Annotated in this window: 51 protein-coding genes and 2 tRNA genes (1 of these 53 running past the window's edge); 14 read left to right on the top strand and 39 right to left on the bottom strand. The window is 37.8% G+C overall.

Annotation, left to right across the window (positions count from 1 at the left end; all coding sequences use genetic code 11):
- The 20 genes from OSO01_RS19630 to OSO01_RS19535 form a co-directional block, all read right to left on the bottom strand.
- Positions 1-894: the 5' portion of a sugar kinase gene (locus OSO01_RS19630; protein ID WP_147212176.1), read on the bottom strand. The gene continues 60 nt to the left of window position 1, outside the view; the window shows 894 of its 954 coding nt (coding positions 1-894); the start codon lies at positions 892-894; its stop codon lies off the left edge, out of view.
- Positions 895-1,656, bottom strand: coding sequence for an IclR family transcriptional regulator (locus tag OSO01_RS19625; protein WP_147212175.1), 762 nt, complete (start codon positions 1,654-1,656; stop codon positions 895-897).
- A gap of 321 nt (positions 1,657-1,977) precedes the next feature.
- A complete protein-coding gene (locus OSO01_RS19620; protein ID WP_147212174.1) occupies positions 1,978-2,931 on the bottom strand; it encodes a GNAT family N-acetyltransferase in 954 nt (317 codons plus the stop codon).
- Positions 2,932-3,037: 106 nt separating this feature from the next.
- The gene (locus OSO01_RS19615; RefSeq protein WP_246145243.1) at positions 3,038-3,883 is read right to left on the bottom strand and encodes a MurR/RpiR family transcriptional regulator; all 846 of its coding nucleotides are present in this window, start codon (positions 3,881-3,883) and stop codon (positions 3,038-3,040) included.
- Between the two features lie 75 nt (positions 3,884-3,958).
- Positions 3,959-5,110 (bottom strand): exo-beta-N-acetylmuramidase NamZ family protein, encoded by a 1,152-nt coding sequence (locus OSO01_RS19610; RefSeq protein WP_246145242.1) that lies wholly within the window; start codon positions 5,108-5,110, stop codon positions 3,959-3,961.
- Between the two features lie 24 nt (positions 5,111-5,134).
- Positions 5,135-5,752: a YesL family protein gene (locus OSO01_RS19605; RefSeq protein WP_147212173.1), complete on the bottom strand. Its 618-nt coding sequence runs from the start codon at positions 5,750-5,752 to the stop codon at positions 5,135-5,137.
- A 51-nt stretch (positions 5,753-5,803) separates the two neighbouring features.
- Complete coding sequence (locus OSO01_RS19600; RefSeq protein WP_147212172.1) at positions 5,804-6,691, bottom strand: carbohydrate ABC transporter permease; 888 nt, start codon at positions 6,689-6,691, stop codon at positions 5,804-5,806.
- 13 nt (positions 6,692-6,704) lie between these two features.
- Positions 6,705-7,652 (bottom strand): ABC transporter permease, encoded by a 948-nt coding sequence (locus OSO01_RS19595; protein WP_147212171.1) that lies wholly within the window; start codon positions 7,650-7,652, stop codon positions 6,705-6,707.
- 80 nt (positions 7,653-7,732) lie between these two features.
- Positions 7,733-9,352: an extracellular solute-binding protein gene (locus OSO01_RS19590; RefSeq protein ID WP_246145240.1), complete on the bottom strand. Its 1,620-nt coding sequence runs from the start codon at positions 9,350-9,352 to the stop codon at positions 7,733-7,735.
- 44 nt (positions 9,353-9,396) lie between these two features.
- Positions 9,397-11,010, bottom strand: a complete 1,614-nt coding sequence (locus OSO01_RS19585) for an extracellular solute-binding protein (protein ID WP_147212169.1) — start codon at positions 11,008-11,010, stop codon at positions 9,397-9,399.
- Positions 11,011-11,096: 86 nt separating this feature from the next.
- Positions 11,097-12,686, bottom strand: a complete 1,590-nt coding sequence (gene nagZ, locus OSO01_RS19580; protein WP_147212168.1) for a beta-N-acetylhexosaminidase — start codon at positions 12,684-12,686, stop codon at positions 11,097-11,099.
- A gap of 47 nt (positions 12,687-12,733) precedes the next feature.
- Positions 12,734-14,614, bottom strand: a complete 1,881-nt coding sequence (locus OSO01_RS19575) for a beta-N-acetylhexosaminidase (RefSeq protein ID WP_147212167.1) — start codon at positions 14,612-14,614, stop codon at positions 12,734-12,736.
- 372 nt (positions 14,615-14,986) lie between these two features.
- A complete protein-coding gene (locus OSO01_RS19570; protein ID WP_147212166.1) occupies positions 14,987-15,916 on the bottom strand; it encodes an aminopeptidase in 930 nt (309 codons plus the stop codon).
- A 31-nt stretch (positions 15,917-15,947) separates the two neighbouring features.
- A complete protein-coding gene (locus OSO01_RS19565; RefSeq protein WP_147212165.1) occupies positions 15,948-16,718 on the bottom strand; it encodes an IclR family transcriptional regulator in 771 nt (256 codons plus the stop codon).
- 99 nt (positions 16,719-16,817) lie between these two features.
- On the bottom strand, positions 16,818-18,086 hold the full coding sequence (locus tag OSO01_RS19560; RefSeq protein WP_147212164.1) for a M20 family metallopeptidase: 1,269 nt from the start codon (positions 18,084-18,086) through the stop codon (positions 16,818-16,820).
- 1 nt (position 18,087) lies between these two features.
- Entirely contained in the window at positions 18,088-19,038 is a 951-nt protein-coding gene (locus tag OSO01_RS19555) for a DUF1177 domain-containing protein (RefSeq protein ID WP_147212163.1), read from the bottom strand.
- Complete coding sequence (locus OSO01_RS19550; protein WP_147212162.1) at positions 19,029-20,063, bottom strand: ABC transporter ATP-binding protein; 1,035 nt, start codon at positions 20,061-20,063, stop codon at positions 19,029-19,031. The genes OSO01_RS19555 and OSO01_RS19550 overlap by 10 nt, the downstream gene beginning before the upstream one ends.
- On the bottom strand, positions 20,038-21,069 hold the full coding sequence (locus OSO01_RS19545) for an ABC transporter ATP-binding protein (RefSeq protein WP_147212161.1): 1,032 nt from the start codon (positions 21,067-21,069) through the stop codon (positions 20,038-20,040). Before OSO01_RS19545 ends, OSO01_RS19550 begins: the two co-directional genes overlap by 26 nt.
- An 18-nt stretch (positions 21,070-21,087) precedes the next feature.
- A complete protein-coding gene (locus OSO01_RS19540; RefSeq protein ID WP_371863312.1) occupies positions 21,088-21,942 on the bottom strand; it encodes an ABC transporter permease in 855 nt (284 codons plus the stop codon).
- Between the two features lie 38 nt (positions 21,943-21,980).
- The gene (locus OSO01_RS19535) at positions 21,981-22,946 is read right to left on the bottom strand and encodes an ABC transporter permease (protein WP_147212159.1); all 966 of its coding nucleotides are present in this window, start codon (positions 22,944-22,946) and stop codon (positions 21,981-21,983) included.
- 237 nt (positions 22,947-23,183) lie between these two features.
- Here OSO01_RS19535 and OSO01_RS19530 point away from each other — a divergent pair, with 237 nt between their 5' ends.
- The 4 genes from OSO01_RS19530 to OSO01_RS19515 all read left to right on the top strand — a co-directional run bounded on the left by OSO01_RS19530 (position 23,184) and on the right by OSO01_RS19515 (position 27,989).
- Entirely contained in the window at positions 23,184-24,797 is a 1,614-nt protein-coding gene (locus tag OSO01_RS19530; protein WP_147212158.1) for an ABC transporter substrate-binding protein, read from the top strand.
- A gap of 252 nt (positions 24,798-25,049) precedes the next feature.
- A complete protein-coding gene (locus OSO01_RS19525; protein WP_147212157.1) occupies positions 25,050-26,159 on the top strand; it encodes an amidohydrolase family protein in 1,110 nt (369 codons plus the stop codon).
- Positions 26,143-27,318 carry an amidohydrolase family protein gene (locus tag OSO01_RS19520; protein ID WP_147212156.1) on the top strand — a complete coding sequence of 392 codons (1,176 nt, stop codon included), beginning with the start codon at positions 26,143-26,145 and terminating at the stop codon, positions 27,316-27,318. Before OSO01_RS19525 ends, OSO01_RS19520 begins: the two co-directional genes overlap by 17 nt.
- Entirely contained in the window at positions 27,303-27,989 is a 687-nt protein-coding gene (locus OSO01_RS19515) for an AroM family protein (RefSeq protein WP_147212155.1), read from the top strand. Before OSO01_RS19520 ends, OSO01_RS19515 begins: the two co-directional genes overlap by 16 nt.
- 198 nt (positions 27,990-28,187) lie before the next feature.
- Here OSO01_RS19515 and OSO01_RS19510 read toward each other — a convergent pair whose 3' ends face one another.
- Positions 28,188-29,009: an HAD family hydrolase gene (locus tag OSO01_RS19510; RefSeq protein WP_147212154.1), complete on the bottom strand. Its 822-nt coding sequence runs from the start codon at positions 29,007-29,009 to the stop codon at positions 28,188-28,190.
- A 148-nt stretch (positions 29,010-29,157) separates the two neighbouring features.
- Here OSO01_RS19510 and OSO01_RS19505 point away from each other — a divergent pair, with 148 nt between their 5' ends.
- The 4 genes from OSO01_RS19505 (at position 29,158) to phnE (OSO01_RS19490) (ending at position 32,607) form a co-directional block, all read left to right on the top strand.
- Positions 29,158-30,087 carry a phosphate/phosphite/phosphonate ABC transporter substrate-binding protein gene (locus OSO01_RS19505; RefSeq protein WP_147212153.1) on the top strand — a complete coding sequence of 310 codons (930 nt, stop codon included), beginning with the start codon at positions 29,158-29,160 and terminating at the stop codon, positions 30,085-30,087.
- 150 nt (positions 30,088-30,237) lie between these two features.
- Entirely contained in the window at positions 30,238-31,014 is a 777-nt protein-coding gene (gene phnC, locus OSO01_RS19500; protein WP_147212152.1) for a phosphonate ABC transporter ATP-binding protein, read from the top strand.
- A complete protein-coding gene (gene phnE, locus OSO01_RS19495; RefSeq protein WP_147212151.1) occupies positions 31,007-31,807 on the top strand; it encodes a phosphonate ABC transporter, permease protein PhnE in 801 nt (266 codons plus the stop codon). The genes phnC and phnE (OSO01_RS19495) overlap by 8 nt, the downstream gene beginning before the upstream one ends.
- Positions 31,804-32,607 carry a phosphonate ABC transporter, permease protein PhnE gene (gene phnE / locus OSO01_RS19490; RefSeq protein ID WP_147212150.1) on the top strand — a complete coding sequence of 268 codons (804 nt, stop codon included), beginning with the start codon at positions 31,804-31,806 and terminating at the stop codon, positions 32,605-32,607. The genes phnE (OSO01_RS19495) and phnE (OSO01_RS19490) overlap by 4 nt, the downstream gene beginning before the upstream one ends.
- Before the next feature lie 59 nt (positions 32,608-32,666).
- On the opposite strand, the gene OSO01_RS19485 is transcribed toward phnE (OSO01_RS19490), so the two are convergent.
- The 5 genes from OSO01_RS19485 to OSO01_RS19465 all read right to left on the bottom strand — a co-directional run bounded on the left by OSO01_RS19485 (position 32,667) and on the right by OSO01_RS19465 (position 39,438).
- A complete protein-coding gene (locus tag OSO01_RS19485) occupies positions 32,667-33,389 on the bottom strand; it encodes a YqjF family protein (RefSeq protein ID WP_147212149.1) in 723 nt (240 codons plus the stop codon).
- Positions 33,390-33,614: 225 nt separating this feature from the next.
- Complete coding sequence (tkt, locus tag OSO01_RS19480) at positions 33,615-35,609, bottom strand: transketolase (RefSeq protein WP_147212148.1); 1,995 nt, start codon at positions 35,607-35,609, stop codon at positions 33,615-33,617.
- Between the two features lie 107 nt (positions 35,610-35,716).
- On the bottom strand, positions 35,717-37,066 hold the full coding sequence (ulaA, locus tag OSO01_RS19475) for a PTS ascorbate transporter subunit IIC (RefSeq protein WP_147212206.1): 1,350 nt from the start codon (positions 37,064-37,066) through the stop codon (positions 35,717-35,719).
- A gap of 42 nt (positions 37,067-37,108) precedes the next feature.
- Positions 37,109-37,390, bottom strand: coding sequence for a PTS sugar transporter subunit IIB (locus tag OSO01_RS19470; protein ID WP_147212147.1), 282 nt, complete (start codon positions 37,388-37,390; stop codon positions 37,109-37,111).
- Complete coding sequence (locus OSO01_RS19465) at positions 37,387-39,438, bottom strand: BglG family transcription antiterminator (RefSeq protein ID WP_147212146.1); 2,052 nt, start codon at positions 39,436-39,438, stop codon at positions 37,387-37,389. The genes OSO01_RS19470 and OSO01_RS19465 overlap by 4 nt, the downstream gene beginning before the upstream one ends.
- Before the next feature lie 872 nt (positions 39,439-40,310).
- On the opposite strand from OSO01_RS19465, the gene OSO01_RS19460 reads away from it, so the two are divergent.
- Positions 40,311-40,976, top strand: a complete 666-nt coding sequence (locus OSO01_RS19460) for a DUF4352 domain-containing protein (RefSeq protein WP_147212145.1) — start codon at positions 40,311-40,313, stop codon at positions 40,974-40,976.
- Positions 40,977-41,301: 325 nt separating this feature from the next.
- Here OSO01_RS19460 and groL read toward each other — a convergent pair whose 3' ends face one another.
- The gene (gene groL, locus OSO01_RS19455; protein WP_147212144.1) at positions 41,302-42,933 is read right to left on the bottom strand and encodes a chaperonin GroEL; all 1,632 of its coding nucleotides are present in this window, start codon (positions 42,931-42,933) and stop codon (positions 41,302-41,304) included.
- Between the two features lie 218 nt (positions 42,934-43,151).
- Entirely contained in the window at positions 43,152-43,433 is a 282-nt protein-coding gene (gene groES, locus OSO01_RS19450; RefSeq protein ID WP_040983890.1) for a co-chaperone GroES, read from the bottom strand.
- A 512-nt stretch (positions 43,434-43,945) separates the two neighbouring features.
- Between groES and OSO01_RS19445 the strand changes: the two genes are divergently transcribed.
- Entirely contained in the window at positions 43,946-44,647 is a 702-nt protein-coding gene (locus tag OSO01_RS19445; RefSeq protein ID WP_147212143.1) for a CPBP family intramembrane glutamic endopeptidase, read from the top strand.
- 1 nt (position 44,648) lies between these two features.
- The gene (locus OSO01_RS19440; RefSeq protein ID WP_147212142.1) at positions 44,649-44,843 is read left to right on the top strand and encodes a YdiK family protein; all 195 of its coding nucleotides are present in this window, start codon (positions 44,649-44,651) and stop codon (positions 44,841-44,843) included.
- Positions 44,844-44,928: 85 nt separating this feature from the next.
- On the opposite strand, the gene OSO01_RS19435 is transcribed toward OSO01_RS19440, so the two are convergent.
- Positions 44,929-45,564: a redox-sensing transcriptional repressor Rex gene (locus OSO01_RS19435; protein WP_147212141.1), complete on the bottom strand. Its 636-nt coding sequence runs from the start codon at positions 45,562-45,564 to the stop codon at positions 44,929-44,931.
- Between the two features lie 607 nt (positions 45,565-46,171).
- On the opposite strand from OSO01_RS19435, the gene OSO01_RS19430 reads away from it, so the two are divergent.
- Together OSO01_RS19430 and OSO01_RS19425 are read left to right on the top strand one after the other, a co-directional pair.
- Positions 46,172-48,106, top strand: coding sequence for an ABC-F family ATP-binding cassette domain-containing protein (locus OSO01_RS19430; protein WP_147212205.1), 1,935 nt, complete (start codon positions 46,172-46,174; stop codon positions 48,104-48,106).
- Positions 48,107-48,250: 144 nt separating this feature from the next.
- Positions 48,251-49,414, top strand: a complete 1,164-nt coding sequence (locus OSO01_RS19425) for a CBS domain-containing protein (RefSeq protein ID WP_147212140.1) — start codon at positions 48,251-48,253, stop codon at positions 49,412-49,414.
- Positions 49,415-49,480: 66 nt separating this feature from the next.
- Here the strand turns inward: OSO01_RS19425 and OSO01_RS19420 are convergent, their stop codons facing one another.
- The 10 genes from OSO01_RS19420 to OSO01_RS19375 form a co-directional block, all read right to left on the bottom strand.
- Positions 49,481-50,653, bottom strand: coding sequence for an FtsW/RodA/SpoVE family cell cycle protein (locus tag OSO01_RS19420; RefSeq protein ID WP_147212139.1), 1,173 nt, complete (start codon positions 50,651-50,653; stop codon positions 49,481-49,483).
- 159 nt (positions 50,654-50,812) lie between these two features.
- On the bottom strand, positions 50,813-51,823 hold the full coding sequence (gene tsaD, locus OSO01_RS19415) for a tRNA (adenosine(37)-N6)-threonylcarbamoyltransferase complex transferase subunit TsaD (RefSeq protein WP_147212138.1): 1,011 nt from the start codon (positions 51,821-51,823) through the stop codon (positions 50,813-50,815).
- A complete protein-coding gene (rimI, locus tag OSO01_RS19410) occupies positions 51,820-52,269 on the bottom strand; it encodes a ribosomal protein S18-alanine N-acetyltransferase (protein WP_147212137.1) in 450 nt (149 codons plus the stop codon). Before rimI ends, tsaD begins: the two co-directional genes overlap by 4 nt.
- Entirely contained in the window at positions 52,266-52,970 is a 705-nt protein-coding gene (tsaB, locus tag OSO01_RS19405; RefSeq protein WP_147212136.1) for a tRNA (adenosine(37)-N6)-threonylcarbamoyltransferase complex dimerization subunit type 1 TsaB, read from the bottom strand. Before tsaB ends, rimI begins: the two co-directional genes overlap by 4 nt.
- 11 nt (positions 52,971-52,981) lie before the next feature.
- Entirely contained in the window at positions 52,982-53,422 is a 441-nt protein-coding gene (gene tsaE / locus OSO01_RS19400) for a tRNA (adenosine(37)-N6)-threonylcarbamoyltransferase complex ATPase subunit type 1 TsaE (RefSeq protein ID WP_186813714.1), read from the bottom strand.
- Between the two features lie 15 nt (positions 53,423-53,437).
- The gene (gene thiL, locus OSO01_RS19395; RefSeq protein ID WP_147212134.1) at positions 53,438-54,397 is read right to left on the bottom strand and encodes a thiamine-phosphate kinase; all 960 of its coding nucleotides are present in this window, start codon (positions 54,395-54,397) and stop codon (positions 53,438-53,440) included.
- Between the two features lie 367 nt (positions 54,398-54,764).
- Positions 54,765-54,841: transfer RNA gene (locus OSO01_RS19390), tRNA-Asp, on the bottom strand.
- Positions 54,842-54,900: 59 nt separating this feature from the next.
- Positions 54,901-54,977 (bottom strand) — tRNA-Met (locus OSO01_RS19385).
- A 687-nt stretch (positions 54,978-55,664) separates the two neighbouring features.
- On the bottom strand, positions 55,665-56,447 hold the full coding sequence (yidC, locus tag OSO01_RS19380) for a membrane protein insertase YidC (RefSeq protein ID WP_147212133.1): 783 nt from the start codon (positions 56,445-56,447) through the stop codon (positions 55,665-55,667).
- Complete coding sequence (locus OSO01_RS19375; protein ID WP_147212132.1) at positions 56,399-56,767, bottom strand: hypothetical protein; 369 nt, start codon at positions 56,765-56,767, stop codon at positions 56,399-56,401. The genes yidC and OSO01_RS19375 overlap by 49 nt, the downstream gene beginning before the upstream one ends.
- Before the next feature lie 196 nt (positions 56,768-56,963).
- On the opposite strand from OSO01_RS19375, the gene OSO01_RS19370 reads away from it, so the two are divergent.
- Complete coding sequence (locus tag OSO01_RS19370; RefSeq protein ID WP_147212131.1) at positions 56,964-57,521, top strand: DUF1697 domain-containing protein; 558 nt, start codon at positions 56,964-56,966, stop codon at positions 57,519-57,521.
- Positions 57,522-57,671 lie beyond the last annotated feature (150 nt).

Genomic DNA, 57,671 nt, shown 5'->3' with positions numbered 1-57,671 from the left:
TGGCAGACCTTCGATATCGCCATCAACCTGAGTTACCAAAGCTCCCATAGCACAGGCCCGTTTCACAGCATCCTTCCAAGCTAACTCATCCAATAATCCTGATAACAATCCTGCTGCAAAACCATCTCCTGCACCAACAGGGTCCATAACATAAGGAACGGAATAGGCACCCACAAATCCATTTTGATCTTTATTTTCATAGTAAGCTCCCTTTTCCCCAAGTTTGACTACCACTGCCCCAGCTCCAAGATTTCTACAGTACTTGCTAATTTCTGCTGCATCGGTTGTATCAAATAAAAAATCACCTTCTGACTTTCCTGGAAGCACAATATCAGATAAGCCGATTATCTTCTTTATCAGTTCTACACCATTGTTTTTATCGAGTAATTTTTTCCTTATATTTGGATCAAAAACAACTGTTACTTTTTCTTTCTTTGCCTTATGCAGAAGTGCAAAAATCATCTCTTCACAGGATTTGCTCAACGCAGGAGTAATCCCTGTTATATAGAGGTACTTTGTATCAGAAACATCTATGTTTTCAATATCCTCTGAAGTCATTTTACTGGCAGCGGAGTCTTTTCTATAATAAAAAATTGAGCTTGTTTGTGCATTTGTTTTTTCTTTCAGGAAAAGCCCGGTAGCTGCTTCCTTATCGTGTTTTACATGCGTTGTGTCAACTCCTTCCCCTCTTACAGCGCTTACAATTTTTGCACCAAGTTCATCGTTTCCTACTCTGCTGATCCAGCTGGTCTTGTGCCCAAGCTTTGCTAAGCCTATTAATGTATTCGTTTCTGCACCAGCAATTCTTGCTGAAAAGTCATTTGCATATCGCAATTGTCCATTTGTCTTAGGAGAAAATAGAACCATTGTTTCTCCAACACTTAAAACGTCCATTTACACACCTTCCTTACGCACATATCCCAGTTTTGCGGAAATATCATTTGCTTTTTGCTTTAAATGCTTAATAATGCTATCTTCCTGTCTAAGCATCCTCTCTTTAGGTCCAGCTACACTAATTGCTGCTTGGATAGCTCCCTTCATATCAAATATTGGTGCTGCTAAACAGTAAAGACCGTCTTCATTTTCCTCATTATCAATGGAATATCCCTGCTGTTTGTATTCTTGGAGCTTCTCCTCTAATTTTTCTTTATCAGTGATTGTCTGCTTCGTAATTGGCTTTAATTCAATAGTATTTAAATAGTCAGCCCGGTCAGCTTCATTCATAAATGCCAGGTAAGCCTTTCCAAGTCCTGTGCAATATAGCGGCTTCTGTCCCCCTGGGTAAGCTGAAGTTCTGATTGAACGGTTACTGTCAATTTTAGCAACATAAACCAGCTCTTGATCTGCCAGCACTGCCATAAATACAGTTTCTTCAATTAATTCCATTAATTCTTTTAAAGAAGAATGCCCTAAAGAAGATATATCTAGGGACTCCATTGCTGCATTTCCCACCGGAATAAGTTTCGGTCCTAAAATAAAGTGATTCTGCTGATTAACTGATAAGTAATTTTCATTAAGCAGTGTTTTTATTAACCCTGATGTACTGCTTTGTGGTAGCTGCAAAGTTTCACTAATTTCTTTAATTGTCATCCCATCAATATTTGCACTTAATAATTCAAAAATTCTTAAAACACGTTCTGCGGATTTAACTGACATAAAATCTCCTCCATCACATATGTGATTTAACATCTTGTATATGATTTTTATATTTAGAACTTTAACATGTATTTTTTAAAATGACAACTGTAAAAGGAAAAATAATAAAACAGGTTGTATTTATTTATCGTTCACAGCCACCTGTAATAAAATGAATAAATACTTCCAAAAGCTGCATGATATCTGTGCTATACAAAGGAACTAGGTGACTGCGATGCTGCCATGACTAGTTAAACGAAAAAAGAAATATAAAAAGCGCCATCCTGTTATTTTCAGGAAAGCACTTTGTAAAATAGTAATTATTTATAAAAAATAAGTATGTTAGATATCTTTTTTATACGCAGCATATGTTTTCCAAACATCATACCCTAATAAATTATAAAATCCCACCAGCCCTGTCCAGTCAATTACAATGCGAGAAATACCACGCTGCCTTAAAAATGAAATAGCCGCTTCAACTATTGCCAAGCCGTATCCTTGTCCGCGTTCCCTCTCATCTACTCCTAAAGGTCCAATACCGCCTAAGCTCTCCTTGAACAAAGGCGCCCAGTATACATTTTGAGCAATTAACAAGGATTTTTCATCATTCATGCGACAGAACCCAATGATTCTTTCCTCTTTCTTTAAAATAGCAAATTCTCTTCCTGTACCGCCTTTTTGAAAATAATGAATCGCTTCATATTCCCATCTTCCCGGGAAACAGCGATGTAAAAATTCAAGGAATAATTCCTTCTCTCCCAGCTTTAAAACGCTAAATTCTACCCCCTCTATTTTCGGGGTTTTTATTTCATTATTAACGTTATACTTTCTAATCATGTCATGCTCAGTACCATTATTTTCATATCCTTTATGAGCAAACCAGGCTTTTGTTTCCACCATTTCATCCGGAATACCAGGGAAATAATGCCATGGGTCGCGCCCCAAGAGAATTTGATTTGCACCAGCGGCCTTTAAATATGTTTCAGCGTTTGCTAATAATTTTGAGCCTATGCCCTGGTTTCTGTGCTTCCGGCTGACAAGAAGCACCTGAATCCATCCGGTCGTCCTGCTCATACCAATCTTCTCTTTTTCTTGATATATTTTTGCGGCAACAAATCCGATAACATTATCTTCATTATCGACGGCAATCATTGAGGCTATACTGCATATATTTTCGTCAGTGAAACTATTTTGTTTAAATAACTCTTTACGCATTGGAAATCCGGCTCCAATTTCCTGATTCCATAATTGAACAATATCTTCTATCCGCTCTTCATTCCATGGTTCTAACCTCATTATTGATTATCCCTTCTTTTTTTGGATGGGTGTTGATACTAAAATTTATTTATTTCTTTTATCATACCGTAATAAAACCCAAATAAAAACGCATTCATTAGCATCCTTATTTTTTTATCTTTTCATTTCCTTGTTTAAAGAAATCAACAGCAGCCCTTGTTTCATCCAGGTGCTTCACTGTAACAGGATACTGCAATGCTGCCACACTCATAAATAAAATATCCATAACCTGCAACTGTGCTATCCTGGAGGATGTAGCTCCGCTTCGGAAAATAGGCTCTCTTGTCGTAGACGTATACAATTTGATATCTGCATGCTCCGTGACAGGCCATTTCCCGTATTTTGTCAGACTGATTGTTTTCACCCCTCTTTTTTTAGCAAGGTGAAGCATATTTGCAATTTCAATGGTTTCTCCAGAAAAAGAAATACCGACAACGACATCATTTTCACTCATATTGGCCAGCACTAATGCTGCCGTATGCATATCTTCAAATGCATAGGCATTTTTATTAATCCGAATAAATTTTTGTACCGCATCCTGAGCAATCATTCCTGATGCACCAATACCGATAAATAGTATTTTTGATGCATCATTCATCGATTGTATACCTTCCTGCAGCTGATCAATATCAATTAATTGTGCTGTTTCCCGTATTGTTTGAATACTGTTATTCGTCATTTTTTCAATAATGGATAAAGATGTCTCATCGGGATCAATGTCGCGGAAGCCGTATTCTTCTTTGCTTTGCAAATCACCTGCGATGCGGATTTTTAAATCATGGAAGCCTTTCAGATTCAAAGACTTGCATAATCGAATTACTGCTGCCCCGCTTGTTTCACTGCGTTTCCCAAGCTCCTTTGCAGTTAATGATATAGCCGATTCCGGATTCTTTAAAATGTATTCAGCAATCTTTTTTTCAGATGGGGGGAGACTGGGCAGCATCTCGTTCATTCTTGTTATTCCACCGTTCATAAAAGGCAATATGATCAACTCATTTCTTTTTCTCTCATCGAAGCTGTATTTCTTCTAACGGTATAAAAGATATTTTTTCCTCATTTTTTTAAATAGTTCCAGCTCTTGTTGACTTTCCTCCAAATAGCTTTCCGCTTCCCCATCTAAAATATATTTTCTTAATCGTTTTGTTCCCGCCAGTAAATCAAAGAAATACTTCCCATTTTCATTTTGGATAAACTGAAATTGGTTGGGATATAAATTTGCGATTGTTTCAACTAAGGCTAGACCTGCCTTTAAGGAATGCAGCTTATTGCGGTTTTCAATATGAAGCTGCACGCCGCTGCAGGGTTCACCTTCATGTTTTTGATAGGTGGGAACAAAAGAAACAGGGCGGGCCAGGACCCCGGGTATTTTTTTATCGTTATACACTTTTGCCAGCTTCTGCCCGTCGATAAATGGAGCCCCAATCCATTCAAATGGCTTTGCGGTCCCTCTCCCCTCGGATACATTCGTCCCTTCGATAAGGCAAGTGCCAGGATATAAAACAGCTGTATCGATAGCAGGTGTATTCGGAGACGGTGGAACCCAAAATAAACTCGTATCATCAAAATACATACTGCGTTTCCAGCCTTCCATCGGTATGATAGAAAGATCACATGAATAAGCAAACTCATTTTTGAATAATAATGCCAATTCCCCTATCGTCATACCGTGACGATTCGGGATTGGAAGTAAACCCACAAAGGAACGTAATTCTTTTTCTACCAGATTTCCCTCCATTTCCAGCCCGGAAACAGGGTTGGGCCGGTCAAGGACAATCAGTTTTTTTCCGTATTCCATACAGGCTTCCATAACATAAGCCATTGTATAAATATACGTATAGTATCTGGAGCCGATATCCTGTAAATCGAATATGAGGGCATCCACATCTGCCAGCATTTCTTTACTCGGTTTTCTCATTTCACCATACAAGCTGTAAACAGGTAATCCTGTGGCGTTATCAATTGAAGATGTTACTTTCTGCCCTTCTTTCGCATCTCCGCGAATACCATGTTCAGGACCGTATAAGGCAACAAGGGTAATTCCCGGATGTTCAGCAAATAAATCGACAGCGGGCTGAAGCCTTCCATTCACACCTGTCATATTGGTAACGAGACCAATCCGCAGACCCTCCACCCGCTTATATCCTTTTTCTAAAAAAATATCCAGACCTGATCGTACCAATTCTTAAGCACCTCCATATCTATTTTACGCAAGGGTTTCTTCCATTTTTGAGAAGGTTAAATGAACACCCCACATGATGATATATGCGAATATACTTCCCCCGAAGAAAAATAATAACGCAGGGATTGTCATAAACGAAAGATACGTTAAAGCGATAATAATTCCAAGAAGAAACACCGTTAATAAAGGATGTCCAATTCCGATGAGTAATGCCCATTTAATATAGTCCAATGTGCGTAGTTGAAAATGTACAAAGATTGGGAAAAGATAGAGAGCAATCACAAATAATAACAAAAATAAGCCAACAACTGCAAAACTTGCCATCGTATATGCGATATGCTCCTGTGTCCGTAAAATTTGAAATTCCATTGTCATCAAATAGCCTGTTCCAGCCAAAATATATCCTAAAATATTTATTTTTAGAAATTCTTTTTTATAGGACCTCCAAAAAACATGAAATACAGGTATATCCTTCTCTCCATTAATCCACTTTCTTACCACTGCAAACATCGCTGCCGTAGCAGGAAATAAACCAAATAAACCAAGTCCGAGCAGCGAGAAAGCAATCCATAGTAAATTTAGATAAGCAAATTTGGTAACCCATACGGCAAATCGATAATATCCATCAATAAAACCACTCATCGTAACCTCTCCAATCCTTCTAAACTCCTTTCCCAACTGCCGGATTCTTTCCTATTCTTTAATCGAGCCTATTAAAACACCCTGAACAAAAAATCGTTGGACAAATGGATATATTAATAATAATGGCAGCGATGATACAATAATCACTGCATATTTGATAAGACCGGCTGTTTTCACCTGATCTACCAGTGATTCCGCTGATCCACCCGGGTCATTCAGCTGCATTTGATTCACCACCAGAATCTCTCTTAAAATTAACTGCAGCGGATACTTATCACGATCTGATAAATAAATCAATGCGTTAAAATACTGGTTCCATAAATTCACTGCATGAAACAACGCCATGACTGCAATAATTGGCAGAGACAGAGGTAATACCATCCGGATAAAAATATAGAAATCAGAGGCACCGTCAATTTTGGATGCTTCCACTAATTGATCTGGAATACTTTGCTGAAAAAAGGCTCTTGCTACAAGAATAGACCAAGCCCCTACAACGTTCGGAATAATAATCGCCCACATCGTATCAAGCATTCCCATTGACTTCACAACGAGGTAAGTTGGAATTAAACCTCCATTAAACAACATTGTAAATAACACAAACCAAAGGATAAGCTTCTTCGCCATTAATTCTTTACGTGATAAAGCATAGGCGCACGGTAACAACACAAATAAATGAATGGCCGTTCCTACAACGGTATAAATAATGGTATTTCTGTATCCAAGCCAGATGGCATCGTTGGCAAATACACGCTCATACCCTTTAAATGTAATATCGACCGGCCATAGCCACATTTTACCAGAGCTGACTGCCTGCGGATCACTGATAGAGGCACTTAGAACAAAAATTAATGGGTAGACAATTAATACTAAAATTATGAGAAGAAATATCGTATTTATCAGATCAAACCCTCTATCCGACAACGTAAACCTCTTCATCTTCCAAACCTCCTTACCATAGACTGTTATCGCTTACCTTTCTGGCTACAGAGTTAAATAAGACAAGCAGTGCAATGTTGATTGCTGAATCGAACAGTCCGATAGCTGCCGCAAAACTGTATTGCCCTTCCAAGAGACCCGTCTGATACACAAATGTCTGGATCACATCAGATGTTTTGGCATTTAAATTATTTTGCATAAGTAATACTTTTTCAAAGCCGACTGTCATAAAGCTGCCGATGTTTAAAATAAATAACACAACAATCGTCGGAAGAATACTTGGGATATTAATATGAAAAATGCGCTGCAGCCTTGATGCACCATCCACTTTTGCTGCTTCATGTAATTCGGGATTAACACCGGATAATGCTGCCAGGTAAATAATAGACCCCCATCCGAGAGTCTGCCAGACACCGGACCATGTAAAAACATGTCTGAACCAGCCTGGGCTTGTCAGAAAATTTACAGGATCTCCGCCAAAGAATAAAATAAGACGGTTCACTAAGCCGGTTGTAGGGTCTAAAAAGATAACAATCATTCCTACTACAACAACGACGGAAATAAAGTGCGGAGCATAGGTTAATGTTTGAGCCCATCTCTTAAATATACTATTTTTCACTTCATGCAGGGAGAGTGCCAAAATAATAGGCAATGGAAATAAGATTAATTGATACGCACTTAATATCAACGTATTTTTAAGCAGTCTCCAAAAATAGTATGAATTAAAAAAACGCTCGAAGTGATCAAACCCGACCCAGGGACTTCCCCAGATTCCAAGGTTGGCAAAAAAGTTTTTGAAGGCAATCTGCACGCCATACATTGGGATATAATGTAATAAGATAAAATACGCAACCGCCGGAAGTAAGAAAACATATATTTGCCAATTTCGGGCGAAGTTCTTTTTTACTTGATAAAATTTACTCTGGGCTGGCACAGAAACGTCATTTTTTACTCCCTTCATTCTTTAACCCCCTATTTATCGATGGCTGAACATAGATCCAGCCATCGATAAATTCAACTTCAGTTCAAATTGACAAGCTTTTAATTTTCTTTATAGCGTTCATAAGCGGCTTGCTGGATTTCCATGTATTCGTCATAGCCCATGTTCTTCACAGTCTCCACATATGCATCCCATTCAGAGAAATCATTCTCCCCTGTAATAAAACCAGCCTGCATTTCTTCTACATATTTCTGTAAATCTGTTTCCAGTACAGCAATACGGTCATTTTCTTCTGCTGTATACGTAAACGCCGGCCAAATTTCTTCAATTAAATACGGTTCTAATTGCTCTGCAGCTTCTACATCAGTTGGCGCATTCTCAGAGCCGGTAAAAAAGTCATCTGTGATAATAACCGGATGATTTCCGCCCGGATTAATAATATATTCCGCCAGTGCCTGCGTCAGCGTTAACCCCTCCGAGTTATCTGTAATTTCCTCTGTCAGCTTCGGACCTTCCTCTGTTTCCTCATAGGTCACACCTTCAATACCCATGAAAAACATTTTTTGCCCTTCCTCGCTCCAGAAATAATCAATCCATCTCAACGTAGCTTCCGGGTTTTCATTTTCACTTGTAATCAGGAAATTACCCAATGAAAGGACAGGAGAGGTAATTCCTGTGTACATTTTCGTACCATCCGGACCTTCCAGCGCATTCCCCGGAATAAACTGGCCGCCTACTTCTTTCCCGTACAATTCCATCGGATTATAGAACTGTACAGCTCCATAAAGATCATCTGCTGCATTTGCCAAGTGCTGATCAACCTCTAAGGAATAAATATTCTGCTCAATCAGCTCTTCCTCATAAAGCTTATTCAGATACGTCAACATTTCTTTATACTGATCATCAATAGGGTAGAAACGGATATCCCCTGAATCTGGATCACTGTCAATCAAAGTATGAAGCTGCCCGCGATTTTGAACGCCGAATGCTCCAGATATCCAGTGAATAATACGGGACATTTCCGCTACACTGCTTAATGGAATCTCATCATTTTTTCCATTGCCATTTAGGTCTGTTTCTTTTACCGCTTTTAAATATTCATAGAATTCATCTGTTGTCTCCGGGTTATCCATGTCCAGCTGCTCTAACCAGTCTCCATTCACCCATCCTTTAGCCCCAATTAGTAAGGATGAAAAATCTGGTGAGTAAACGGTCGGAATAGAATAAATATTTCCATCCGGAAATGTAATTCCTTTTCGGATATCCGGGTTTTCATCCAGAACCTTTTTAATATTTGGCGCGTATTCTTCAATCAAATCATTCAAAGGGATAAATGTGCCTTGACCACCGTACTTTTGAACATCGGAAACTGGCAGGTTGGCAGAGTAGAAAACATCCGGTAAATCCCCGCTTGCAAGAGCCAGATTTCGTTTTTCCTCTAGCCCATCTGCCGGTACCATATTCCATGTAATATCCATATTTGTCATTTCTTCATATTCATTTAAAAGTAAAACGTCATTCCAATCGTCCGCTGTTGTTGCTGCTTTACCGGCAAAGATTTCTAATTCAACTGTGTCATCCACAATTGGCATGCCTTCTGTATTTAAATTATTTAAAGCCTCTTCACTGCCGCCGACATCACTGTTATTTCCTTTATTACATGCGGCTAATGCGATGAATGGCACCGCCGCTAAGATAATAAATTTCTTCTTGATATTCACAGGAAATACCTCCAGGCTTTTTATTCTTTTTATGAATGTGTTAATTACTGACCTTCTTCATAACGTTCCAATGCTTTCTCCTGAATTTCCATATACTCATCAAGCCCCATTTCTTCCAATGTCTTCACATAGTTATCCCACTCATCAAATGATGTTTCTCCTGTAACAAATTGCGCTTCCATCTCTGCAACATACTTCTGAATATCCGCTCCTAAAGACTCTAATGTTGCCTGCTCCTCTTCTTCATAGAAGAAAAACGGCCAAGGTTCTTCGATCAAGTATGGAGCCATATTCTCGGCATTTTCGAGATCTTCAGGCTGAAACTCCGGTGCAGTCGAATATTCAGGGTTTTCAATAACCGGATGTCCTCCGCCCGGGTTAATGATATACTGTGCCAATGCTTCCTGAACGGTTAATCCATCAGGATTATTTGTAATTTCCTCTGTCAGCTCCGGCCCATCAGGTGTTTCTTCATAGGTTTCTCCTTCTAATCCCATAAAGAACATCTTCGCCCCTTCATCACTCCAGAAATAGTCAATCCAGCGAATCGTTGCTTCCGGATTTTCATTGACATTCGTAATGGAGAAGTGTCCCAGGCTGTTTACAGGTGAAATGACGGAAGTAAACAGTTTATCTCCATCCGGGCCTTCCAGCGCGTTCCCCGGAATATATCGGCCACCCACTTCTTCTCCAAAATAATCTTTCGGGTTGAAAAAGTTCATTGCAGCATACTTTCCTTCTGCACCATTGGCCAGAAAATGATCCACTTCAATAGAATAGATATTTTGTTCAATCAAACCTTCTGTGTAAAGCTTGTTCATGTATTCCAGCAATTGTTTGTATTCATCGGCTGTACGATAAAAGCGTAATTCTCCAGTTTCCGGATCTTCATCAATCGAACCATGTAAAATTCCTTTATTCGAAACGCCAAATGAACCAGTCAGCCAATGAAATAAACGATCCATAGAGACACTGCTGAACGGAATGACATCATTGCCATCAACGGATAATTCCTTTGCCGCTTTTAAATATTCATAAAATTCATCTGTTGTTTCCGGGTTATCCATCCCTAATTCATCTAAAATTTCTTTGTTAATCCAGGGTTTATCATCCATCAATGAGGTTGGAGAATCAGGGTCTCTCAACCTGGGAATCGCATAGATGTTTCCATCTGGAAAGGTAATACCTTTTTTAATTTCCGGATATTTCTCCAGGTACGCCTTAATATTCGGAGCAAACTCATCGATTAAATCATTCAGAGGAATAAAAATCCCCTGCTCACCGTACTTATATAAATCTGAATTTGGCATATAAGATCCATAGAAAAGGTCTGGTAAATCACCGCTTGCGAGAGCCAGATTTCTTTTTTCCTGTAACCCGTCAACAGGGACTTGATTCCAGTTCATGTTTATATTCGTCATGTTTTCATATTCATTTAAAACAGGAACATCATTCCAATCTTCCGCTGTGGAAGCTGCATGACCAGCAAATACATCCAATGTAATTTCATTCTCTACAATTGGCATACCCTCTTGATTCAAATTATCAAGTGCTTCCTCACTTCCACCCACATCCTCTTTTTCATTGTTACTGCAGGCAGCCAGCATAAATATAAAGGAAATGCATAATAGAAACAGGACTTTTTTCTGGAATTTCATTCTAAAATCCCCCTCAGATTTTCTTTATCTGTTTATTAGCCTCTGTTGTACATTTTTTCCTCCCTCCCTTTGCAGATGAAAGTAAATCAAACGTTGACCGGCAATGTTCCTTTTGCCTCTTCTTCACCAAAAATTGCACCTGCAGCAATTTGCAAGGCAGGGAAGCTGGGTTCATAGGTGTTGATAAATGCTTGCACATTACGAAGAAAATGAAAATCATATGGGTTCCGCATGCCAACCCCAATAACCTTCTTATTTTCCTTCAGTAACTGATTAACAAGCGTTATCACCGGACTATTCTCAGTCACAGTCAATGTTCCTAAAATGATATAATCATAGTTCTGCGCACAAGTGATAATTCCTTTTACAGCCTTTTTGATTTCATCCAAGTCATATATTTCTACTGCTGCACCAGGGACATGCTCTCTTACCGCAGCGCCAAGTGATTTTTGGTTTCCCTTGTTATCCTCCACCTGCATCATGGCTCCTTGTGCAGGTTCAAGTACAAGGATTTTTGGCTGTTTCTCTGTGTTTAACGGCAGCAGCTGATGATTATGCACCATCGTTACACTTTCCCGATAAACAGTTTGTGCCAGCTGTCGATGTTTTTGTGATCCGACAATTTGCAAGGCGTCTTTTGCTTCCGGAAAATGAAAATCTCTCCAGCTCGTATATTTTTCTTTCAACATCTGGATGCGTTGAATGGATTTTTCAATACAGGAAAGAGACAGCTTTCCATTTTCAACCGCACTTACGATTTCCTGTATAGCTCCTTCCTGAACAGCATACGTATGAGAAATCATGACAAAATCCGTACCTGCCTGCAGCGCCTGTACAGCTCCTTTTTCAGTTCCAATCGAATTCGATATCGCTTTCATTTCCATACAGTCTGTTGTAATTACTCCTGTAAATCCAAGCTTTTTACGTAAAAGATCAACATAAACCCGTTTGGATAAAGTCGCCGGTATATCTTCCTCCGGCTCAATCGCCGGGAAATACACATGAGCAGCCATCACAGAATCTGCACCTGCTTCGATACAAGCTTTAAATGGTACCAATTCGATATTTTCCAAACGCTCCATCTCATGCGAAATTACCGGCAAATCCAGATGGGAATCTACATTGGTATCCCCGTGACCAGGGAAATGCTTTAAAGATGTCATCACTCCGGCATCCTGCAGTCCTTTCATCATGGCTTCTCCAAATGCAGCAACTTTTTCAGCATTTTCACTAAAGGAGCGGACACCAATGACAGGATTATCGGGATTATTGTTCACATCTAAAACAGGTGCCAGATTCCAATTAATCCCGAGCGCTTTTAATTCTTTCCCTGTTGCCAGACCTATTTTATAGGCATATTGCGGATTATCTGTTGCCCCCAATGCCATCGATCCAGGAAAGGTAGTTAATCCTTTATGAATTCTGCTGACAACGCCGTTCTCCTGATCCAGACAAATTAGCAATGGTTTTTCATATCCGGCTTTTTTTGCTTCCTTTTGTAAATCGGAGGTTAATTGCAAAACTTCTTCCGGCTCCCCAATATTCCGGCTAAACAAAATAATAGAACCTACATGATAATCATGGATTAATTTTTTTATTTTTAGGTTCACTGTCGTCCCATCAAAACCTACAACGAACAGCTGACCAATTTTTCTTTCTAATTCCTTCTTGCTCATGGAGCAGCCTCCTTTTCTTTATTTCATTTTCTTTTTGAACATTCTCTTTAAGATAAATTCCCTGCTGTTACAATACGATGATATAAATTTCTGCCCAAGGAACCTTCCGACATAGGATACGGGCCTTCAAAATGCAGCCGTACCTCTTCCAGTTCTTCAATTTTGCTAATTTTTCCTTCAATATATTGATTTAGACGGTAAATCACAGTATCTATCCGCGCCAATACACCGCCATACCGTATTTCGATAACCTCCCAGCCAAAGGGCTTATTGAGTGAAAACCATAGTTTTCGATGGGCTTTTCTTAATGTATCGACACGATTTTTCACGTCCTCTAAATCAGGCAGCACATTCTTCTGGAGTTTACTTCGATCCTGATCATCGTACATCTCCTTCAAACGTCTTCCCAATTCTGCTTTCACACTTAAAACACGCGATAGTTGTTTATAGAAATCAAATAATAAATTCCAATTTGTATTTCTTTCCACTGCTTTCTCAAGCTTAGCTGTCAGCTCTGTATAATGTTTGTTCAACGGCAAATTTTTAATATTCGCATCGTATAAACCAATCAAAATATCTTGCCATAATAAAAGCTTGGAAGGATTGGAGGTCTGCGGATTATTCTTAGCTACCCCAGGTGTTTCATCCAATTGATTGAAAAGCATAAAGTCATTAAAATCGGCTCCTGTACAAAAATGAAAACGCCGGCGCAAGTGTTCTTCTGAGATAGATTTATGATAGGAATGTTCGGCAAATAACTGTAAAACAGGCAAAGCTGTCATCATTGGTGTTTCTGCACCATTATCTCCCCACATGGTGACAAAGACCTCTTTAAGCTTCTCTTTTTTACAAGCACGTAAAGCTGCTTCACTCGCTGCAAAGGCTTTTCCATAGTTAGGAGAGATTCCATTCCATGTCCACACGCCTCCTGCAAACACAGGATCAGCTTTTAATGCTTTATGCTTTTGAATAAAGCTGCGGTAAAATTCTTCATCGTCATGGTAATAATCCCAATAAACAAGCTGTGTTTCCGGAATAGACGCTATGACTGATTCCGGAATCTCAGCATCTAAGTCATAATAACCTCCATGCTTGGAGCCGAGGCGGAAATACATATCACTCCAAATCATCGGCTTTAGATTTTTCTTATTGGTAATGGCAACTACTTCTTGAAGATGTTTATTCATGATATCGAACCTTTTTTCATAACCATGTTTATCGAGATATTTTCCTAAGCCAAGCTGATGCGCTTCATCCATTCCGATATGAATCCGCTGCGATTGAAATGGACAACTTGCAGCTTCAATGAGATGCTCTAAAAAGGTGTACGTCGCTTCTGAGCCTGCCAATAAAATATCAGCGGTATCCCGTATATCAATTGCATAATTCCATTTCAAAGCTTCTGTTAAATGAGCCAATGTCTGAATGCAGGGAATCATTTCAATTCCTAATTCTGCAGCATACTGATCACATTCCTTCAGCTCTTCCTCTGTATATCTTCCACGCATATAACCGAAATAAGGATATGCTTTTACTTCATATGTATCCTCTGTATATACCATCAATGTATTGAGTCCCATTACTGCTATATTACGCAATAAACCCTTTATTCCGTCTACCTTCATTACTGCATTGCGGGAAGCATCCAGCATCACACCATTCATTGTAAACTTTGGTTTCTCTATAAGATCAAAATCTGTTTCTGAATAAAAATGCTCCAGCCATAATCCAAGCCCTCTGAAAAAATGAATTTTATCCTGAAATACAATTTCACCTTTTCCGTTATAATTTTTCACCAAAAGAGGACCTTCTCTTTGCGTCACATGGATCCGATGTCCTTCCTTCGCCAATTCAATATCCAGATCTTCCAACAGGTGATGCAGTCCTTTTTTCACCTGTGATAGCTCTCCTGTTAATTGAAGCTTCATATATTATCTGCCCTCCTTTTCTTTCATTTGGTGTTATCGTTCTTATACATTGAATTTCTCGTATGAGAATCCTAACATGCTTTTGGTTTGTATTAGGATATGCTTGTTAAAATTGAAATAGAATATCAGATTTACATCGAAAAAATTGTTATTGTGTTTTATAATCGGCTGTAAAAATGGAAAAGAAGCTGTCACAAAATGTGTAATATGCATTTTCTGACAGCTTCTTTCTTATATATTAGATTGCCTATTTTAATATTAGTTATTATATTTGTGACTTAAGTCTTTTTTAAAAGAATAACTTCCCGTATAAACGGAAACGGAAGTTATTGCAATTACTACATCGACTTTTTTCCTTTCCTGCCCGCTCATCTAATTAAATCGTACTTCCTTATTATCAATAGATACAATCGGATTTTTGATAACACAGTCAATATGTACATTTGCTTCTGTTTCTCCGCCAAAGGATTTATTACTGCCAAAAGCTATATGTACTGTGCCAAAAACCTTTTCATCTTCTAAAACATTTCCAATCAGCCGTGCCTTGTTATTTGTACCAATCCCAAATTCTGCAATTTTTCTTCCGGCTCCGCTCCCCAATAATTCAAGCAGCTCCTTCCCCTTATCTCCACTGGCAGCTGTTAATCTGCCATTTTCGATTTCTAAAGTTAGAGGCTCTTCTATAACGCCTATCCCGGCAATGGAGCCATCAATCATTATTGTACCGTTAGCCGAGTCTTCTATTGGTGCAATATAGGCTTCACCAGAAGGAAGATTTCCCGCCTCTCCTTTTTCTTTAAAAACACCCGTACTTTCAATTCCAGCTCTGTTTTTTATTGAAAAAGATAAGCAAGTATCTCCTTTTTTTATTTCAACTTGATTACCCTGATTGAGTAATTCACAATATTTTGCTGTCCGTTCAACAACCTCATGATAGTCTGCTGATATAGCGCCATTCTTTAGCATATCCAGGGTAACACCCGGCATAGTTGCAATTCTTGCCCCGGCATTAGAAGCTTTTTTTCTTGCATTTGTATGAGTGAGAGAATGTTTTGTAATACATAGTATCACTTCCGCTGCTTGCATTGCTTTACTTACAGTTTTAGGAGGCTCTTCCCCAGACTTCAATCTGGGAGCCATTTCCATAAGCATCGTTTCATTTTTCATCCTTAAGCCTGCCTGGAAGAATATATTTGCGATATCCCTTAGCTCTGTATCTGTAATAATCAATATTTGTTCATCTTGTTTCACAAATAAATTATTATTTAATACGTTCTCAGCCACATTTAAATAATCCAGCATCCATAAAACTCCCTCTCAAAGGTATAACTTTTTAATTACTGCTGTTTAACTGTAATTGATACTTATCGATTACTTCAGCAACCTCATTTCTGGTCTCTATTAATAGAGATAAATAATTCTTTATTTTTTCATCCTGCATCCGATAGATTGGCCCAGAAACAGTAATGGAGCCAATAATACCTTTACTGCCAAATAACGGAACAGCAATCGCAATAATATCTTCCGTGTATTCACTCTGGCTCTTCGCCCACCCTTGCTGACGAATGTTGTCCAGCTCTGTTCTTAATTCATCCGGATCAGTCATCGTATCGTTCGTATACTTTATTAATCTTTCAGGAGTTAAAATTCTTTCAATAGTTTCCTCATCTAAATACGCCAAAATAGATCGATAGGAAGCACCGACATATAAAGGTGCCCTGCTGCCTACAGAAACGGAAAATTTCACTTTGTTTTCCGGTTCCAATACATCAAGAGTGACTGCCTCTTCTTTATCTAATAAGGTAAGAAACACAGATTCCCCTGTTTGGCGGCTCAGCTCTTTTAAAATTGGCCGTATCAGCTGTTTTACACTAAGATCTTCATACATAATAGTTCCCAGCTCCCATACAGCAAATCCCAATGAATATTTCTTGGTCACTGGATCTTTAAAAAGAAAATTGTTGTTTTCCAAGGTCTCTAAAATACGGTAGATTTTTGTATGATTCATCTGCATCTCATTAGCAAGCTCTCTACCGCCCCATTTTGGCTTTTCCCTTGTAAACATTTTAAGCACCTCTAGTGCACTGTTTAATGTTTTTAACATAAGCATCCCCAACTTATCATCTAAACTAATAGTATTTAGACCTATCTTAACATATAAAATTGAATAAACAGAGTAATTACATATTTTCTCACTTTTTTATTACTCCGAATAAAGAAAATCGATTGCAGCTGCCGCATAGACCTTTGCGCAAGTGATTATTTGTTCGACCTGCACTCTCTCATTATAGCCGTGAATGGTTGGTAGAAACGCCGGACCATATTGAAGAACAGGAATATTATAATCCCTGAAATGCCTAGCATCACTGCTTGCCCACTGCATCACTCCATATGCCTCGTGGTCTGTTACAAAGGAAATATTATTTATAATCGCTTTACAAACAGGATCATCAGGGTCTGTAAAATTGGCGTTGCTTCTGAAACCAAAGGGACGAATTTTATAATCAATACCCAGTTCTCCCAGTTTTTCATGTAAAAAATCTGTTACTTCTTTCTCTGTAATACCAAATGGCAGCCGGCAATCTACTTCTACCTTACAATTTTCCGGAATCACGTTTGATTTTGTCCCACCTTCAATTGTACCTATATTTACTGTAATATGTTCAAGAACCGGCATAAAGGCTTCTCTGTCCTTTTCAACTTCCCTCATATATTTTTGTGATACATGAATTAATTGCTTCACTTCATCTGGTACTGTTATTTGAATATCCCATAATTTTTGGATTTCCCTTATGGCAACTACAGCATCTGTAATGGCATTTTTTCCAGCTAAAGGGGATAAGCTTCCATGACCCGGTTGGCCAAATACTTCCAGTTCAAACCAATAGGATCCTTTTTGTCCAACGGTTGGATTATACGGTGATGATGGCTCCGCAATCAAACAGCCGTCCCCATGAATGATTTTGTTTTTAAGTAACCACGGTACACCGAAATCCCCGCCAGTTTCTTCATCAGGAACAATAGTAAGGGAAAGCTTCCCGGGTAATTTAATTTGAAGGCGCTTTAATATAGTAAAAGCAAATATAATTCCGGAAAGACCTGCCTTCATATCACTTGCTCCTCTTCCTAACATCCAGCCATCTTTCACTTCTCCGGAAAACGGATCAAAATCCCATTTTTCGAGATTTCCTGCTGGAACAACATCCGTATGACCGCAATAGATTAAATGTTTTCCCTCTTCCGAACCAATGCTGGAAACGAGATTATACATTTTATCAGCGGATTCATAGAAATCTACCTCCGTATCAAATTTTTTCAGATAACTTTCTATGAACCTGCTTATTTCCGTTGAATCCCCAGGCGGATTTTCACTGGGTATTTTAATTAAAGAGCTGCACAGGTCAACTAACTCTTCTTTACATGCTTCTACTTCGTTAATAACCTTATCTTTTAGTTCCTGTTTATTAACCATACTATTTTATTACCTCCTTTTTTCCAGGGGTCTGCAGCTGTGTCATTTTTCCATATAAACTTTCTAAACGGGTAAACTCTTTCTTATCATAAAAAGAGCATTTGTTTTCACCAAATAACTTGGCCACTTCAATAACAAACCTGACAGCCTGTTCTACATCTACTAAATGCGTAGCGCCGGTTCCACATCCTGCTACAGCTGTTTCTGTTGTGATTGCTACTCCAACTACCGGACTGGATGTAGCTACTGACGGCTGAAGAATACTATTTACATGATAGACTCCATTACCATATGGTGTAATGTCCTGCATAGTAATTGGCATAGTTACTGGCAGAATTCCGGAAGACTGAGTGTAAATATGTAACAAATCATCACTTACTTTTAAAATATAACCTTCCTTTATAGTAGGTGTCAGAGCAAATCCCCGGTGATTTGTAATCATATTGCCTTTCGTTGTATCTATAGAAAGAATTCCATCCATTTCTTTTGTAACTTCATGCTTGTTCATTGTTAAAATATCCACCGGTGAATTCATAAATGGAACTGGATCGTGAGGCAATGTCGGTGCTGTTGGGCAAATGTGTGTAGTTAAAATAATATCTCCATTTAAAGTATCACCCTTATTTTGCATATCAAGCAATTTAGCAGCTGCGGAAATACAGGAAAGTGCACCATCTCCATCGGAAACAAACCCCTTTAATTCGGGACGTGCTCCAATTCCTCCAAGCCTGCCAATAATCCCTAAGGTCGGTGCGTCTCCTCCTTTTGATTTACCATTTTCTCCTGGAATCGTTATTTTAACAAAATCAGTAGAGCCTTCATCCCCTTCTACTGTTTTTACTTCAACCTGGCTATTGCTGTTTACTCCCCATAAAAAGTTTTTTACATCTTCCCCTGTAACATGTAGACTATCCATTAATTCATAAACTTCCATAACATATTTTAATGACATTCCATTTCCTCCTCTTTTTTCTTTATTGGTATATCTGACAATGGATTATTTTCCAATTCTAATAAATGGCAGGATGATTGATGCCCATTCCCAACGTCCATTAATTCCGGAGATTTCACTTTACAAACGTCCATTGCAAATGGACATCTTTCATGAAAATGACACCCAGATGGCGGATTAATCGGGCTTGGAACAGAGCCTTTCAAAATAATTCTTTCTTTTATTTCATTGGGACTCTCTTTTGGAATTGAGGATAAAAGAGCCCTTGTATAAGGATGCTTGGAATCCTCATAAATTTCTTTATAAGTCCCCATCTCAACAATTTTTCCTAAATACATGACTGCAATCCGGTCACACACATAACGAACTACATTAAGATCATGTGAAATAAAAATATAAGTTAGGTTAAAATCCTTTTGTAATTTCTTTAACAGATTAATAACCTGTGCCTGGACGGATACATCTAACGCTGAAACCGGCTCATCGCAAATAATGACATCCGGGTTAAGTGCCAGAGCCCGGGCGATATTTATTCTTTGCCTTTGTCCTCCTGAAAACTCATGCGGATACCTCCCTGAATGAGAACCTCTCAGCCCGACAACTTCTAATAATTCTTTCACACGTTCTTTACGGGAAGTTTTATTCCCAATCTTATGAATAACCAGCGGCTCAGCAATTAATTCCCCAACAGTTTTTCTTGGATCTAACGAAGCAAATGGATCTTGGAATACCATCTGAATTGTTTTTCTGAAAACTCTTAATTTCTCTTTATTCATATTCACCAGATTTTCTCCATTTAACTCTACCGTACCTTCTGTTGGAGCAATCAACTGATTCACCAATCTGGCCATTGTTGATTTTCCACATCCAGATTCACCAACAACCCCAAGCGTTTCTCCAGGGAATACGTCAAAGCTGACACCATCTACAGCTTTGACACTTTGATCTGATTTTTTAAAAGGTATTGGGCTATCAAGATAAAAGTGTTTTTTTAAATTTCTAACTTTTAATATTGCTTCTGTCATGCACCTTCCCCTCCTTTCTATCTAACCGGTGTTCCTTCGTCTGAAAATGACAGGCAGTAAAATGGCCTTCCGCTGCTTCTATCATTTCAGGGGTCTTCTTCAGGCATATTTCCTCTGCAAAAGGACACCTTGCTGCGAAAGGACATCCAGTAATATCTAAGCTTAAATCTGGAGGGCTCCCTGGAATGGCATTTAATTCTTCCTCACTGGATACACTTTCTGTAATCTGCGAATCTAATAATCCCCATGTATAGGGATGCAATGGATTATCATATATTTCTTGAACTGTTCCAGATTCAACTACATTACCTGCATACATAACAAGCATCTTGTCGCAGGTTTCCCAAATCACCCCAAGATCATGTGTAATCATGACAATAGAAGTATCAATAGAATGTTGTAAATCCTTCATTAAATTTAAAATTTGTGCCTGCACCGTTACATCTAGTGCAGTTGTAGGTTCATCGGCTATTAATAGCTTGGGATTACAGGCTAAAGCTATAGCAATCATTACCCGCTGCCGCATTCCTCCTGAGAATTCATGCGGGTACATACTGAATCTTTTTCTCGCTTCAGGTATGCCGACTAATTCAAGCATATGGATTGCTTTTTCTTTTGCTTCTTTCTTATTTAGATGCTGATGCGTTTTTATCGATTCTACAATTTGATTCCCAATTGTATAAACTGGGTTCAAGCTTGTAGAAGGGTCCTGGAAAATCATCGAAATCTCATTCCCGCGTATCTTTCTCATTTCCTTATCAGATAATCTCAGCAGATCCTTATCTTCAAAAACAATCCTCCCGCCTGTTATTTTTCCTGGAGGATTTGGAATCAGCCGCAGCAATGAAGTGGCTGTTACGCTTTTTCCAGAACCGGACTCACCCACTATTCCAATATTTTCTTTTCTATTTAATGAAAAACTGACTCCGTTCACAGCCTTTGTTGTCGATGAGCCTGAACGAAACTGAACCTCTAAGTTTTCCACTGTTAGCAGCGTATCTGACATTCAAGTACCCTCCTTTAGTTATACTTTCATTTTTGGATCCAGCGCATCACGTAAACCATCTCCAAACAAATTAATACTAAGGACTGTTATTAAAATGGAAAGCCCTGAAAAAGTTGCCATGTTAGGGTTTAATACAAGAAAATCTTTTCCATCCTTCAATATACTTCCCCATGAAGCAGTCGGCGGCTGCACACCAAGACCCAAAAAGCTTAGGGCGGCCTCAGAAATAATTGCACCAGCTACGCTCATCGTTGCGTAAACAATAATTGGAGCAAGGCTGTTTGGTAATACATGCTGGAAAATAATTCTTCTGTGTTTAGCACCTAATGACCGGGTGACTTCTATAAATTCGGATTCTTTTACTCCCAGCACCTGACCACGCACTACCCTTGCAAACCCTGGAATATTAGCAATCCCGATTGCTAATATGACATTAAAGAGACCTTGTCCCAAAACTGTCATTAACGTAATAGCAAGCAATATAAAAGGAAAAGCAAATAACCCATCCATAAATCGCATAATAATAGAGTCTAATTTTCCGCCAAAATATCCGGCAACAACTCCTAATAATGATCCAAATACTGCCCCAAATAAAACTGCAGCAATGCCAACAATCAAAGAAATCCTCGAACCATAAACTATTCTGCTGAATATATCTCTCCCAAAGTTATCCGTTCCTAATAGATAGCCCTGCTCTCCCACACCAAGCAGTGATTTCGTTACATCCATTGAATTTGGATCATGTGTGGCTATTAATGGTGCAAATATCGCAGTAATGGTTAGTAGAAAAATGATGATTAATCCAAATGCAGCAAGTCTATTTTTAATGAGTTTTCTAAATAAAGATTGTTCTTTTTTCCTTTTATCCTCCATTGTTTTAACAATCTCTTCTTCAGCTTGTATTGAAGTCATTATTTTGTCCCTCCTTTGTTCGTAGAGTAGCTAATTTTCGGATTGACAACTTTATACAAGATATCTACAACTAAATTAACCATTACAAAAATTAAAGCGATAAATAATACGGTGCTTTGTACTACTACAAAATCTCTTTTTTCAATGGCATCCATGATTAAAAGTCCCATTCCCGGCCAGCTGAATATTGTCTCAGTCAATACAGCCCCGCCAAGCAAAGAGGAAATTTGCAGGCCTAATACTGTCAATAGCGGGTTAAATGCATTCTTAAATGCATGCTTAGAAATGACAATAAATTCACTGATTCCTTTCGAACGTGCCGTTTTAATATAATCCTGTGTAATTACCTCCAGCATGCTTGACCGTGTTATCCGCGCAAATGTCGCAGTCGGTATTGTAGCCAGTGTGATACTTGGCAGAATTAAATGCTTCAGATAGCTGATAAACCCGTCGTCCATTGACCCCATCCCAGTTGCAGGAAACCAGCCTAAATTAACACTGAAGTACAGAACAAGCATGACTCCCAGCCAAAAAATCGGCATGGATACTCCGATTAAAGAAATAGTAGTAATGGAATAATCGATGAGAGAATTTTGCTTTGAAGCAGAAATTATTCCAGCCGGAACACCTATCATAAATGCAATGATTAATGCACTTACTGCTAAAACAACTGTATTCGGGAAACGATTGATAATTAAATCAGTAATTGGCTGATTATAAGATAGTGAAACTCCAAAATCTCCTTGCAATAAATTACCAATGTACTGCAGAAATTGAATATGGATTGGTTCATTTAATCCTAGAGCTTCTGTTAACGCCTCTACATCTTCTCTGCTCGCCTGCGGTCCGAGCATAACGGAAGCCGGGTCTCCAGGAATCATTCTGGTAATCAAAAATACGATAATGGCAACAATAAATAATGTTGGTATCATATTTATCAGTCTGCTGAAAATGTACTTTCCCAATTTTACCCCTCCAATTTTATTCATTATGTGAATCAATGGTTTGATATATGAATTAGAAAATAGTTTAGCACTTGAAAATATATTTGTAAATACAAACTTATTAAATTAATTATTCTAATTAGAATTTACAAAAAACTCTTTACATTACATTCATAGTTGTGCTAGATTTATTATTAATTCTTTATTCGAATTGCTGATTCACATTATGAATCAAATAAACCAAAAAGGAGAGAAAAAATGAAATTACTCAATTTAAAGTCGTGGCTTTTAGTCTTTGGGTTTATATGTATCCTTTTTACTTTAGGAGCTTGTTCCTCTAATGGAGAAGCAGACTCTTCAGGAAATGGCAGTGCAGAAGATGAGTCAGGAGAACCGACGGATGGTGGAACCTTGAACATCGGGCTTTCTTCCAATCCTAATACATTAGACCCTGTACGCTATACAGGTGTTTATGAATCTCAAATTATGAGATCAATTGGAGATACACTTATCGTTTATAATAAAGATTTTAGTGATTTTGAACCATCTATCGCTACAGAATGGGAAACCTCAGAAGATTTGAAATCGTACACCTTCAAATTAAGAGATGATGTCTATTTTCAGCCGGGAGAGTATCAGGATGGCAGGCAGATGACTGCTGAAGATGTGAAGTATAGTCTTGAACGCTCAGCAAATGAATCGGTTATGAACAGGCTGACTGGTGTAGAAAGCGTAGAAGTAACTGATGAATTTGAAGTAACTATACATCTGACAGAACCAAATGCAGCATTACTGGCTATGTTAACAGATAAAGGAAATATTATTGTGCCAGAAGAAGAAGTGGAAGGCTGGGGAGAACAGTTTGGGTCTCATTTAGTGGGCACTGGACCATTCCAGCTGAAAGATTGGCAAACAGATCAGAAGGTTGAACTGGAAAGGCATGACAATTATTGGGGAGAAAAACCACACCTTGATAGTGTTGCTTATACCATTATTTCAGATCCTAACATGATGACAAATGCACTGCGGTCAGGCGATATTGATCTTGCTACGGATATTAAAGGGCAGAGCAGAGAAGTTATTGAACAGGATCCTGAACTCGAATTGCTTTCAGAGCCAGGCTTGTCGATTACTTATCTCGACCTTAATAACCAGAAAGGGCCAACTGCCGATCCAAAAGTCCGCGAAGCCATCTACAAGGCTACCAATGTAGAAGAACTTGTTTCCGGCGCCAATCAATATGGAGGAGCTTCTGTTTCCTACGCACCTATCCCGCAAGAATCATGGGGGTACACCGAGGATCTGGAGCAATACAAACCAGAATATAATCCGGAAGAAGCAAAAGAAATTTTATCTGAAACCGAATATGCAGATGGATTTGATACAGAAATCTATGTTGGCGAAGCTCGTGTTCCAACCGCTACTATTTTCCAAAACCAAATGAAAGAAAATTTAAATATAGATGTAGAGGTCAAAGTAGTAGAATGGGGAACACTCAGTGACACTGTTTCCAAAAATAACGCCCCTATGTCTATTGGCGGGTGGTCATGGTATCCCGACCCATACTTCTTTCTAAATCAGCTGTTCCATTCTGATCAAATCGGCTCGTTAGGTAACGGCCGAGGATATTCTAATGAAGAAGTAGATGCGTTATTAGATCAAGCTCTTACAGAAAGTGTCGATCAAGAAGAAAGAGCTGCGCTTTACCAAGAAGCAATTAAAATTATAATGGGTGATTACTCCCGGATTGAAATTGACAATCAAGACTCAACAGCAGCTATCAGTCCAAAGGTGAAAGGCTTTGAAATATCTGCTGACATGTCCATTAACGTAGTAAGTCCGAATGGAGCAAATGTCTGGCTGGACGAATAATTTTCAAGAATAAAATTACAAAAGAAAGAAAAGTAGAGCCTATTTCTCTGCTTTTCTTTCTTATAGTGTGTGTTCAAAAAGGCTGATAAATAGGACCAAGAATTTCAAGGCGATGATCTTTTTACGAACGGAGCGTATGCTTTATAATACGTGAGTATCGGAAAAAGATCATCAACGAAGAAATTCGCCGTGTCATCTTTATTAGACTTTTTGAACATCCTCTTGTATAAAACTTTGAAAGCAGGTGTAAAAATGACAGAAACTGCTATTACAAATATCAATACATATTCTTCTGAATCCGGCAGTTTTTCCAAAAAGAACATTCTCATAAAAGATGAGAAAATTAATGCCATTTTACCGGCAAACCATATTCCAGAGCATATTTCTGTTATTAATGGCTCTGATTTATTTCTGACTCCCGGTTTTATTGATACTTGTTCGCAAATTGGATTGAAAGAAAAAGGAATTCGCTGGGAAGGCGACGACGGCATGGAACCAGACGAAACAAAAAGTGAAAAGCTGCATGTCTTGGATGGTATTTATCCATTTGATAAAGCCTTTCATGATGCTGTTTCTTCAGGTGTCACAGCTGCTCATATTGTTTCATCGGCCGAGAGTATTGTCGGAGCACGTACTGCAGTCATTCATACCCATGGCCATACCGTTGAAGATATGGCTCTCCATAAAAATCTGGGGTATTCCTATTCCATGGGAGATCTCCCCAAGAAGACATTTTGGGAAAGAACGGGTACTCCCCTAACCCGCATGGGGATTGCCCATAAAATCCGGCGATCTTTAAATGATTTACAAAAAGAAAAGAACCTTAAAGAGCAGCTCTTATTTATTCGCTGTCATCGCGCAGATGATATTGCGACTGCTTATAGAATTGCAGAAGAATTTGGCATAGATTTTGTATTTGTCCATGCTACAGAATATAGAAAATTAAAAAAACCAATATTAAATTACCCTAAAGCAATTGTTGCAGGTCCTTATTTTCAGCCAATAGAAAGAGCGGAACTAAAAAACCTGGACCCTGCCGACTGCTTTTTCTTCCATAAACAAGCAATAAATTATACATTTTCTACAGACCATCCGACTAATTCTGTAACCCATCTGCAATTAGAAGGCTCTCTTGCAGTAAAAAATGGTGTTCCAGAACACCAGGTATTAAATGCTTTAACAAAAGATGCTGCTAAACTATTAAATGTCGATCACAAAACCGGTGATATTCAAGAAGGCTTATTTGCTGACCTTGTTCTATGGAATGGCCACCCCCTAAGTCTAACTTCAAAAGCAGTTCGTACGTTTATAAAAGGAAAAGAAGTTTATCGGGAGGCGGAAAAAAATGCTTCATATATTTAAAAATGCAACAATTTATACAATGGATGAAAAGAATACCATATTAGAGCACGCAGATTTATGGATTAAGAATGAAAAAATTATTAAAGTTGGAGTGAACACAGACATCCCTGAAGAAGCACAGGTAAGAGACCTGGATGGCCTTCTCATTACTCCTGGATTAATTGATATTCATACGCATGTTGGAATTTGGGGAGAAATTAATGAACGAGTCAATGATGCCAATGAATATTCTGAGCCTTATACTCCCATGATGTCTGCGGTAGATGGCATTGATATACATCATTTTTCATTTGACCTGGCAAGAAAAGGAGGCGTAACCACAGTTCAAACTGGCGCCGGCAGTGCTAATCCAATTGGCGGCGTATGGACCATTTTAAAAACAGGCGGAGATTATCTGGAGGAGATGTTGATTACAAGGAAAAGCGGGCTTAAAGGTGCACTTGGAGAAAATCCAAAAAATACATTTGGTCAAAATTATCATAAAAAGCCGTATACCAGAATGTCGATTGCCAATATAATACGTGATGGATTTGAAAAAGCAAGTCAACTGACAAACGAAGAAAAGGAAGAAGCATTGAATAATTATTCAGAGCTGTCACCATTTATAGAAGTACTTGATCATAAAATGCCATTACATTTACATGCTCACCGTGCCGATGATATCGCTACAGCAATTCGAATAGCTAAAGAATTTAATATTCAATTATCATTGGAGCATTGCACTGAGGGACATTTCATGTTGGAAGCAATTAAAAAAAGCGGTGCCAAAGTTACATTAGGCCCATTTATGCTGCCTTCAACAAAATATGAAACCAGAAACTCTACTCCCGCAGCTCCCAGACTATTTTATGAAGCAGGAATACCTTTTGCAATTATGACAGATCACCCATTTATTCCGATTAATTATTTAGTTATCTGTGCTGCTGAAGCAGTAAAATATGGTTTAGATGAAACAGCTGCATTAAGAAGCATCACGATCGAAGCAGCAAAGTTAACCGGAATAGCACATCGCGTTGGCTCACTGGAGGAACAAAAAGATGCAGATTTTGTTATATGGTCCCACCATCCTTTCCATACCTGCGCCAATGTTTTGGAAACATACGTAAATGGTAAAAACTATTACACTAAGGAGACGGAAAAATCATGCATCCAACCATAGGCGTTATTACTGTCGGACAAACACCAAGAGTGGATATGATACCGGCGATGCAACATATTTTCCCTGATAATACAGCTATCGTGGAAAGAGGTGTACTTGATTATAAAACAGAGCAGGAAATATTAAATTTATCTCCGAATGAAAATCAGACTGTTCTAGTTTCTCGTTTATCGAATGGAGATAAAGCAGTTATTGCCAAGGAAAAAATACTTCCTTTTATACAAGATTTAATTTCTGAATTAAACCTGTCAGGTACAACAATGATATTATTGGCTTGTACCGGACAATTTCCTAAGTTCACCAGTAACGTTCCTTTAATCTATCCAGATTATCTGTTAAATCATGTGGTGAAAGGAGTCATTCAAGAGGAAACACTCGGAGTGATTGTCCCCCTTCCTGAACAAAAAGATTCCATCATTAAAAAATGGGAAACAATAGGATTAACTGCTATTCCAAAAGCATGCTCTCCATATAATTTTAATAAGTCAGAGTTAATTAAAGTGGCAAGTGAATTGGAAAAACTGCCAATAAAAGCAATTGTGCTGGACTGTATGGGCTATACGGAAGAAATGAAATCCATTGTTCAAGAAAATACCAGTAAGATGGTGTTTTTAGCAAGAAACGTTATCTATCAAAATATGGCTGAATTAACTTCATTTCAAAACGAATGAATAGATATAGGGTTAGCAGGAGGGTTTCCCTCCTCTCCTACTAATTCATTACATACTTTTTGCATGGGCGCTTGTGCATAATATAACAGAGCATCACCAATTGCTCCTCACTGATATGAATTAAGTTTATGAGCACAGCTCAATATTCTATTAATCCCCCGCCTGCCATATGACAACCTGCCTTTCAAATATAACCAATTACTTTTCCTTAATAAAATCCGTTAAAGAATCTATTACCGTCAAACCTTTCACTTCCTCATCATGACCATGTGGCTGAATATAAACAGCATCCATGCCCAGTGACAATGCCGGAGCAATTTCATTAATAAAATTATCTCCGACCGATACCGCCTCAACCGGTTCAATTTTATACTGTTCAATCAGGTGTTCCATCAGTTTTTTTGTATATGCAGGCTTTTTCGCCGAGGTAATAATATGGTCAAAAACATTCGTTAAATCAAGCTCATTCAATAAACGTGTTACATCCTCCCGATCACTGTTCGTCATCAATACAATTTGTGTTTTTTCTTTTAATTGCAATAAATAAGTACGCAGGCCTTGCAGTTTTTCTATTGTAAAATCATCTGACACGATGAATTCCTTTGTTGCCAAATAACTGCTGTAGTGTTCTTTTACACCATAATGCTTGGCACTGGCAAAAGGCAGCCACCAGCCATCTCCAATAGCAACTAAATGATTGAAATCAAATTGCTGTGGTCCAGGGTAGAACTCTCGTGTCTCTGTCTCAGACAATTTTTCACCACTCCAGCGATATGCTGCGGAAACCTCAAAGGCTAAAGAATCTATTGTTAAAATCAAATCCCGTGCAACATCGTATATCTTCCCGATAGAAACAAGATGCTTTCCTGCCTTCATCGCTTCATATTCCTGTAAATATTCGTCTCGAAGTGCAGGTGTAACTTTTTCTTGCAGGAGCTTTGCATAATAGTCAAAATGCTCCGTTCCTTCATATAACGTTCCATCTAAATCGAAGATAACCAGCTTATAATCTTCCAACATTACATTCGCCCCCCATCCCTTTTATCATAGCATATATTCTGTGTTCAACAGAGGGAAAGTGAGTCTTTAAATTACAAATAATTCCGTATCTTGATAAAATTCCTCAAAATTCGGTAGATTTCTTTTATCATAATCACTTATAATAAATATGAAACAAAATAAATTATTTCACCGGGAGGGAAATAGATTGTTCAAAAAAGGAATATTCTTATTTTTCACATTAATAATGGTATTTATGCTGGCAGCATGCGGCTCTGATTCAGGAGATGGGGACGACACGCTCATCTTAGGGTTTGTTCCATCTACAGATTCTGATAAAATCGCAGACAATATCGAGCCGATGGTAGAACGTCTGGAGGAAGAGCTTGATCGTGATGTGGAAGGACGTGTAATGACTAATTTCAGCGGACTCGTGGAAGCTTTAGGCAATGATCAGGTTCATATTGGTTTTATTCCCGCTTTTGGCTATGTTCAGGCAACTGACCGCTATGATCAAGTTGAAGTTTTCGCAAAATCAATCCGTGACGGAGAATCTTCTTATCGTGCTCAATACACTGTCCGTGCTGATTCAGGTATTGAGAGTTTAGAAGATTTAGAAGGAACAATCTGGGCATTTGCTGATCAAGGATCTACATCCGCATACTTATTCCCGGCGGCACAGCTAATGGACGACTATGGTGTAGAAGATTTAGAATCATACTTCAGTAATCAAATTCAGACCGGTTCGCATGATGCAGCATTAGTTACTGTCCTTGAAGGTGATGCAGACTTTGCAACAACATTTGAAGATGCACGTACAAACATTGTCGAGGATTATCCAGAAGCAATGGACGAGCTCGTGCAGCTGGATTTCACCGAGCGTATTCCTAATGATACAATCAGCGCAAATACAAATCTGTTAAGTGAAGAAGAAATTGCACAGATAAAAGAAATCTTTCTGGGCTTCAATGATGATGAAGAAATGATTAACGTAATGGATGAAGTGTACAACTGGACTGGTCTTGATGAAGCAACAGATGAAGAATATGATATTGTCCGTGATGTTTATAAAAAATTCCAAGATCAGTTTGACGAGTAAACAGTACCTTAATAATCAAGAGGATTGCCGGATACTCTTATGATTCTAAGAGGAAGAGATTATCTTTCTCTTAGAGTCTTATTGAAAAAAAGGAGGCACTTCATCTTCATAGACTCCTGATAACCCTTAAATAAAAAGGAGATTTCCATCATGATAGAATTTAAAGATGTTTCCCTTGTTTATCCAAATGGAACGCAAGGTTTAAAAAATATCAATCTTCAAATCAATCCTGGAGAATTCGTTGTTGTTGTCGGATTATCCGGTGCCGGAAAATCAACATTGATCCGCAGTATAAATCGTCTGGTTAAGCCAACTGGCGGCGATCTGCTGATTGATAATGAGAATATTTTAAATTACGGGTCCCGTGAGCTTCGTAAATTGCGGACAAAGGTCGGTATGATTTTTCAAAATTATAATCTTGTAAAACGCTCCTCGGTAATGAAAAATGTTATTTCCGGCCGCTTAGGTCATACAGGGACGCTAAGGAGTATGTTTAACCTGTATCCAAAAGAAGACCTGGCTTTGGCATATCGCAGTTTAGAACGCGTGAATATAGCTGACAAACTGTATCAGCGTTCTGATCAATTAAGCGGCGGCCAACAGCAGAGAGTAGCCATTGCGCGCGTACTTACACAGCAGCCCAATATCATTCTGGCGGATGAACCGGTTGCATCCCTTGACCCGCCAACGTCCCATCAGGTAATGACCTATTTGCGGAAAGTAAATAAAGAAGACAATATTACTACCATCGTCAACCTGCATTTTATTGACATGGCAATGGAATATGCAGATCGTATTATCGGAATGAGAGCAGGTGAAGTTGTTTATGACGGGCCTGTCAGTGATGTGAATGAGGCAACATTCGAAGAGATTTACGGAAGAAAAATTCGTGATGAGGACCGAGTAGGAGGTTCTGAGGATGAGTAAAACAAATCAGCCAACATTGCAGGGCATATCATCCAATAAAACGAAATTACGGATATCTGCTATTTTCATTATCATTGTTGGTTTTTATCTGTTTACTTCAATAAAAACGGAATCTTCTCTTCTTGATTTATGGAACGGAAAAAATGGTTTTATTAATATTGCCCAAAGCCTTTTTCCTCCACATTGGAGTTATGCATCAACTGTGATGCCACAGCTGATTGAAACCTTACATATGGCAATCATTGCAACCACAGTCGCTGCACTGATCAGTATTCCTATCAGCCTATTATCGGCTGCTAACCTTTTTCCAAATCCATTTATTCATCAGCCGGTTCGTTTTATTATGAACGTGTTACGTACAATACCAGATATATTACTTGCACTGATCTTTGTAGGTATCTTTGGCGTTGGCGTTTTTCCGGGTATTATGGCATTAATCATTTTCTCTTTAGGTTTACTAGCTAAATTATTGTACGAAACTATTGAATCCATTGATATGAATCCGATTGAGGCAATACGTGCTTCCGGTGGAAATACACTGCAGGTTATTACGTATGCGGTCATGCCACAGGTACTCCCTCAATTTGTTTCGTTTGGACTGTATGTATTTGAAGTAAATGTCCGCGCGTCTCTTGTTCTCGGTTTTGTAGGAGCCGGAGGTATCGGTCTTCTGTTAAATCAGCAGGTAAGCTGGGCCAACTATCCAAACGTAATGACAATTATTATTATTATCTTTATATCCGTTGTGATTATTGATTACATTAGTAACAAAATAAGGGAGCGACTAATATGACAGAATTTACGCTACCTCCTAAACCGAAGAAAACACCTTGGCAAAAGATGAGACCATATATTATTGGAATTATTCTTCTTGCCATCTATATCTGGACGTTTACAAGTATTGAAATCCGCTGGAGCCGTGTTTTCAGTCAGCATACAATTGAAAGCTTAACACGTGTTATACCTCAATTGTTCTCTCCCGACTGGTCAGCCTTCGGGAAAGTAATGGGGCTTATGTGGGAAACATTGCTGATGGCTTATACAGGTACTTTGATGGCAGCAATTTTAGCTATTCCTTTTGGCTTCTTTGCTGCACGTAATATGGTGAGAAATAAATTCTTAAACACTGCCTCAAAATGGGCATTGAATGCAATCCGTGCTTTCCCAGAGCTTGTTTTAGCTTTAATGTTCGTAGCGGCTGTAGGTCCGAGACCCTTCGCCGGGGTTATTGCCATCGCAATCGGATCCATCGGGATGCTGGGCAAGCTTTATAGTGAAGTTATTGAGTCCATTGATATGAATGTAGTTGAAGCATTAGAGGCAAACGGAGCGAATAAGCTCCAGGTACTTGTGTATGGAATTATTCCACAGATTATTCCGGAATTCTTATCCTATGCAATTTATCGGTTTGAAATTGACGTCCGCGCTTCCACCATTTTAGGTATCATCGGAGCCGGCGGTATTGGAACACTCATTACCATTGCAACAACAAACCGGAATTGGTCCGAGGTTGGATTGATTTTACTGGTTATTATTGTTGTAGTTACGTTGATTGATATTATCAGTGCGCAGATCAGGAAGCGGCTGGTTTAGTTTCAAATAGTGCTATAAAAAATAAGATTTCATGTTAAGTTTTGGTCTTACATGGAATCTTATTTTACTTTTTTAATCACTCCGTTTAGCGCAACCTTAGAACCGGCATAATGTACTAATGGGGCCTCTCCTATAGCATTCTCCGGTAAAAATAAAGATTGTTTTTCTATATTTACCTCAGCATTTCTTATTTTCCATCGATCATGCTTAATATCTCCACGATATAACCTGCCTTTTTTATAAGACCAGAAAATATACCGCTCCAACAGCCAATAATCAAGACTCTGTTTTTCAGGATAGAAAGCAGCTCCTGCTGGAAAATACCTTGCCTCAAATTCAGCAGACAGCTCTCCTTTACGGGCACTGTATATATGATATGTGTTTGCAAATTTCCTCATAACCATATCTGCATGAAGAAAAGGAGCGTTTATTATCCTTCCTCCCAAAGCAGCAGATAATTTATTTGTATCCATTGTAAAAAAATAAACACCTATTTCTCCTTTTCTCTTTATATAAGTTCTTACATTTATTTGCAGCATTGGATATGTATAAGGAACTCTTAAAAAAAAACGAAACTGGTTCCTGCTAACTGTAAAAGAGACAATACTGATCCATGCCTGTCCATTATATGTATCCAGCTCTACTTCTCTTGGAAGGTAGGTTTTTATTGTTTCAGGTGATATTGGATAGTGAAGAAACAAGATATGCTCCCATTTTTGGAGTAGAATCCAAGGGAAAGAACTATCAGATTCTGTTTTTTGTTTTATTTTTTTTAATATCATATCGAATTATCCTTGCCAGTTTTTTTTATTATTTAGGACTTATTTATTTTCAGTATCCCACGTTCATTAAAGTTCTAAAACAAGCTGTGTAATTATCTTAGTTAAAAATATATCGATTGACCGCTTTATTATAAATATTTACACACCACAAAAATAGTGACTTCCCACTTCAAAGTGGAAAGTCACTATTTGTCATTTTGACTATTCTTCTCCCAACCTTTTTCGTTATAATTTTTTATACGTATTAACTACATTTTCAACAGTATAACCATATCTTTCAATAACCTCATTTCCAGGTGCAGATGCGCCGAATGAATCAATACTCATAACAATTCCACTATCCCCGACGTATTCTCTCCAGCCAAGCTTAGAGCCCATTTCAACAGATACTCGTTTTTTTATATTTTTTGGTAGAACACTCTCTTTATAAGCTTCCGGCTGTTTTTCAAAACGGTCCCAGCTCGGCATACTTACAACATTGACAAATGTACCTTGTTTTTCTAATTCTCTTTGAGCTTCTACAGCTAAATTGACTTCTGAGCCGGCAGCAATTAGAATTCCTTCTGGTTCTTGAACTGCTTTAGAAATCACATAAGCCCCTTTTTCAACACCTTCTTTGGCAAGCTCCGCTGAATCCTTTAATGTAGGCAAACCCTGTCTGCCAAGAACAAGCATTGTTGGTTGAGAAGTATTTTCTACAGCCAGCTTCCACGCCTCTTTCGTTTCATTTGCATCAGCCGGACGGATGACAGACAATCCCGGCATTGCCCGGAAGGATGCTAAATGCTCGATTGGCTGGTGGGTTGGACCATCCTGTCCTACAGCAACGGAATCATGTGTGAATACATACGTAACTGGCAGCTCCATTAAAGAAGCTAAACGGATTGCCGGACGCAGATAGTCCGAAAATACAAAGAATGTGCTGACAAATGGACGTAAATGATGAAGTGCTAAGCCATTGGCAATCGCCCCCATTGCAAACTCCCGGACACCAAAACGGAGATTTCTTCCTTGATATTGACCTCTTTTAAAATCAGCTTCATTCGTTAACCTTGTTTTCGTAGAGGAATCCAGATCTGCAGAACCGCCTATAAACTCAGGAAGTTTCTGTGCTAATTTATTCAATGTGTCCCCTGATGCCACTCGTGTTGCAAGTATGTCTTCTGAAGAATATGCTGGAAGTTCTGTATCCCAGCCATCAGCCAGCTCACCGTCAATAATTCGTTTTAATTGCTCTGCAAGTTCAGGATAATCTGCTTTATAGGCTTCAAACTGTTTATGCCAATTCTCTTCAGCAGCCTTTCCATTCTCTTTAATAGACGCAAAATCCTCATACACTTCTTCTGGTACATGAAAAGGTTCATATTGCCATCCATATACTTCTTTCGTACGTTCAATTTCCTCTTTTCCTAATGGATCACTATGCGCATGATGGGTTCCCTGTAAGCTTGGAGAGCCGTAGCCAATGGTTGTTTTTATTTCAATCACAGTTGGACGCTCTTGATCTTGTTTTGCCTCTTCAATTGCTTTTGAAATTGCTTCTGTATCATTGCCAGCTTCTACTTTTAAATATTGCCAGCGGGCTGCTTCAAAGCGTTTTTGAATATGGTCGCTAAAGGAAATATCTAAGTCACCATCTAAACTGATATCATTAGAATCATAGAGAACAATAAGCTTATCCAGCTGAAGGTGACCTGCAAGAGAGATAGCTTCATAGGAAACGCCTTCCATTAGATCACCGTCACCACAAATTGTATACGTATAATGATCTACCATTTTAAAGTTTGGTCTATTATAAACCTCAGCCAAATGTTTTTCTGCAATGGCCATCCCCACACTTACTGGTATGCCTTGACCTAATGGACCTGTAGTTGCCTCTACTCCGGGAGTGATTCCGTATTCTGGATGCCCTGGTGTTTTACTTCCCCACTGTCTTGTCTGCTTTAAATCGTCAATGGTAACAGGATAACCGGACAAATGTAATAAATTATAAAGAAGATTGGACCCATGCCCTGCTGAGAGTACAAAGCGATCTCTATTAAACCAGCTTGGATTTTCAGGATTAATCGTTAAATGCTTTTTCCATAAAGCATAAGCCATTGCCGCTGCTCCCATCGGCATTCCTGCATGACCATGCTGCGCTTTTTCTACACTGTCAATGGTTAGTGTGCGAATCGTGTTAATGGATAATTCAGAAATAGTGTAATCCTTTGTAGTCATAAAAATCTGCCTCCAATATAAGATAAGATTCGTTTATTGATATAGCAGAACAAGTGCATACAATTACTGCTCACTTATATGCACTTGTTCTTTGTCGTCTTTTCTGTTTAACCAACCTTTGATTCTTCTGATTGATTATTATTTTTCTTTTTTCCTGGAACTATCATCAGAAGAATAATCACTGCTAAGCTAATCGTAATAGCAATCGGACCTGCATAGTTTGCCAGGCTTCCAAAGAAGAGACCTGATACACCAAAGTCAGCATCAGAGAAGGTTGTATTGGCAAACCCTAAATCTCCAAGTACCGGCATTAAGAAAACTGGTAAGAAGGAAATGATAATTCCGTTTACAAATGCACCGGCAACTGATCCTTTAAACCCGCCGGTAGCATTACCAAACACCCCAGCTGCTGCTCCGGTAAAAAAGTGAGGAACGACGCCCGGAAGAATAATTACTCCTCCTAAAAAAATCATGGCTACCATACTTGCAATACCACCAAGAAAACTGGAGAAAAAGCCAATTAATACGGCATTCGGTGCATAAGTGAAAATAATAGGAACATCCAATGCCGGTTTGGCGTTTGGAACCAGTTTTGTAGAGATACCTTTAAATGCTGGTACAATTTCAGCAAGTACAAGACGTACCCCAGAAAGAATGACAAATACCCCTGCAGCAAATGTCCCCGCTTGAATTAATGAAAATACCAGAAAGTTTGTACCTCCGCTTAATTCCGCTTCAATAAATGTCGGACCGGCAAAGAAAGCAACAATTAAATACATTACTATCATCGTTAAAGCAATACTTACTGTGCTATCCCGTAAAAACCCTAAACCATTTGGAAATTTAATATTCTCGGTAGACGTTTCTTTACTTCCTTTAAATAGTTTTCCGACTAATCCGCTTGCTGCATAGCCAACAGCGCTGAAATGACCCAACGCAACATTATCGTTTCCTGTTAATTGACGCATAAAAGGCTGCAAGATTGCTGGAGATAATGTCATTACAATACCCAAAGCAACTGATCCTGCCGCAATTAATCCGAATGTATTAAAACCGGCAACTGCCATAATAACAGCCAGCATACAAGCTAAATAAAGCGTGTGGTGTCCTGTTAAGAAGATATATTTATATCTGGTAAAACGGGCAATTAATATATTAACAATCATCCCAAAAAACATAATCAGGGCTGTTGTTGTGCCATAATCCGTTAAAGCTAAGGCAACTACTGCTTCATTATTCGGCACGACACCAGATACATTAAAAGCCTCTTCAAACATCGATCCAAATGGTGTTAGAGATCCAGATAGAATGCCTGCACCAGCTGCAATAACAAGGAAACCGACAAAAGTTTTTGTTGTTCCCTTAACGGTATCCGCAATACCTTTCTTCTGAGCAATTAAACCAATTAAAGCGATTAAAGCGACAAGTATCGCCGGTTCACTTAAAATATCAATCATTGTACTCACATGGAAAACCTCCCTTTTCAGTTAAGTGACTGTTTATAGATAACCTTTTTCACGTACCAATTTCTCTACCTTTTCACGCAGCTCATCCATATCAATAATACTTTCCATGACGATAACTTCACCTAAATGACTTCCACCGTCAGCAATATCCTTCGCTAAGAAAAAGACATTTGCATCACCTGGAGTTGCAGAACTCAAATCTGAATGTGCCACCTCTATCCCCGTCACGCCTAATTCTTGTAAAATTTGATTAATATTCATTTCTACCATAAAACTCGTACCTAACCCTGATCCACACACTGTTAAAATTTTCATAACACCTTTTCCCCCTCTTGAATAGTTAATATCATTTCGTCTATTGAATCTGTTTCTTTCAAACGATTAAGGAAAGAAGCATTTCCTAATATTTTGGTTAATTGGGCCAAAGCTTTTAAATGTGCTTCATTATCCACTGCTGCTAAGCAAATGATTAAATCAATCTGGTGCTCCTCTTTTCCTAATAATGCGGCTGGTCTTTTTAATTTAAGCATTGACATGCCTAACTTATTTACACCATTCTCAGGTCTTGCATGGGGGATACCTACACCCTTTCCAACGTGGATATAAGTTCCCAATTCTTTCACATTATTAATCATGGCTTCTACATATGATTCTTGAATATTATTTTGGTCAAGTAATGGAATAGAAGCTTTACGGATTGCTTCTTCCCATTCCAGATGCTCTTCTGTGATTTGAATCATATCTTTTGTCAATAACTCGGATAACATAGGTTTATACACCTCTTTTTGATTACTTGTTGCGTAAAATAATTGAACGAGACTTCCATAAAGTTTTTCTTCATTGGTGACTGTTGCATTATTTTTGATGACAGTCATAATCTCATCAATCATCAAATGCTTTGAATGGCTCGATAAATTAGGAAAATGTTTATAAACGGATTGCAGCAAATGCTTCTTCTCCACCTGAGTCATCAACGGCTTCACTACAAATGTCGGCTTGGAAGATTCTACCGGTATGGTTGAAAATACTAAATCATAGTTTTGCACAGATATATCAGCAAATTGATCTCCATTAAACACCTCTGAAAAATATATTTCTGGAAATAATTCTTTCAGTTGAGAAGCGAGCATCATGGATGAACTGATTCCATTTGCACAAACAATTAATCCCGTAACCCGTCCAATTTCCATTGTATTTTGACGATCAATAATACTGCCAAAATGCATGGTGAAGAATCCAATTTCATTCTCACTTATTTCTTTTCCTGTCCAGCTCTCCAGTGGTAATAAGGAGCGTTTTACAAATTGGAACAGCTCAGCATACTCCGATTGGATAGTTGTTGATAAAGAATTATGAAAAGGAATTTCAAATAAAATTCGGAAGTAGGCAGGAACTAAGTGATTAAATAAACTTTCTTTCAAAAGCTGTTTATTCTTCACAGGAAGCAGTGTATTTTTTTCAAACTCCTCAATAATCTCCTCTGATAATGTTAGTAGCTCAGGGGTATCCACCCGCTGAATATGTTCTATTGCTGTTAATAATAAAATCGTTACAAGATATACTTCTTGTACTGCCCTCGCCTCTCCATACAACTGCTCAGAAAGAGAACCTGCTAAAGGAAGTAATGATTGTTTTGTCAGCAATTCCTTCTCTTCCTCCGAAAAGAATAGTTCTTCTTTTCCACCTGCCTGAAAAAATGTAAAATAATAAATCAATTCTATTTTTCTTGTTTTAACTAATTGCACCCCATGCTCTGCAAGCCATCTTTGCATGATGTCCCTTGTCTGTTTTAGAGACTCCTCCTGATTCCATGCTCTGAGAATATAAATGATAAATTCCTCTCCCATGGATTGGCCTAACAATTGATGGATACATGAAATAACACTTCTTCGTTTCTCCATCTCACTTCCTTCAATACAGTATCCTTCATTTCGGCTGTACCTGAAGATTAGACCCTTATTCTGACAACTCTTTTTTAACCTTCGTACATCACTTAGAGCGGTGTTTTTACTTACTTTAAACAGAGATTGTAAGTGAAAATTAGATACAGGCTCTTTCTTGATATAAACGTAAAGATAAATCATATAAATTCGATTATCCTCTGAAAAGTTATATTGTCCTATGCTCCTGTCAGAATGTAATTTTTTCCTTAAAACCTCTTTCGCTTCTGCCGAAATCCGAAAGTATCGATGACTGATTTCTAACTTTGGAATATTAAAACCTTCCAATATTCCATTCACCTTCTCAAAGTCATACATCAGCTGTCGATCGGATAATTTTAACTGCTGCATCAGCTCCAGCTTCGTAATCTGTTCATGGTTCATTATTTCTTCAACTAGTCGAATTGAGCGCTGATCTAACATGTTACTCTCACCTCTCACTATAATTATAAAACGCTTACAACATTGTCACAACAACGTTTAGGCACAACTTATGTTGGAATAGATTACATAGATTGTGCTTTCCTTTTCTTGTTAAAATTGTATTTTGATTAGCAGGCATGCCAGATATAATTGTACACTTATATTTTCAGGAGAGCCTCTTAGCACTTGCAAAATATGGATAGTATTAATTGAGTAAACTATTCGGTTATCATTATGTATTTTTGAAGGATACAGGATATGCCCCCACTTTAAGTAAATTTTATTTAAATTCTTACCTCTGCTATTTAAGAGTTAGGAACAACCCATTTAATCACTGACTCTCTGAACATTTTTTAGCAAACTAATAATCATAGACAGTCTAAAGTTAATAATTTTTATTTATTTGATCCAATAGTATTTATTTGATAAATAGTGTAAGATAGATAGTATATGGAAGGTAATTGTCGAATAACAAATGAAATATGTCTATTAGTAAAAGTTGAGGTAAATCACCTCAAAAATTTTTACAATCGAATTAGGTATATGTAATCATAAGAGAACGTACGTTCATGGTATTATCTTATTAGTAATTAGAAATATTTTCTGTTATATAGATGTTAATTATCATGCTATGTAATCGTTCGGTTTATAATTTATTAATTAGAACGAGGAGAGTTTAAATGTTAGATACTATTATAATTCATCACGTTTCTGCAGGTATGGAAACTGGTAATATTGGTAAGTGCACTTTAAATTCTTTATGTAGAAGCAATTACTAGACTTATAGCCTTCTCATAAAAATGAAGAAGAGTTTAATAGCCAGCAAGTAGTTTGGCTTTGATATAGATATAAAATTATAAGGGGTCGATTTTTTGAAGAAATTATTATTTTTATTAGTAGGTATGATGTTATTCTTAGCAGCTTGTAGTGATGACAGCAAAGATTCTTCAGCTGGAACTTCTACGGAAGATGGAGGTACAGCAGAAGCAAGTGCAGAAGAAGAAAACAATAGTGAGGAAAACGAAGAATCAGCAACAGAAGAAAATGATGAAAATACTGAATCTGAAGTTGGAGACGTTGTAACAAATGAAGGTGGAGAATCAACATTAGTCAGCAAAACAGATAATATTGGTACATTTGAATCTGGGCCAATTGAGTTGACTATTAATAAAGTTAATGGAGTTTCTATGGCTGTAAATGAAGATTATGTAGATGCTTTTGAAACAGATCAATTGGAATATATACAAGTTGATATGGAAGTGGAAAATACATCTGATGATAACGTAGATTTTTATGCTTCACAAGCTATTTTAACAACTTCCACAGGAGAACAATTAGAACCAGACTTTCTTATGAGTGATCATATTGATGGTGAGTTTTTCGGTAATGTTAATAAATCAGGCTCTTCCTATTATGTACTTGAGAATTCCAAAGCCGAAGATGTAGAATCAGTACGCTTAATCTTCAGTGGGACAAGTGATGAAAATTTCGAAACTATTGGTGAAGATATAGATGTTGAAATAGATTTAAACAAATAAGCATTATATTTTTTAATAGAGACTGGGACAAAACCTGGTAAAAAGAGTAGCATCTGCAAAAATAGGCAGACGCTGCTTTTTTCTTAAAATAGACAATACACAATAGCTACACTTACTAGATAAAGTTTAATTACCTACATCATAAATATATACACATGTTACAAAGAAAATAAAAAAAGGCGCTTCCGCAAAAGTGAAAACTTTATACGAAAACGCCCTTTCAGATATTTTTTTGAAATAAAATGTTACTTTTTTGTTACCTTTTTGCCTTTAGGCTTCATAAAAAGGATGTGAACACCTTATATATCAAGGGTTTAAGAATGACTTACATCATTCCGCCCATGCCACCCATTCCACCCATATCAGGCATTGCAGGTGCTCCGCCTTCTTCAGGCTTATCTGCTACTACAGCTTCAGTAGTCAGGAACATAGCTGCTACAGATGCTGCATTTTGAAGTGCAGAACGAGTTACTTTTGTTGGGTCAACAATACCAGCTTCAACCATATTTACCCACTCATCAGTAGCTGCATTGTAACCAATACCGACTTTTTCACCTTTTAGACGCTCTACAATAATAGAACCTTCTAATCCAGCATTATGAACGATTTGACGAACAGGCTCTTCTAAAGCACGTAATACGATACTTGCACCTGTTGCTTCATCGCCTTCAAGGTTAAGGTCACTTACTTTACCGTGGATATTTACAAGTGCTGTACCGCCTCCTGGTACCATTCCTTCTTCTACACCTGCACGGGTAGAGTTAAGCGCATCTTCAATACGAAGTTTACGTTCTTTTAATTCTGTTTCTGTAGCTGCACCAACTTTGATTACTGCTACACCGCCAGATAATTTAGCCAGGCGCTCCTGTAATTTTTCTTTATCGAAATCAGAAGTTGTTTCTTCAGCTTGTGCACGAATTTGTGCAACACGGCCGGAAATTGCTTCTGGATCGCCAGAACCTTCAACAATTGTAGTATCTTCTTTCGTTACAACAACTTTTGAAGCACGACCTAATTGTTCAATTGTTGCTGATTTAAGATCCAAACCAAGATCTTCTGTAATTACCTCTGCCCCTGTAAGAACAGCGATATCTTCAAGCATTGCTTTACGACGGTCACCGAATCCTGGAGCCTTAACAGCTACAGCGTTGAATGTACCGCGTAATTTGTTTACTACTAATGTAGCAAGTGCTTCGCCTTCTACATCTTCTGCAATCATAAGAAGCGGCTTACCCTGTTGAACAACTTGTTCTAATACTGGTAATACTTCCTGGATATTTCCAATTTTCTTATCAGTAATTAAGATATATGGATCTTCTAATACTGCTTCCATTTTATCCTGGTCAGTAACCATATAAGGAGAAGAGTATCCACGATCAAATTGCATACCTTCCACTACTTCAAGCTCTGTGTTGAAGCCTTTTGATTCTTCAATAGTGATAACACCGTCATTACCAACACGTTCCATCGCTTCAGCAATTAATTGTCCTACTTCATTATCGCCTGAAGATACAGCTGCAATTTGAGAAATAGCTTCTTTGCTTTCAATTGGCTGAGAAATATTTTTTAATTCTTCTACAGCTAACGCTACTGCTTTTTCAATACCGCGGCGGATTCCAACTGGATTAGCACCAGAAGTTACGTTTTTCAGTCCTTCACGGATCATTGCTTGAGCAAGTACTGTTGCAGTTGTTGTACCATCACCAGCAACATCATTTGTTTTAGATGCTACTTCAGATACAAGCTGTGCACCCATGTTTTCAAATGCATCTTCTAATTCAATTTCTTTTGCGATTGTTACACCGTCATTTGTAATTAGCGGTGAACCGAATTTTTTATCCAAAACCACGTTGCGGCCTTTTGGTCCTAATGTTACTTTTACTGCGTCTGCTAATGTATCAACACCACGCAGCATTGCACGGCGAGCGTCTTCACTAAATTTAATATCTTTAGCCATTAAAAATTCCTCCTTCAAATTGATTCAGGGTTTCATTAAAGTACATGTTCAAAAAGTTCGATGAAAATGACCGAGAAGTTCAAGGCAGCGCAGCTTTGAGTAGCGCAGCGTATGCTTTTAATACGTGAGCACCGGAAAAGCAAGCTAACGAAGAAATTCGATGTGTCATTTTTATTGGACTTTTTGAATTTCCTTTTAAAGATTCATCGTATATTTGTTTAGCCTACAATAGCTAAAATATCATTTTCACGAAGAATTAAGTATTCAGTACCTTCATATTTTACTTCAGTACCAGCAAATTTAGAGAAAATAATGCGGTCTCCTTCAGAAACTTCTAAAGCAACTTTTTCTCCATTTTCCACACGTCCAGATCCTACTGCAACTACTTCACCTTCTTGCGGTTTTTCCTTTGCAGAGTCTGGAAGTACGATTCCGCTTGCAGTTGTTTCTTCTTGTTCAACAAGTTTGATAACAACACGATCTCCTAATGGTTTAATCATGTAGAATTGCCTCCTTAATTCCAAATCATTTTATTTTTATTAGCACTCTTGTCGAGTGAGTGCTAACTCCAATTAATATAATAATTAATTCTTGTAAAAAATGCAAGCATCATGATGTTGAATTTTTAGAAAAACTTATATTCATTTTTGAGAATACGTTGTTTTCTTTATACTTCATACTTTAAAACTTTTACTATGATAAAATACTTTTTTAGGCAGTGATTACTCATCTCATCGTAAAACGTTGGGAGTAATTTTGTAATACAAATATGCAAAATTGATTTTTTTCATCGTTTGATGCATGATTTCATGTACTTCTGATTATAATTTTCAGTGACAGTTGTGTTAGAATATACGTTATGATGAACTTGCACGTCTTTAGATCAGTGGTATCATTACCCGTCCAGCAAAATCACTTATGATGTTTTCTGCTTTACGGGACAAGATGGGCAGTTCCTTTTCCCAATGCTTTTTTACAGCTGTTTTTAATTTTAGATTAAAGGAGCGTTTTTATGACTCGAAGATATATATATGTCATGCTTACATATATCATTATGCAAATTTCTGTTTATCTTGCAGTACCATTACTGGTATTGGTATTCCATGCAGACCCGGTGCTTGCTAATATTTATTGGGCTGTTTTTAGTTTTGCTGCCGGCCTTGTGATTGTTCTATGGCTGTTAAGACCAGATATGCAGGTTCGGGCTCATCCCGACGCTGCTGGCGCTGGTGCTATCATTGTCTGGTCTGTTCTAGGAATTATTATGGCACTTCTTGCTCAAGGACTGGCTGCTACGATTGAATTAGAGGTATTTGGAATAGATCCTGGTTCAGAGAATACACAGGTTCTTATGGATCTTGCTCGTATTGCACCTATATTCATTATTCTTCCAGCAATTTTTGCGCCTATATTGGAAGAAATTATTTTCCGGAAAATCATTTTTGGATCTTTGTATAAAAAAATGAATTTTTTCTTTGCAGCCTTTATTTCATCTCTTATCTTTGCCGTGATTCATTTAGACTTTCTGCATATACTAGTGTATACAGCAATGGGATTTGTTTTTGCATTCCTTTATGTACAGACAAAGCGTATTATTGTACCAATCATCGTGCATGCAGGAATGAATACTCTTGTAGTAGTGGCTCAACTTACATTAGATCCGGAAAAAATTCAACAACAGCTTGAACAAACAATTTTATTCTTTGGAGGGTAACATGCATCGACCTTATTTAGTTAAAGCAATTGTTTATGTTTTATTCGGTGCTTTATTTGTTTATTTAGGTATCCTAAGCAAAGGGGCAACCGTCTGGGATACTATTACACTTATATTGGCCGCATTTGCAGCATTAAATTTTTATGCCGGATTTCGGATGCTGCGATTTTATTTTAAAATAAAGAATAAAAAATAAAAAACTAGCTCTTAAACAGTCTCTTTCATTTCAGAAGACCTTTAAGGGGCTAGTTTTTTTATGGATAAACAATGTCCAGACTATCCTATTCCTTTTCTAAGGAATAATGCTTGAGAAAATATACAAGCGATTGTAATTCTACTGTTAAATCGATATGATGCACACGAATATGATTTGGAACAGTAATACGTGCCGGCGTGAAGTTCAGGATTCCTTTAATACCTAGATCAACAAGTCTCTTTGCAGTTGCATCTGCTTCTTCAGCCGGGATAGTTAAAATGGCGACCTCAATTCCCTTTATTTTCTCTTCTAATTCATCCACATGATAAACCGGAACTCCGCCAACTTCTGTCCCTACTTTTGATTTATCTGCATCAAATGCCATCGTGATCCGAATATTATTATTTTTTAAAAAGTTATAATGTAAAAATGCAGTACCCAGATTTCCGACACCGATTAAAGCAACGTTGGTTATCTCATGCTGATCCAGTGTACTTTTAAAAAAACCTAATAAATACTCAACATTATATCCATATCCCTTTTTCCCAAGAGCCCCAAAGTAGGAAAAATCCCTGCGGATTGTTGCAGAATCTACTTTAACAGCATCACTTAACTCTTTAGAAGATACGCGCATCTTCCCCTGCTGATATAAATTATTGAGAAATCGATAGTATAAAGGCAAACGCTTTGCTGTTGCCTGTGGAATTTTATTTTGTTCCATTGAAACGGCCTCTCTTCGGTTACTAAGTATAGAAAACAAATATTTTACCATAATCAAATATTTGTAAATATAAGTTTTCTTTGTAGTGCGTGTTCAAAAAGTTCGATAAATAGGATCAAGAAGTTCAAGGCGACTAGCTTTTTCCGAACGGACTTTCACAGGATGTGATGACTTCTGTGTTGTCCGCAAATGTTTTCCGTGGGACGAGTAATCGCAGTCCCAGTCCCAATGGAAAAAGCTAGTCAACGCACTTCTCACGTGTTGCGATGGCTTCTGCGTTGCCCACACGACGTGGGCGTTCTTAGTAGAAGATCCTCTTATCGCTGCGTCATCTTTATTGGACTTTTTGAACATCCTCTTATATTTCAAAAAATAAATAATGCGCTAGCGCATTCTATACTATTAATATTAACAGAAATAGAGCCGAGTTGGCGAACTTTATTATAATTTTATTGTAGCTTCCATTTGGATACGTTACACTTATAGATGGAACCCTATTCCCTTTTACAGGATTGTTCAAAAAGAAAGGATAGTAACTGCATGTATCCTTTCATTATTTTATTTACTTTTTGAACAGCTTTTTTGTGAGTTAGAAAGGATGGCAATGATGATTTTAATGCAATTAAATGGAATCTCTAAATCCTTTGGAGCAGAAGAGATTCTTTCTAATATAAAAATTGAGATTAAAAATAATGAGCGTATTGCAATAGTCGGCCGAAACGGAGCCGGAAAATCGACCCTGCTAAAAATCATGGCGGGCGAAACCTCTTATGATGAAGGAGAGATTTTCAAACCAAAAGATTTAACATTCGGTTACCTCTCGCAGCATATGACTTTAGAGTCTGGAAAAACAATTTGGAAGGAAATGCTGGATGTATTTACTCCGCTTTTGGCAATGGAGAAAAAATTACGTGAACTGGAATCACAGATGGCAGATCCTTCTGCAATCGATCAATCAGCTTACCAACAGCTGCTTGAAAGATATGACAAGCTTCAAAATGATTATCAATTGAGCGGCGGATATGTTTATCAAGCAGAAATCAAGTCCGTATTAAATGGACTATCCTTTGGAGATTATGATTATGACACATTGATTACGGATTTAAGCGGTGGACAGAAAACAAGACTAGCACTCGGGAAGCTTCTCCTGCAAAAGCCGCAGCTTCTTATTCTGGATGAACCGACAAACCATTTGGATATTGACACACTCACATGGTTAGAAGGCTATTTAGTAAATTATCCGGGTGCCATCGTTATTGTATCGCATGACCGTTATTTCTTGGATAAAACCGTATCTATTGTTTATGAAATTTCCAGACACCATTCCAAAAAGTTCCATGGGACCTATAGTAATTATTTGACTCAGAAAGCCCTGGATTATGAACAGGAGAAGAAAGAATTCGAGAAGCAGCAGACAGAGATCAAGCGCATGGAGGATTTTATCCAGCGTAATCTGGCACGCGCTTCAACAACCAAGCGTGCACAAAGCAGACGAAAAAAACTTGAAAAGATAGAGCGCCTCGACCGCCCTTCGGGTGATGAATCCTCTGCATCTATTTCCTTCCAGATTAACCGTTTAAGCGGAAATGATGTACTAAAAATAAAGGATTTAGCTTTTCAATATCCAGATACAGACCAGCCGATTTTTCAAAATATTTCACTTCATGCCAACCGCGGCGACCGAATTGCATTGGTCGGTCCAAATGGTGTCGGCAAAACAACGTTATTAAAAAATATTGTAGGTAAGCATCAGCCTAATCATGGTGAGATACAATTAGGTACAAACGTTCAAGTAGGCTACTATGATCAGGAACAGGCAAATTTAAATTCTAATAAAACGGTTCTTCAGGAGCTTTGGGATGATTATCCCTTAATTAATGAAAAGGATATTCGTACTATCCTGGGAAATTTTCTGTTCTCTGGTGAGGATGTATTAAAGCCTGTATCAGCCCTGAGCGGCGGTGAAAAATCAAGACTGGCTCTGGCAAAATTAAAAATGCAAAAGGCAAATTTACTGATACTTGATGAGCCGACAAACCATTTAGATATTGATAGTAAAGAAGTATTGGAAAGTGCTTTAATTGATTTTCCTGGAACAATTGTATTTGTTTCTCATGACCGTTATTTTATTAACCGAATCGCTGATCAAGTTGCAGAAATGCAGGCTGGCAATGTAAAAATATATCTTGGCGACTATGATTATTATTTAGAAAAAAAGGCTGAAGAAGAAGAACGGCGTTTGTTAAAATTACAAGAACAGCAGATGGATCAGGAAGAGCCTGCTTCCACTGCAAAAAAGCTCAGCTTTCAGGAAGATAAACAACGCCAACGCGAGGAACGAAAACGAAAACGACGAATTGAAGAACTCGAAACATTGATTGAAGAAAAGGAAGCAGAAATTGCTGCGATTGAACTGGAAATGACCAATCCAGATGTATTTGATGATCATAAAAAGACGATGGAATTAACAGATAAATTATCAGCTTTAAAAGAAGAGCTGGATGTCTTTATGAATGAATGGGCAGTATTAGAAGAGAATTAAGCAATTGATATAATTTTCAGATTGTTGTATACTGAGAGCAGGCATAATGATGGCCTGCTTTTTTTATATACTGTACAGGTTTAAAGCAGTAATCACTCTTCCTATGATAGATAATCTAATGTGATAAATGGAGGTTGTTGTCCCGTGGCGATACCCATCGTTACTTTTTTGTTTTTTATTCTTGTTAGTTTAACGTACTACGCATTTAAGGAAACAACGTTATCTGCCCCAATCACTGAAGAAGTACGTTCCGATTCTATTCTTCGTTTTCTTCCCTTTGCGGTCATTTTTATCGGCCTCTTCAGCAGCGTATGGCTTACTGTGGCTGTTTCACTTCCAATTGTCCGGTATTTCTCCAATTCTGTTTCGCCATTCTCTCAAGCAATAAATGAATTCATTATTGTGCTTGGTTTTAGCATGCTATTATTTGGAATTTGGGTCAGTTTGGGATTCTTATTACCAAAGTGGCTGACTAAAAATCATCCTCAGCTTGTCAGGAAAGGATTATCTCTGGTATTCCGCAATTCCATCGGGAAAGCAGAAATAAATTTACAGACATCTTCGAACAAAAGCCCAGGTGAAGCTCAAAATATTATTGAATTCAGTGGAAAAGACGTAGGAGAAATTGCAACGCATCGTACCGACTTAACTGTTCTGCAAATAGATGCAACACTGGAGGAAGTATTTTCCCTCGTTCAAGAGGTAGAATTTACAAGAATTCCGGTTTACGAAGAGGATATTGATCAAATTGCAGGTATATTATACGTAAAAGACTTCTTTCGTGTTCTAAAAACAGGCGTGTCCCCTGCCTTCTTCTCCTTAAAAAACATTATTCGTCCTGCAGTATATGTCAGAATGAACCAGGAAATTGATGATATTTTTAAGGAAATGAGGGAAAGAAATTATACGATTGCCATCGTTCTCGATGAATTTGGAGGAACGCATGGATTAATTACATTAGAAGATATTATCAGAGATATTACAAAAGACTTGTTGGAGGATCAAAAGCCAATTGCGGCTGAATCAAAGGATATTCTGCCTCTTACCGGCAGCCGTTATCTGATTAATGGATCAACCAGCTTATTTGATTTAGAAGGTACACTCGGTATAGAGTTTCCCATAGATACACCACATCAAACATTAGACAGCTTTTTATCTGATTTAACTGCCAGTCAGCCTGAAAATCAGAACAAAATACACTTTAAACATCTGTTATTTAATATACAGTCTGTGAAGAACGGAAAAATTGAATCAGTAATTGTTACCGTGCATGATGAGGATACTATAGAGCATCAATTTATAGGTTAGTTTTAATTATAAAGCAAAAGCGCATCAAGATTAAAAAATCTCTCATGCGCTTTTGCTTTATTATTTTTATTTAAATAAATAGTCATTCTGTATGGTTTCTTCTACGGCTACTCTATAAATAACTGCTACACCCAGCATCGTTGACATCACCGAGCTTCCTCCATAGCTTATTAAGAGTAAAGGAATACCCGTAATTGGCATAATTCCAACTGTCATACCGATATTTTGAAAAACATGGACAAGCATTAAGCTTAAGAATCCAAAACAAAAATATGCTCCAAACGGCGAATGCTTATAAATATTTAAACCAAGTGTTACTAATTTATATAAAAACATGAAATAAAGAAGTACAACAAAGGCACTGCCAACAAAACCAAAGCTTTCTCCTATAACAGAGAAAATAAAGTCGGTCTGGGCTTCCGGATAATTCACCTCAATGCTTCCCATTCCTTTTCCAAACAATTGACCTGAACCAAGTGCCATATGGGAACGTTCAAAGTGAAAGTTGGCATCCGATGACTGCTGAGACGGATCAAACCAGGTCATTACACGGTCGATTTGATAAGGTTTTACCCCAATTGTTTCTTCTGCAAAGTTTGGAAATTCAATTACTATTAGTAAGGCACCTGCAACAACGACAACTCCTGATATAATTAAAGAAAAGATAATTTTCCAATTAATCCCTGATAAAATAATCATCATCCCAGAAATAAATAAATATACCATTGCTGTTCCAAAATCCGGCTGCAGCATAATCAGAAACACAGGGATAGCCGTATACAACAGTAATTTTCCAAGAAGCCGTATATCTGTTTTAAAGGTGCTTACTTCAAATTTTTCTTTATGTTTGCTAATCACTGCTGCCAAAAAAAGAATTGTAGATATCTTAACAAACTCCGCTGGCTGTAAAGTCAGCCCTGGTATAAATGTGTACCAACTTTTTGCACCGTTTATGGATCTCGCAATAAATTCCGGACTGATTGGAAGCAAACCTAATAATACAACACCTGCTAAATAAATATAAAGACTCGTTTTATATAATTGCTCTAAATCTAAAAACTGCACAGCTGCAATCATTCCAATTCCAATGCAGTAGAAAACCATTTGCCGGATCACAAAGTTTGTATTATACTGCTCCAGCTGCTGTGCATTATATATCGCTAAAAAACTTATTATCGCAAAAGCTATCAATAATAAGATTAAATCGGTTTGAAAGTAATAATTTTGTTTTTTATTCATCGGACTCCCACCAAATTTCTTCTGTCGCTACCCTGTCGTTTTATGAAGCTATTCCAGCCTTAATTCTTCATAATTCTCATTAGCGAAAATTCAAAATAGCCATTATTCCATAAAGACCTCATCACGTATTTATCCATAGACTTCGTTGATTAGCTATTATTATTCTAACATTAAAGAAGGATTTGCGTTTAAATCAAGTGCAGCAAATTTTTCTTTTTTGTATAAGATTGTCCCCGCAGCTGCAATCATTGCTGCATTATCCGTACATAAATGAATCGGCGGAATGTACAATTCAATATCCTCGCTGCTAAAACGTTTTTTCAGACTTTCCCGTAAGCCTTTATTTGCTGCAACACCACCCGCAACAATAACCTGCTTTACATTATATTCCTGTGCTGCGCGGTATGTTTTTTCAGTTAATACCTCAACTACACTTTGTTGAAAGCTTGCTGCAACATCTGAAGGATCTAATGTTTCACCACGCTGCTCTGCATTATGAAGCGTATTGATAACAGCCGATTTTAAACCGCTGAAGCTAAAGTCATAGCTTCCTTCCTCCAGCCATGCACGTGGGAAATCAATCGTTACTTTTCCTTCAGCACTTAAACGGTCGATTTCCGGACCGCCTGGATAAGGAAGCTTCAGCATTCTTGCCACTTTATCATAAGCCTCTCCTGCCGCGTCATCTCTTGTTTCACCAATCAGCTCATACTCATAATGGTCTTTCATGATAACAAGCTCTGTATGTCCTCCTGAGACAATCAGGGCTAATAAAGGAAAAACAAACTCGTTTTCCAAACGGTTCGCATAAATATGGCCGGCAATGTGATGTACACCGATAAGCGGCTTATTTTTTGCAAAGGCGAGAGCTTTTGCTGCATTAACACCAACAAGAAGTGCTCCTACTAGCCCCGGTCCCTCTGTAACAGCAATTGCATCAATATCATCCCAGATTACTTCTGCTTGTTTTACTGCTTCTTCCAAGACCATTGTAATTTGTTCTACATGGTGTCTGGAAGCTATTTCGGGAACAACTCCGCCAAAACGCTTATGGCTTTCGATTTGAGAAGCAACCACATTAGAAAGGATTTCACGCCCATTTTTTACAATAGACGCTGCTGTTTCATCACAGCTTGTTTCTATGCCTAAAATTATTGTATCTTTTTTCATTTTAAATTCACCCACATTACAATAGCATCTTCAAAATTATCCGTGTAATAATGCTTTCGAATCCCGCCGGGAACAAGCCCGAATTTCCTATATAAGGATTGTGCAGCCATATTTGAAATGCGCACCTCCAAGGACAACCGCTCTACTCCTTTACCCGCCATAAATGTTAGAGCATACCCAAATAGCTTTTCACCAATTTTGCGTCCACGCATATCGGGATGTATAGCAAAGTTTGTAATTTGTCCATCTTCAAATACGATCCACGTGCCAATATAGCCAATAATTCTTTCATCCAGACAGGCTACAAAATAATAAGCATGATCGTTTTCACACAGCTCTTTATGAAAAATCTCCACATCCCATGGACCTGAAAATGACGCCTCTTCTACTTTCATTACCCCTGGAACATCCTCCAAATTCATCTGCCGAATAATAGCCTCGCTCATGAATCTGCTTTTTCCTTTTGCTGCTTTTGCCAATTTGCTTCAGCCTCTGCCAAACGGAGATAATTCGGCACAAGTATATGAGCAGGACCAGCTTCTCTTTCTCTACCTAATAGAGCCAAATGTACTGCTCTGGGAAACTGCAATGACGCATCAGCAAATACAGCTTTGTCCTGTAAACACTCTGTAATAAGCTCTTTAAAAACCTCTGTGTCCTGACTTAAAAACAATACTTTTTCGCCTGACTTCTTCAGCTTTGCCAGCCATTCTGTCATTAATATATTTTCTTCTTCCATCACAGTTTCAAGCTTTTCATTTTTCCATTGATACGCACCCGTATATACTAAACCGCGTCTGGCATCAAAAAATGGACAAATGATTCCATCAAATAAAATCCCCTGATAAGCTAATGCTTCTAAGCTGGATACACCAATAACCGGTATATCTAATGCCCAGGCCATTGTTTTCGCTGTGGCTAAACCAATTCGGACTCCTGTATAAGAACCAGGGCCTTTGGCAACGATAATCCGATCTAATTCAGAAGGTTTAACATTCACATCCTTCATCAGTTTTTCCACTGCCGGCATTAAACGCACGGAATGATTTTTAGCAATATTGGTCGTGATTTCACCGATTAATTGTTTATCGTCTAATAATGCCACACTTAAAACCTGATTGGAAGTATCCATCGCAAGTATTTTCATAAAAAAAACTCCTAACTCAATGCTTTGACAACTTGTTCAAAATGCTCCCCGAAAGGAGTAAGTGTTATTTCACGCTGATTATCGTTACCTGTATAACAAAGCGTAATATCCAAACGCTCTTTTGGCAGAAAATCTTCAACAAAACTGGCCCATTCAATCACGGTGATGCCATTCCCAAAGAAATAGTCATCAAAGCCAATATCCTCCATCGAATTCTCCAAACGATACACGTCCATATGATAAAGCGGCAGACGGCCACGGTATTCCTTTACAATGGTAAAAGTCGGACTGCTGATATTTCGCTTAACATCCAGCCCTTTTGCCAGACCTTTCGTAAAGGTAGTCTTTCCAACACCTAATTGTCCTTCAAGTGTCAAGACATCATTTGGTTGTAATTCTTTCGCTAAACGATACGCAAAATCCTGTGTATCGTTTTCTGTTCTTAAAAGCATTTGCAACGTATCCACCTACTTTAAATGTGTGTATCCACTTTTCGTTAACTGCTTTATCTCTTCCTTTGATTGAATAAGAACACGAGGTTCTTCTGTTTTGCGAACATAGCCAATCTGCTTAATCGGCGTATTTGCCTGATGAGCGATTTCCTGCACCCTTGACCATTCCTTTTCTGGCACTGTCCCTAAAAGCTCAAAGTCTTCTCCTCCTGACAGTTTCCATTCGTATTGCTGCTCTTCAGAAAATTGATAAAAGGTTTGAGAAACAGGAACCTTCTCTTCTATAATAATAAGCTCCACTCCGGAAGCCTCTGCTATTTCATTTGCTTCATTTGAAATTCCATCACTAATATCATTTAATGCCACACGTTCTATTTCCCGTAACCCTAATGCAAATGCTGCTTTTGGCTCCGGTAATCGATGGCGTCTTATATAATAGTCTTTGTCTTTACATTCCTGCTGATGCAGCAATATCTCAAGTCCAGCTCTTGAATCTCCTAATGTTCCTGTCGCAAAGATAATATCTCCCGGCTTGGCATGGCTTCGATACCTTGCTCTTTCTTTTGGCACATAGCCCATTGCTGTAATCGAAATCATTAAACGATCACTCGACACCGTGTCTCCGCCAATTAAGTCCATTTGATATATCGACGCAAGTTCATGCATTCCTTGATAAATTTCCTCTAATGCCTTCTGACTCCACTTTTTTGGAATACACATAGAAACCAAATAAAAGGCCGGTTCAGCCCCCATTGCGGCTAGATCACTAATATTTGCAGCCAATACGCGATATCCGATATGAAAAGGCTCCATCGTATCTAAAGAAAAATGAATATCTTCCACAAAAGTATCTACTGTTGTGACAATGTCTGAAGTACTGCGAAAAACGGCGGCATCATCTCCAATTCCTTTGATCAATGTCGGCTGATTATATGCTTTTGGTTTAATAGCATTAATAAATGAAAATTCATCCACGATATCACCAATTCCTTTATTTCTGGTTGGAAAAGTATAAGAAAGATAACAGGTTAAAGAATGTTCGGCTTCATTCCTTATGAACTGGATTCTGCAATTCCCCGCTCATTTACGGAAATACTGGATCAGCCATATTTTTATGTTATTAGGAGACCTTAATACAATCTTTTTTAATCTATTACTTATCATAGCAAATCAAAGACAAAAAATAAAAATTTATGTCATAAAAATAGCTACAAATTATTGCTGCAGAACGTTTTACTTATTTACAGGCTGATTAGTATACCGGCCCATTTATGGCATTAAAAAAACACATGTTTCTTAGCGGAAACCATGTGTTGCAGTTTACTATTATTTTAAAAAATCATGGCGGTCCGGACGGGACTCGAACCCGCGACCTCCTGCGTGACAGGCAGGCATTCTAACCAACTGAACTACCGGACCTAAAGTATGTAAAGTATCAAAGCTTATCCAGTACTTCGATGGTGAATCTGGATCTTATTTGGTTGCGGGGGTAGGATTTGAACCTACGACCTTTGGGTTATGAGCCCAACGAGCTACCGAACTGCTCCACCCCGCGATATGAATAATTAGTATTTTTTTCAATTCCTTATTTAAGGACAAGGTTTATTATATCTCCTTTTAAGGAATAATGCAATACCTTTTTAAAAAATTTTTATTTTTATTTGCTTATCATGAGTTTATCCAGAATGTGGAGTGATTATAACTATTTTGAATGATATTAAATAATTACTTGATAGAAGATACCGATATATGTTTTTTTTAAAGCAGCTATTATCATTCAAAATATCATCTGATATAATTTGTTAATATGTGCCATTTAATCTATATCATCTATAATTTCAAAAAGCACCAAATAAAAATAAGGAGAATATTGAATTGACCTTTATAACTGCTTTTATCCTCATCCTATTAATTATTGTAAAGTTATTTGAGGATATAACAATTACCCAAATTCTGAACATCTCCTCATAGAACCAAGAAAAAATTCTTTTCAGGCCAGTGAATGGAACGAGCATTCGTTTACTACAAAGCAAAAGGTTGAAACCTTTGAGGCAGTAATATCAGGCAAATAAATTGCTTGTCTGATGATATTATTTATAAAAAAAAACGCTTATTTTGTCAAGTCTAATAGACAAAATAAGCGTTTTTTACAGACTGTTATTGAGAATAATAGACCTTATCGATCTGACTCCAGTATGAAAAAGGAATCTATATTTTTATATTCATTTATCATTCTCTCATATTAAATCACATATTTTTTTATAATCAGCGTCTGTACAATCATAAACATTCCTCCGACAGCCCAATACAAAGGCAAAGCTGCAGGCGCATTTAAGGAAACTACTCCAATCATAATTGGGGATATAAAGCTCATAACTGCCATTTGCTTTCGCTGAGCTTCATCCAGACCAATAAGACTTACTCTTGCTTGAAGATAGTAAATAAGTACAGCAAAAACAACAAACAAAATATCTGTTTCACCTAAGCTAAACCAAAGAAATGAATGTTCAGCTATTTCCGGGGTTCGCATAATAGCATAATAGAATCCCAGGAGAATAGGCATCTGAATGATCAGCGGCAAACAACCTACAGCCATCTTTACAGGATTAAAATCGTGCTTTTTATAAACCTCACTTAACTCTCTCTGCATACTTAACTGATCTTCTGTACTGCTCTTCCCTTTGTATTTTTTTTGAATCTCATCCATCTCAGGCTTCATAACAGCCATTTTCTTTTGCGAGTCTTTACTATTCTTTGACTGACGAATAAAGAACGGCATTAACACAAATCGGATAATAACTGTAATCAATACAATAGCAATCCCATAGTTACCCTGAAACAAAGAAGCAATCTTTTTTATCAACAGAGAAAAGGAATATACAAAATAATGATCAAAGAACCCCGTTGATGAGCTGTCAATAGGTGCGTTATTACCTCCGCACCCCGCAAGTACAAAGACAAGCAATAGTACTAAAATTAAAAACCTGTATTTTTTAAAGGCTGTGAGTAAGCCATGTTTTTCCATAATTGTCCTCCTCTTATTTTAAACTCATTTTTAAAACAAGAGGATAGGTTGTCTATTTTATCATCTTTTTGGTCTATTCTTTTAAATGTTATGATAAGCCAAATCATAAAGGGTTCATTAATAATTAACGTCTTCCCCATTTGATTCTTATTAATTTTAATATTTTGGTGCCTGCCCCCAAAAGAATATTCATAGACAACAGGGGTATTATGATGCAGATTAACAAAATACATAATTCCCATTGTCATCAAAACAACACCAAAGTACATATAAAAGATGGAAGAATCTATAAAAGTATTATTAAACAACTCTAAAAACATAGTTACTCACCTCCTTTACTAATTTAAAAGTTAACGTTTAAGTTAATTATATCAAAAAAATAAAGGATTTCCTATCTGCAGCTACTTTGAGAAAAAAAGCAAATTATTATTATTTTGCTTTTGTATTACTTTAGGTCATAGAGTAAAATAATATAAAAATATCTGACTACACTCACGCTAAAGGAGCTTGCGAAATATGACAGTATATATTGCATTGTTACGGGGTATTAATGTAGGTGGAAAAAATATGATTAAGATGGCGAAATTACGAGAATCCCTTACAGCAATAGGTTTAGAAAACGTTCAAACGTATATACAGAGTGGAAATATTTTATTTCAATCAGATAAGCAGGAAAAGAAACTTAGAGAGGAAATAAAGCATAAAATTATGGAAGATTACAGACTCTCTATTCCAGTCATTCTGAGAACCGCAGAGGAATGGGAACAATTAACGACAGCTTGTCCCTTCTCCGCTGAAGAAATCAAAATAGCTGAAGCAGATTCTGTAGGAGAGAGTCTCTACGTGGCCTTTTTCCCAAGCAATCTGTCTATAGTTAATTTAGAAAGCTTACAAAGCTTCCAAAACGAAAAAGAAAAATATCATATTCAAAACAAAGAAATCTATCTTCTGTTTTATGACAGCGTCCGTAACTCTAAACTGGCAAATCAGCTTCAAAAATTAGATATTCAATCTACAACTCGTAATTGGAAAACAGTCAATAAGTTGGCAGCAATGGCCAAAACAATGAAATAAAAAGAATGAGGTGAAAAAATATTTAAACATTTCTTAGCGGAGCAAGTAAGCCCATCCTCAAAGCACACTGGGCTTATTTTTCAGCCGCATTAATACTTACTTATTCAAAAAAAGAGCTAAGCATTAGTATGCTTAACTCTTTTTCATTGT

Origin of the sequence: Oceanobacillus sojae (assembly GCF_007991515.1) — a bacterium.
GTDB lineage: Bacteria > Bacillota > Bacilli > Bacillales > Amphibacillaceae > Oceanobacillus > Oceanobacillus sojae.
Note: the sequence above shows the minus strand (reverse complement) of the source record. Positions and strands in the feature narration are given on the sequence as shown.

What these genes read in the sequence shown, in the direction of transcription:
- phnE (WP_147212151.1), top strand. Translation starts at nt 31,007, where the DNA reads ATGAGTAAAACAAATCAGCCAACATTGCAGGGCATATCATCCAATAAA.
- OSO01_RS19545 (WP_147212161.1), bottom strand. Translation starts at nt 21,069, where the DNA reads ATGTCAGATACGCTGCTAACAGTGGAAAACTTAGAGGTTCAGTTTCGT.
- OSO01_RS19420 (WP_147212139.1), bottom strand. Translation starts at nt 50,653, where the DNA reads ATGAATAAAAAACAAAATTATTACTTTCAAACCGATTTAATCTTATTA.
- rimI (WP_147212137.1), bottom strand. Translation starts at nt 52,269, where the DNA reads ATGAGCGAGGCTATTATTCGGCAGATGAATTTGGAGGATGTTCCAGGG.
- tsaB (WP_147212136.1), bottom strand. Translation starts at nt 52,970, where the DNA reads ATGAAAATACTTGCGATGGATACTTCCAATCAGGTTTTAAGTGTGGCA.
- OSO01_RS19600 (WP_147212172.1), bottom strand. Translation starts at nt 6,691, where the DNA reads ATGAAGAGGTTTACGTTGTCGGATAGAGGGTTTGATCTGATAAATACG.
- phnE (WP_147212150.1), top strand. Translation starts at nt 31,804, where the DNA reads ATGACAGAATTTACGCTACCTCCTAAACCGAAGAAAACACCTTGGCAA.
- OSO01_RS19530 (WP_147212158.1), top strand. Translation starts at nt 23,184, where the DNA reads ATGAAATTACTCAATTTAAAGTCGTGGCTTTTAGTCTTTGGGTTTATA.
- phnC (WP_147212152.1), top strand. Translation starts at nt 30,238, where the DNA reads ATGATAGAATTTAAAGATGTTTCCCTTGTTTATCCAAATGGAACGCAA.
- OSO01_RS19605 (WP_147212173.1), bottom strand. Translation starts at nt 5,752, where the DNA reads ATGAGTGGTTTTATTGATGGATATTATCGATTTGCCGTATGGGTTACC.
- OSO01_RS19435 (WP_147212141.1), bottom strand. Translation starts at nt 45,564, where the DNA reads ATGGAACAAAATAAAATTCCACAGGCAACAGCAAAGCGTTTGCCTTTA.
- OSO01_RS19525 (WP_147212157.1), top strand. Translation starts at nt 25,050, where the DNA reads ATGACAGAAACTGCTATTACAAATATCAATACATATTCTTCTGAATCC.
- OSO01_RS19575 (WP_147212167.1), bottom strand. Translation starts at nt 14,614, where the DNA reads ATGAAGCTTCAATTAACAGGAGAGCTATCACAGGTGAAAAAAGGACTG.
- tkt (WP_147212148.1), bottom strand. Translation starts at nt 35,609, where the DNA reads ATGACTACAAAGGATTACACTATTTCTGAATTATCCATTAACACGATT.
- OSO01_RS19565 (WP_147212165.1), bottom strand. Translation starts at nt 16,718, where the DNA reads ATGTTAAAAACATTAAACAGTGCACTAGAGGTGCTTAAAATGTTTACA.
- OSO01_RS19570 (WP_147212166.1), bottom strand. Translation starts at nt 15,916, where the DNA reads ATGCTGGATTATTTAAATGTGGCTGAGAACGTATTAAATAATAATTTA.
- OSO01_RS19625 (WP_147212175.1), bottom strand. Translation starts at nt 1,656, where the DNA reads ATGTCAGTTAAATCCGCAGAACGTGTTTTAAGAATTTTTGAATTATTA.
- OSO01_RS19585 (WP_147212169.1), bottom strand. Translation starts at nt 11,010, where the DNA reads ATGAAATTCCAGAAAAAAGTCCTGTTTCTATTATGCATTTCCTTTATA.
- OSO01_RS19520 (WP_147212156.1), top strand. Translation starts at nt 26,143, where the DNA reads ATGCTTCATATATTTAAAAATGCAACAATTTATACAATGGATGAAAAG.
- OSO01_RS19550 (WP_147212162.1), bottom strand. Translation starts at nt 20,063, where the DNA reads ATGACAGAAGCAATATTAAAAGTTAGAAATTTAAAAAAACACTTTTAT.
- OSO01_RS19375 (WP_147212132.1), bottom strand. Translation starts at nt 56,767, where the DNA reads ATGTTTTTAGAGTTGTTTAATAATACTTTTATAGATTCTTCCATCTTT.
- OSO01_RS19430 (WP_147212205.1), top strand. Translation starts at nt 46,172, where the DNA reads ATGATTTTAATGCAATTAAATGGAATCTCTAAATCCTTTGGAGCAGAA.
- OSO01_RS19370 (WP_147212131.1), top strand. Translation starts at nt 56,964, where the DNA reads ATGACAGTATATATTGCATTGTTACGGGGTATTAATGTAGGTGGAAAA.
- OSO01_RS19555 (WP_147212163.1), bottom strand. Translation starts at nt 19,038, where the DNA reads ATGTCATTAAAATATGTTATGGAAGTTTATGAATTAATGGATAGTCTA.
- OSO01_RS19615 (WP_246145243.1), bottom strand. Translation starts at nt 3,883, where the DNA reads ATGAACGAGATGCTGCCCAGTCTCCCCCCATCTGAAAAAAAGATTGCT.
- OSO01_RS19560 (WP_147212164.1), bottom strand. Translation starts at nt 18,086, where the DNA reads ATGGTTAATAAACAGGAACTAAAAGATAAGGTTATTAACGAAGTAGAA.
- OSO01_RS19540 (WP_371863312.1), bottom strand. Translation starts at nt 21,942, where the DNA reads ATGGAGGATAAAAGGAAAAAAGAACAATCTTTATTTAGAAAACTCATT.
- OSO01_RS19470 (WP_147212147.1), bottom strand. Translation starts at nt 37,390, where the DNA reads ATGAAAATTTTAACAGTGTGTGGATCAGGGTTAGGTACGAGTTTTATG.
- tsaD (WP_147212138.1), bottom strand. Translation starts at nt 51,823, where the DNA reads ATGAAAAAAGATACAATAATTTTAGGCATAGAAACAAGCTGTGATGAA.
- groES (WP_040983890.1), bottom strand. Translation starts at nt 43,433, where the DNA reads ATGATTAAACCATTAGGAGATCGTGTTGTTATCAAACTTGTTGAACAA.
- OSO01_RS19620 (WP_147212174.1), bottom strand. Translation starts at nt 2,931, where the DNA reads ATGAGGTTAGAACCATGGAATGAAGAGCGGATAGAAGATATTGTTCAA.
- ulaA (WP_147212206.1), bottom strand. Translation starts at nt 37,066, where the DNA reads ATGATTGATATTTTAAGTGAACCGGCGATACTTGTCGCTTTAATCGCT.
- tsaE (WP_186813714.1), bottom strand. Translation starts at nt 53,422, where the DNA reads ATGCTTTTAAGAACAGAAAACGATACACAGGATTTTGCGTATCGTTTA.
- groL (WP_147212144.1), bottom strand. Translation starts at nt 42,933, where the DNA reads ATGGCTAAAGATATTAAATTTAGTGAAGACGCTCGCCGTGCAATGCTG.
- nagZ (WP_147212168.1), bottom strand. Translation starts at nt 12,686, where the DNA reads ATGAGCAAGAAGGAATTAGAAAGAAAAATTGGTCAGCTGTTCGTTGTA.
- OSO01_RS19595 (WP_147212171.1), bottom strand. Translation starts at nt 7,652, where the DNA reads ATGAAGGGAGTAAAAAATGACGTTTCTGTGCCAGCCCAGAGTAAATTT.
- OSO01_RS19485 (WP_147212149.1), bottom strand. Translation starts at nt 33,389, where the DNA reads ATGATATTAAAAAAAATAAAACAAAAAACAGAATCTGATAGTTCTTTC.
- OSO01_RS19465 (WP_147212146.1), bottom strand. Translation starts at nt 39,438, where the DNA reads ATGTTAGATCAGCGCTCAATTCGACTAGTTGAAGAAATAATGAACCAT.
- OSO01_RS19515 (WP_147212155.1), top strand. Translation starts at nt 27,303, where the DNA reads ATGCATCCAACCATAGGCGTTATTACTGTCGGACAAACACCAAGAGTG.
- OSO01_RS19445 (WP_147212143.1), top strand. Translation starts at nt 43,946, where the DNA reads ATGACTCGAAGATATATATATGTCATGCTTACATATATCATTATGCAA.
- OSO01_RS19440 (WP_147212142.1), top strand. Translation starts at nt 44,649, where the DNA reads ATGCATCGACCTTATTTAGTTAAAGCAATTGTTTATGTTTTATTCGGT.
- OSO01_RS19505 (WP_147212153.1), top strand. Translation starts at nt 29,158, where the DNA reads ATGAAACAAAATAAATTATTTCACCGGGAGGGAAATAGATTGTTCAAA.
- OSO01_RS19510 (WP_147212154.1), bottom strand. Translation starts at nt 29,009, where the DNA reads ATGTTGGAAGATTATAAGCTGGTTATCTTCGATTTAGATGGAACGTTA.
- yidC (WP_147212133.1), bottom strand. Translation starts at nt 56,447, where the DNA reads ATGGAAAAACATGGCTTACTCACAGCCTTTAAAAAATACAGGTTTTTA.